47 protein-coding genes, 2 tRNA genes and 1 other RNA gene (1 of these 50 only partly in view) are annotated in these 57,279 nt (G+C 72.1%); 25 read left to right on the forward strand and 25 right to left on the reverse strand.

Going from position 1 to position 57,279, the window contains the following annotated elements:
• The 3 genes from K313_RS0111325 to K313_RS0111335 form a co-directional block, all read left to right on the forward strand.
• The coding region (locus tag K313_RS0111325) for a hypothetical protein (RefSeq protein WP_205621857.1) at window positions 1-491 on the forward strand (491 nt) is incomplete at its 5' end.
• Window positions 492-534: 43 nt separating this feature from the next.
• Window positions 535-690 (forward strand): hypothetical protein, encoded by a 156-nt coding sequence (locus K313_RS23540; RefSeq protein WP_156911351.1) that lies wholly within the window; start codon window positions 535-537, stop codon window positions 688-690.
• Window positions 691-869: 179 nt separating this feature from the next.
• Complete coding sequence (locus tag K313_RS0111335) at window positions 870-1,181, forward strand: hypothetical protein (protein ID WP_156911353.1); 312 nt, start codon at window positions 870-872, stop codon at window positions 1,179-1,181.
• Window positions 1,182-1,587: 406 nt separating this feature from the next.
• On the opposite strand, the gene K313_RS0111340 is transcribed toward K313_RS0111335, so the two are convergent.
• The 12 genes from K313_RS0111340 to K313_RS0111395 form a co-directional block, all read right to left on the reverse strand.
• Window positions 1,588-2,601: an aldo/keto reductase gene (locus K313_RS0111340; protein ID WP_019285211.1), complete on the reverse strand. Its 1,014-nt coding sequence runs from the start codon at window positions 2,599-2,601 to the stop codon at window positions 1,588-1,590.
• Window positions 2,601-3,569 carry a Gfo/Idh/MocA family oxidoreductase gene (locus tag K313_RS0111345; protein WP_029211717.1) on the reverse strand — a complete coding sequence of 323 codons (969 nt, stop codon included), beginning with the start codon at window positions 3,567-3,569 and terminating at the stop codon, window positions 2,601-2,603. The genes K313_RS0111340 and K313_RS0111345 overlap by 1 nt, the downstream gene beginning before the upstream one ends.
• A gap of 2 nt (window positions 3,570-3,571) precedes the next feature.
• A complete protein-coding gene (gene ligA / locus K313_RS0111350) occupies window positions 3,572-4,930 on the reverse strand; it encodes a protocatechuate 4,5-dioxygenase subunit alpha (RefSeq protein ID WP_029211718.1) in 1,359 nt (452 codons plus the stop codon).
• A complete protein-coding gene (locus K313_RS0111355; protein WP_029211719.1) occupies window positions 4,927-5,850 on the reverse strand; it encodes an amidohydrolase family protein in 924 nt (307 codons plus the stop codon). The genes ligA and K313_RS0111355 overlap by 4 nt, the downstream gene beginning before the upstream one ends.
• Before the next feature lie 216 nt (window positions 5,851-6,066).
• On the reverse strand, window positions 6,067-6,900 hold the full coding sequence (locus K313_RS0111360) for an IclR family transcriptional regulator (protein ID WP_084412757.1): 834 nt from the start codon (window positions 6,898-6,900) through the stop codon (window positions 6,067-6,069).
• Window positions 6,901-6,910: 10 nt separating this feature from the next.
• Entirely contained in the window at window positions 6,911-7,594 is a 684-nt protein-coding gene (gene ligK, locus K313_RS0111365; protein ID WP_029211721.1) for a 4-carboxy-4-hydroxy-2-oxoadipate aldolase/oxaloacetate decarboxylase, read from the reverse strand.
• 27 nt (window positions 7,595-7,621) lie between these two features.
• A complete protein-coding gene (locus tag K313_RS0111370) occupies window positions 7,622-8,635 on the reverse strand; it encodes an amidohydrolase family protein (RefSeq protein ID WP_029211722.1) in 1,014 nt (337 codons plus the stop codon).
• An 81-nt stretch (window positions 8,636-8,716) separates the two neighbouring features.
• A complete protein-coding gene (locus K313_RS0111375) occupies window positions 8,717-9,403 on the reverse strand; it encodes a molybdate ABC transporter substrate-binding protein (RefSeq protein ID WP_051274114.1) in 687 nt (228 codons plus the stop codon).
• A 77-nt stretch (window positions 9,404-9,480) separates the two neighbouring features.
• Complete coding sequence (locus K313_RS0111380) at window positions 9,481-10,536, reverse strand: PDR/VanB family oxidoreductase (protein ID WP_029211724.1); 1,056 nt, start codon at window positions 10,534-10,536, stop codon at window positions 9,481-9,483.
• Window positions 10,536-11,645 (reverse strand): aromatic ring-hydroxylating dioxygenase subunit alpha, encoded by a 1,110-nt coding sequence (locus tag K313_RS0111385; RefSeq protein ID WP_029211725.1) that lies wholly within the window; start codon window positions 11,643-11,645, stop codon window positions 10,536-10,538. Before K313_RS0111385 ends, K313_RS0111380 begins: the two co-directional genes overlap by 1 nt.
• A 131-nt stretch (window positions 11,646-11,776) precedes the next feature.
• On the reverse strand, window positions 11,777-13,105 hold the full coding sequence (locus tag K313_RS0111390) for an MFS transporter (protein WP_034252965.1): 1,329 nt from the start codon (window positions 13,103-13,105) through the stop codon (window positions 11,777-11,779).
• Between the two features lie 129 nt (window positions 13,106-13,234).
• The gene (locus K313_RS0111395) at window positions 13,235-15,373 is read right to left on the reverse strand and encodes a hypothetical protein (RefSeq protein WP_029211727.1); all 2,139 of its coding nucleotides are present in this window, start codon (window positions 15,371-15,373) and stop codon (window positions 13,235-13,237) included.
• A 67-nt stretch (window positions 15,374-15,440) separates the two neighbouring features.
• Here K313_RS0111395 and K313_RS0111400 point away from each other — a divergent pair, with 67 nt between their 5' ends.
• Window positions 15,441-16,235: an enoyl-CoA hydratase/isomerase family protein gene (locus K313_RS0111400; RefSeq protein WP_029211728.1), complete on the forward strand. Its 795-nt coding sequence runs from the start codon at window positions 15,441-15,443 to the stop codon at window positions 16,233-16,235.
• 119 nt (window positions 16,236-16,354) lie between these two features.
• Window positions 16,355-18,034 carry a S8 family serine peptidase gene (locus K313_RS22435; RefSeq protein WP_051274115.1) on the forward strand — a complete coding sequence of 560 codons (1,680 nt, stop codon included), beginning with the start codon at window positions 16,355-16,357 and terminating at the stop codon, window positions 18,032-18,034.
• A gap of 42 nt (window positions 18,035-18,076) precedes the next feature.
• Here the strand turns inward: K313_RS22435 and K313_RS0111410 are convergent, their stop codons facing one another.
• Both K313_RS0111410 and K313_RS0111415 read right to left on the reverse strand, forming a co-directional pair.
• Window positions 18,077-19,396: an alpha-amylase family glycosyl hydrolase gene (locus K313_RS0111410; RefSeq protein ID WP_029211730.1), complete on the reverse strand. Its 1,320-nt coding sequence runs from the start codon at window positions 19,394-19,396 to the stop codon at window positions 18,077-18,079.
• A 10-nt stretch (window positions 19,397-19,406) separates the two neighbouring features.
• Window positions 19,407-19,742, reverse strand: coding sequence for a type II toxin-antitoxin system VapB family antitoxin (locus tag K313_RS0111415; protein ID WP_029211731.1), 336 nt, complete (start codon window positions 19,740-19,742; stop codon window positions 19,407-19,409).
• A gap of 142 nt (window positions 19,743-19,884) precedes the next feature.
• On the opposite strand from K313_RS0111415, the gene K313_RS0111420 reads away from it, so the two are divergent.
• The 3 genes from K313_RS0111420 to K313_RS0111430 all read left to right on the forward strand — a co-directional run bounded on the left by K313_RS0111420 (window position 19,885) and on the right by K313_RS0111430 (window position 23,553).
• Window positions 19,885-21,450 (forward strand): helicase HerA-like domain-containing protein, encoded by a 1,566-nt coding sequence (locus tag K313_RS0111420; protein WP_029211732.1) that lies wholly within the window; start codon window positions 19,885-19,887, stop codon window positions 21,448-21,450.
• A gap of 394 nt (window positions 21,451-21,844) precedes the next feature.
• Window positions 21,845-23,389 (forward strand): M4 family metallopeptidase, encoded by a 1,545-nt coding sequence (locus K313_RS0111425; protein ID WP_029211733.1) that lies wholly within the window; start codon window positions 21,845-21,847, stop codon window positions 23,387-23,389.
• A gap of 76 nt (window positions 23,390-23,465) precedes the next feature.
• A tRNA-Ser gene (locus K313_RS0111430) sits at window positions 23,466-23,553 on the forward strand.
• A gap of 144 nt (window positions 23,554-23,697) precedes the next feature.
• Here K313_RS0111430 and K313_RS0111435 read toward each other — a convergent pair.
• Complete coding sequence (locus K313_RS0111435; RefSeq protein WP_029211734.1) at window positions 23,698-26,247, reverse strand: bifunctional FO biosynthesis protein CofGH; 2,550 nt, start codon at window positions 26,245-26,247, stop codon at window positions 23,698-23,700.
• A 111-nt stretch (window positions 26,248-26,358) separates the two neighbouring features.
• Between K313_RS0111435 and ffs the strand changes: the two genes are divergently transcribed.
• From ffs to K313_RS0111445, 3 genes are all read left to right on the forward strand, one after another.
• Window positions 26,359-26,455, forward strand: an RNA gene (gene ffs / locus K313_RS23060) — signal recognition particle sRNA small type.
• 102 nt (window positions 26,456-26,557) lie between these two features.
• Window positions 26,558-29,185, forward strand: a complete 2,628-nt coding sequence (locus tag K313_RS0111440) for a DNA polymerase III subunit gamma and tau (protein ID WP_029211735.1) — start codon at window positions 26,558-26,560, stop codon at window positions 29,183-29,185.
• 119 nt (window positions 29,186-29,304) lie between these two features.
• The gene (locus tag K313_RS0111445) at window positions 29,305-29,973 is read left to right on the forward strand and encodes a lysophospholipid acyltransferase family protein (RefSeq protein ID WP_029211736.1); all 669 of its coding nucleotides are present in this window, start codon (window positions 29,305-29,307) and stop codon (window positions 29,971-29,973) included.
• A gap of 182 nt (window positions 29,974-30,155) precedes the next feature.
• Here the strand turns inward: K313_RS0111445 and K313_RS0111450 are convergent, their stop codons facing one another.
• A complete protein-coding gene (locus K313_RS0111450) occupies window positions 30,156-30,980 on the reverse strand; it encodes an LLM class F420-dependent oxidoreductase (protein ID WP_029211737.1) in 825 nt (274 codons plus the stop codon).
• Between the two features lie 134 nt (window positions 30,981-31,114).
• Here K313_RS0111450 and recR point away from each other — a divergent pair, with 134 nt between their 5' ends.
• Together recR and K313_RS0111460 are read left to right on the forward strand one after the other, a co-directional pair.
• Window positions 31,115-31,714 carry a recombination mediator RecR gene (recR, locus tag K313_RS0111455; protein ID WP_029211738.1) on the forward strand — a complete coding sequence of 200 codons (600 nt, stop codon included), beginning with the start codon at window positions 31,115-31,117 and terminating at the stop codon, window positions 31,712-31,714.
• On the forward strand, window positions 31,707-32,276 hold the full coding sequence (locus K313_RS0111460; protein WP_034252967.1) for a DUF5063 domain-containing protein: 570 nt from the start codon (window positions 31,707-31,709) through the stop codon (window positions 32,274-32,276). The genes recR and K313_RS0111460 overlap by 8 nt, the downstream gene beginning before the upstream one ends.
• 1 nt (window position 32,277) lies before the next feature.
• On the opposite strand, the gene K313_RS0111465 is transcribed toward K313_RS0111460, so the two are convergent.
• The gene (locus K313_RS0111465; protein ID WP_029211740.1) at window positions 32,278-33,558 is read right to left on the reverse strand and encodes a glycosyltransferase; all 1,281 of its coding nucleotides are present in this window, start codon (window positions 33,556-33,558) and stop codon (window positions 32,278-32,280) included.
• 182 nt (window positions 33,559-33,740) lie between these two features.
• On the opposite strand from K313_RS0111465, the gene K313_RS0111470 reads away from it, so the two are divergent.
• Both K313_RS0111470 and K313_RS0111475 read left to right on the forward strand, forming a co-directional pair.
• Window positions 33,741-35,009: an aspartate kinase gene (locus K313_RS0111470; RefSeq protein ID WP_029211741.1), complete on the forward strand. Its 1,269-nt coding sequence runs from the start codon at window positions 33,741-33,743 to the stop codon at window positions 35,007-35,009.
• A 54-nt stretch (window positions 35,010-35,063) separates the two neighbouring features.
• Window positions 35,064-36,131, forward strand: coding sequence for an aspartate-semialdehyde dehydrogenase (locus K313_RS0111475; RefSeq protein ID WP_029211742.1), 1,068 nt, complete (start codon window positions 35,064-35,066; stop codon window positions 36,129-36,131).
• Between the two features lie 109 nt (window positions 36,132-36,240).
• Here the strand turns inward: K313_RS0111475 and K313_RS0111480 are convergent, their stop codons facing one another.
• Window positions 36,241-37,221 (reverse strand): LLM class flavin-dependent oxidoreductase, encoded by a 981-nt coding sequence (locus K313_RS0111480; RefSeq protein WP_029211743.1) that lies wholly within the window; start codon window positions 37,219-37,221, stop codon window positions 36,241-36,243.
• Between the two features lie 128 nt (window positions 37,222-37,349).
• The gene (locus K313_RS0111485; protein ID WP_034252969.1) at window positions 37,350-38,480 is read right to left on the reverse strand and encodes a citrate/2-methylcitrate synthase; all 1,131 of its coding nucleotides are present in this window, start codon (window positions 38,478-38,480) and stop codon (window positions 37,350-37,352) included.
• Window positions 38,481-38,575: 95 nt separating this feature from the next.
• Here K313_RS0111485 and K313_RS0111490 point away from each other — a divergent pair, with 95 nt between their 5' ends.
• Both K313_RS0111490 and K313_RS0111495 read left to right on the forward strand, forming a co-directional pair.
• The gene (locus K313_RS0111490; RefSeq protein WP_029211745.1) at window positions 38,576-39,784 is read left to right on the forward strand and encodes a citrate/2-methylcitrate synthase; all 1,209 of its coding nucleotides are present in this window, start codon (window positions 38,576-38,578) and stop codon (window positions 39,782-39,784) included.
• Window positions 39,785-40,060: 276 nt separating this feature from the next.
• Window positions 40,061-42,028, forward strand: coding sequence for a PTS mannitol transporter subunit IICBA (locus K313_RS0111495; protein ID WP_084412765.1), 1,968 nt, complete (start codon window positions 40,061-40,063; stop codon window positions 42,026-42,028).
• Window positions 42,029-42,191: 163 nt separating this feature from the next.
• Here K313_RS0111495 and K313_RS0111500 read toward each other — a convergent pair whose 3' ends face one another.
• Entirely contained in the window at window positions 42,192-42,728 is a 537-nt protein-coding gene (locus K313_RS0111500) for a P-loop nucleotide/nucleoside kinase family protein (protein ID WP_029211747.1), read from the reverse strand.
• Between the two features lie 2 nt (window positions 42,729-42,730).
• Window positions 42,731-46,243: a TM0106 family RecB-like putative nuclease gene (locus tag K313_RS0111505; RefSeq protein ID WP_029211748.1), complete on the reverse strand. Its 3,513-nt coding sequence runs from the start codon at window positions 46,241-46,243 to the stop codon at window positions 42,731-42,733.
• Between the two features lie 119 nt (window positions 46,244-46,362).
• On the opposite strand from K313_RS0111505, the gene K313_RS0111510 reads away from it, so the two are divergent.
• From K313_RS0111510 to K313_RS23545, 6 genes are all read left to right on the forward strand, one after another.
• Window positions 46,363-47,013, forward strand: a complete 651-nt coding sequence (locus K313_RS0111510) for an SDR family oxidoreductase (RefSeq protein WP_029211749.1) — start codon at window positions 46,363-46,365, stop codon at window positions 47,011-47,013.
• Between the two features lie 112 nt (window positions 47,014-47,125).
• Window positions 47,126-47,386, forward strand: coding sequence for an HU family DNA-binding protein (locus K313_RS0111515; protein ID WP_029211750.1), 261 nt, complete (start codon window positions 47,126-47,128; stop codon window positions 47,384-47,386).
• A 14-nt stretch (window positions 47,387-47,400) separates the two neighbouring features.
• Window positions 47,401-49,221, forward strand: coding sequence for a glutamine--fructose-6-phosphate transaminase (isomerizing) (gene glmS / locus K313_RS0111520; RefSeq protein WP_029211751.1), 1,821 nt, complete (start codon window positions 47,401-47,403; stop codon window positions 49,219-49,221).
• A gap of 185 nt (window positions 49,222-49,406) precedes the next feature.
• Entirely contained in the window at window positions 49,407-50,957 is a 1,551-nt protein-coding gene (locus K313_RS0111525; protein WP_029211752.1) for an amidohydrolase, read from the forward strand.
• A 231-nt stretch (window positions 50,958-51,188) separates the two neighbouring features.
• Window positions 51,189-51,920, forward strand: a complete 732-nt coding sequence (locus K313_RS20925) for a type IV toxin-antitoxin system AbiEi family antitoxin domain-containing protein (protein ID WP_051274116.1) — start codon at window positions 51,189-51,191, stop codon at window positions 51,918-51,920.
• A complete protein-coding gene (locus tag K313_RS23545) occupies window positions 51,910-52,098 on the forward strand; it encodes a PDDEXK family nuclease (RefSeq protein WP_156911355.1) in 189 nt (62 codons plus the stop codon). The genes K313_RS20925 and K313_RS23545 overlap by 11 nt, the downstream gene beginning before the upstream one ends.
• 192 nt (window positions 52,099-52,290) lie before the next feature.
• Here K313_RS23545 and K313_RS0111535 read toward each other — a convergent pair whose 3' ends face one another.
• The gene (locus tag K313_RS0111535) at window positions 52,291-53,514 is read right to left on the reverse strand and encodes a globin domain-containing protein (protein WP_029211753.1); all 1,224 of its coding nucleotides are present in this window, start codon (window positions 53,512-53,514) and stop codon (window positions 52,291-52,293) included.
• 161 nt (window positions 53,515-53,675) lie between these two features.
• Here K313_RS0111535 and K313_RS0111540 point away from each other — a divergent pair, with 161 nt between their 5' ends.
• Window positions 53,676-54,611 (forward strand): pirin family protein, encoded by a 936-nt coding sequence (locus K313_RS0111540; RefSeq protein ID WP_029211754.1) that lies wholly within the window; start codon window positions 53,676-53,678, stop codon window positions 54,609-54,611.
• Complete coding sequence (locus K313_RS0111545) at window positions 54,608-55,249, forward strand: phosphoesterase PA-phosphatase (RefSeq protein ID WP_156911357.1); 642 nt, start codon at window positions 54,608-54,610, stop codon at window positions 55,247-55,249. Before K313_RS0111540 ends, K313_RS0111545 begins: the two co-directional genes overlap by 4 nt.
• Before the next feature lie 52 nt (window positions 55,250-55,301).
• On the opposite strand, the gene K313_RS0111550 is transcribed toward K313_RS0111545, so the two are convergent.
• The 3 genes from K313_RS0111550 to K313_RS0111560 form a co-directional block, all read right to left on the reverse strand.
• Window positions 55,302-56,456, reverse strand: a complete 1,155-nt coding sequence (locus tag K313_RS0111550; RefSeq protein ID WP_029211756.1) for an NAD(P)/FAD-dependent oxidoreductase — start codon at window positions 56,454-56,456, stop codon at window positions 55,302-55,304.
• 272 nt (window positions 56,457-56,728) lie between these two features.
• A tRNA-Pro gene (locus K313_RS0111555) sits at window positions 56,729-56,805 on the reverse strand.
• A gap of 73 nt (window positions 56,806-56,878) precedes the next feature.
• Window positions 56,879-57,279 carry the 3' end of a metallophosphoesterase gene (locus tag K313_RS0111560; protein WP_029211757.1) on the reverse strand. The gene runs 544 nt beyond the window's last position, so the window shows 401 of its 945 coding nt (coding positions 545-945); its start codon lies off the right edge, out of view; its stop codon occupies window positions 56,879-56,881.

The raw sequence follows: 57,279 nt of genomic DNA on the forward strand, positions 1-57,279 counted from the left end.
GAGACGCTTCCGATCCTGAAGGCCTCGACCCCCAACCACCCTCACCCCGTGCTCTAGCGTGTCGCGCTCACCCCCACCTCAAGGTTGAAGAGCCCGATATGGACGGCATGACAATCGTGCTCACGGTCCTGGCCATCATCGTTGGTGCTGCGTTCTTGATCCACGTCAAGGCTCGCCTGGCTATGCGGAGCCCGATGATTCCGCTGGTAGACCCTGAGTTGAACAACGAGGGCCTCCTCGTAGGCCCGCCTCTCACGCCAAGGGCGCAGCGCGCCTCCAAGCAGTTCATTCGGATGTACCAAGCGTGGCTGTCGGGACAACCCCGCGAGTTGCCCATGCAACTGCTGTCGGCGCAGGGTCAAGTGGTCGTCCCGTTCTTCCAGGCGCAGACCGGCGACGACGAGATCGCCATGCGGATGTGGTTCATCTACGCCCACGGCTTCTACATGGGGAAGGTGGCCAAGAGCGCGATGATGGGGAACGCGTCGTGAGGTCCGGCAGTGTGTCCTTGATGCCGCCGAGTCGTATGGAGAGGTGGCGGCGCTTGACCTCGCGCGGGAGATTCCCGGCACGAAGATGTTCATGGCTGAGTTTGTGCTCGCCGCGCGGATGGGTGTTTTCGTGGCCCTCTCCGACGGTGTCCCTGGGGTTCTCGGGCCGGATGTTACGTCGACCGAATACCCGTTCTGATCGACATGCTGACCGGCGCGCGGAGCGTACCGGAGGCGCACGTCCAGTAGTTCGATGCAAGCGCCGATATGAACGCTATGAGCGAACCCACAGTCTCCAGCCGAGTCGGCGACTTCCTCGGGAAGGTTCTGGCTGGTTGCCTGATCCTCGTCGGAACCCTGTGGGGGCTTCGAGGCTGCGTGACGCTCGACTACGCCACTGATGGTGTTGACGCTCATGCCGAAGCCATCAAGTCCTGCGACTACTGGGACCGCTACTGGGACGGCCTCCTTCACCTAAACGAGCCGGGCACCGACGAGCAGACCGTTCTCTCCTATGGGGACATCGCCTATGCCGCCGCGCAGCGAGCGGGTGTCGCGGAGATGCGCTACAAGCCTCTACTGGCTGCCTTCGATCGCTTCGCCGACACGGTGGACGACACCGACCCCTCGGCTGGACTTTCAGCGGCTGCAGACATCTCTGCCGCGTGCACCACAGCACGGACCTACTAACGCCGCCGTTCTCACGTCGCGCACGATTTTCGCCGCGCACGGAGCCACCGCGGTCGTCAGCGGCGTTCCCGCCCGCGCTCGGGGCATACGTCGTCCAGCAACCCTGTGGCACCGCCGATATCGACAGGGAGACCCCATTGGCGGGTCCGTTAGGACAGCGATGGGCGAGGGCCCGCACTCAGACCAGCACGCGAGGACACCAATGTCACACACCTACACCGGGCGCGGGGAAACTCCCCAGGAGGCGCGGGGAAACCCGATTTCAGGGTCAGCAGAACAACCCTCTGACCTGCGGGAACGCACTTTGGTCTCCAGCCCGCCAACAGTCCTCCAGCAGGACACGACGAAGCCCCCGCCGGCCACATGGTCGGCGGGGGCCTCGTCGTCGTGCGCGTGGATGCGGTCGTCAGCCGGCCTCGGGGAAGGACTCGGTGTCGACGTCCGCCGCCGCACCGGCGCCGTAGCGCGGGCCGTGGACGGTGCGCTCGTTCATCAGCGCCGACGCCCGCTCGAGGACGTCCGCGGGCAGCGACACGGTCGCGGCGCCCAGGTCCTCCTCGAGGTGCTCGATGCTGCGCGTCCCCGGGATCGCGACGACGTGCTCGCCACGGGACAGGACCCAGGCCAGCGCCAGCTGGGCGAGCGTCACCCCGGCCTCCTGCGCCAGCGCGTCGAGCTCGCGCACGATGGCCAGGTTGGCGGCATAGGCGTCGCCCTGGAAGCGCGGCATCGAGACCCGGAGGTCCTGCTGCGGCAGCGACGCGACGTCCGGCGGGGTCGACGTGAGGATGCCGCGGCCGAGCGGGCTGAACGCCACGAGCGTGATGCCGAGCTCGGCGCAGACGTCCAGGGCCCCGAGCTCGGGGTTGCGGGTCCACAGGCTGTACTCGTTCTGCACGGCGGCGATCGGGTGCACCGCGTGGGCGCGCCGGATCGTCGCCGCGGACACCTCGGACAGGCCGATCGCGCGGATCTTGCCCTCGTCGACCAGCTCGGCCATGGCCCCGACGCTCTCCTCGACCGGCACGCCGGGATCGACGCGGTGCAGGTAGTAGAGGTCGATGACGTCCGTGCGCAGGCTGGTCAGCGCCTCGTCGCAGGTGCGGCGGATCGTGGCAGGGCTGCCGTCGATGACGCGCTTGCCGTCGACGCCCGTCATACCGCACTTGCTGGCGAGGGTGAGCTCGTCGCGACGCGACCCGAGGGTGGACCCGACGAGTCGCTCGTTGGCGCCGAAGCCGTAGAGCGCCGCGGTGTCCAGGTGGTCGACGCCGAGGTCGAGGGCGGCGCGCAGGACCGCGGCGCCCTGCTCCTCGTCCGGGATGGGGTGGTAGACGTGGCTGAGGTTCATGCAGCCCAGGCCGACGGGGGCGACCTCGAAGGGCCCGAGCCGGCGTCGGGCAGCGTCCGCGAGCGCCATCAGGACTGGGCCTCGAGCTGCTTCTCCAGGCCGTCCAGCACGCGGTAGCAGTCGATGACCGACGCGATCGAGGCGTTGGGCTCGCGGCCCTCGCGGATCGCCGCGACGAACTCGCGGTCCTGCAGCTCGATGCCGTCCATGGAGACGTCGACGTCGCTGACGTCGATCTCCTCCTCCTTGCCGGTCACGAGGTCGTCGTAGCGCGCGATGTAGGTGCCGGTGTCGCCGATGTAGCGGAAGAAGGTCCCGAGGGGGCCGTCGTTGTTGAACGACAGGGACAGGGTGCAGATCGCGCCGTTCTCGGCCCGCAGCTGGATCGACATGTCCATCGCGATGCCGAGCTCGGGGTGCATCGGGCCCTGGACGGCGTTGGCCTGCACGATGGGGCTACCGGTCTGGTAGGCGAACAGGTCCACCGTGTGGGCCGCGTGGTGCCACAGGAGGTGATCGGTCCAGCTGCGCGGCTGGCCGAGGGCGTTGAGGTTCTTGCGACGGAAGAAGAACGTCTGGACGTCCATCTGCTGTATGGCGAAGTCGCCCGCCGTGATCGCGTTGTGGACCCACTGGTGGCTGGGGTTGAACCGACGCGTGTGGCCCACCATGCCGACCAGGCCGCTCGCGCGCTGGGCCTCGAGGCACTCCTCGGCGTCGGCCAGGGAGTCGGCGAGCGGGATCTCGACCATGACGTGCTTGCCGGCGCGCAGGCACTCCAGCGTCTGCGAGGCGTGGAGCGGGGTCGGCGTCGCGAGGATGACGGCGTCGACGTCGTCGCGCTGCAGGGACTCCTCGAGGCTGCCGACGGCGGTGCCGACGCCGTGCTCGTCCGCGAACGCCTGAGCGGACTCGAGGCTGGCGCTGATGATCGTGGTCACCTCGACCCCCTCGATGCGCTTGAGGGCGTTGACGTGCTTCGCGCCGAAGGCGCCGCCCCCCGCGAGGGCGATCCGGACGGTGTCGGTGGTAGCCATGGTCACTCCTTGGTGTGGTTGGCCAGGACGAGGTGCCCGACCGCCGTGTTGGAGGCGGGCACATGGTAGAACCGGTGCAGGACCTCGATCGAGCCCGTCTCGTTCACGTCGCTCATGGCCCCGCGGGCGATGAACCACATGACGAGCTCGATGCCCTCGGAGCCGGCCTCGTCGACGTACTCCAGGTGCGGCACCCGGGACAGGCCCTGGGGGTCCTCGACGAGGCGGTCGAGGAAGGCGTTGTCCCACTCCGCGTTGATCAGCCCGGCCCGCGGGCCCTGGAGCTGGTGCGACATGCCGCCCGTGCCCCAGACCTGGACCGTGATGTCCTCGTCCCACGTGTCCAGGGCTCGGCGCAGGGCCTTGCCGAGCGCCAGGCAGCGCGCACCTGAGGGCACGGGGTACTGCACCACGTTGACCGCCAGGGGGATGACCTTGAACGGCCACTCCTCGACGTCGCCGCACAGCAGCGACAGGGGGACCGTCAGGCCGTGGTCGACGTCCATCTCGTTGACGAGCGTGAGGTCGAAGTCGTCGATGATGAGCGACTGCGCGAGGTGCGCGGCGAGCTCGGGGTAGCCGTGGACCGGCGGGACGGGCCGCCGACCGTAGCCCTCGTCGGCCGGCGGGTAGTAGGCGCCGGTGCCGAGGGCGAACGTCGGGATCATCGTGAGGTCGAAGGCCGTCGCGTGGTCGTTGTAGACGAGGATCACGACGTCGGGGGTGTTGTCCTTCAGCCACTGCCGGGACTCGACGTAGCCGTCGAACACCTTCTTCCAGTAGGGCTCCTCGGTCTTGCCGAGGTCCATGGCCGCGCCGATCGCCGGGACGTGCGAGGTGAAGACGGTCGCGGCGAGGGTCACGTGGTGCTCCTGCTGGGCGTCGCCGGCCGCCGCCTCGATCACGGCGGCCGCCATCTCGTCGCCGCCGGCGGCGTCCGTGGCCGCACCCTCGGCGCCCAGCTCCTCGCCCGCGGCCGCGGCGTCGGCGAGCCGGTTGCCGTCGGCGGACCGGCCGCCGCTCTCCATCATCGCGCGGTAGTCCTCCCCGGACATGCCCGTCATCGAGCCCGCCATCTGCTGGAAGGACAGGCCGAAGGTGGCGCCGATCTTGGACAGGAAGTAGATGTTGCCGCCCAGCCGCATCGCCGCGTTGAGGTCGAGGTCCAGGACGGCCTGCTTCTGCTCCTCCGACAGGGGCCACTCGTCGAGGTAGGCGCGCTGGTCGGCGACGAACCGCTCGCGGTTCTCCGCCTTCATCAAGGACATGCAGAACTGGTTGAGGTGGTAGCCCTTGGCGCTCTGCGCCGCGTCGAAGATCGTGGTGCCGGGGACGTTGCGGTAGGACTTGTCGTTGCTCATCGGGCCTCCTCGGGCCAGTACAGACGCAGGGGGTTGTCCACGAGCAGCCGCTGCTGCTTGTCGGGGGTGTCGGCGATCCGGGGGATCCAGTCGACGAGGAGCCCGTCGTCGGGCATGTGCTTCTTGAGGTTGGGGTGCGGCCAGTCCGTGCCCCAGATGACGCGGTCGGGGAAGGTGTCGACGATCCGCTTGGCGAAGGGCACGACGTCGTCATACGCCCGCTGCTCGCCGTCGAGGGCGGCCGGACCGCTCTCGGACAGGCGCTCCGGGCAGGTGGTCTTGCACCACACGTCGTCGCGCGACCGCATGAGGTCCACGAAGGCGTCGAACTCGGGGCCGGCCGGGTCCTTGGTCACGTCGGGGCGCCCCATGTGGTCGATGACGACCGGCACGGTGATGGCCTCGACCAGGCCGCCGACCTCGTCGATGTCGGGGGCCTCGAAGTAGACGACGACGTGCCAGCCGAGTGGCGCGATCTTGTCGACCACCCGGAGGAGCTGGTCCTTGGGGGTGATGTCGACGAGGCGCTTGACGAAGTTGAACCGGACTCCACGCACGCCTGCCTCGTCGAGCTCGGCCAGGGTGTCCTGGCTGACGTCGGCGCGGACGGTCGCGATCCCGCGGGCCCGGCCCTCGGCGCGGCGGACGGCGTCCGCCATCGCGCGGTTGTCGTCGCCGTGGCAGGTCGCCTGCACGATGACGTTGCGGCTGAAGCCGAGGTGGTCCCGCAGCGCGAAGAGCTGGTCGGCGGACGCGTCGCAAGGGGTGTACTTGCGCTCGGGGGCGAAGGGGAACAGGTCACCGGGCCCGAACACGTGGCAGTGCGCGTCGACGGCACCCTCGGGCACCTGGAACGCCGGGGTCGACGGGTCGGAGTACCAGTCGAGCCAGCCCGGGGTCTTGGTGAACGTCTCGCTCATCGAACCCCCTCGTCGAGCCGGCCGGTCCGGATCGGTCGCGGTGCACGGTCCATCGTCGGACCTCCTTCGGCGAGGCGCGCACCCGGTGCGCGTCGTGGCAGGTGGGGGGGTGGATCTCCAGGTCCAAAACTCCCACGGGGACCGGCGGGGCGTCTGCGGCCCTTCCACGGGGCGGAAGGGGGATCGAGCGGGTCGCACCTGCTCGCGCGGACCGCGTCAGGACGGGCGGGGGACCCTCGCGCCGAGCGCGTCGGAGATGGCCTGCGCCGACCCCAGGACGGCCGGGCGCAGCCCGCCGATCCGGTCGGTGGCCGGGGCGCTGGCCACGACGACGCCGAGCGCCGCGTGCACGGGCCCCGAGCGCCCCATCCGGATGGGCGCGGCGACCGCCACGGTGGTCTCCGACAGCTGCCGGTCGCTGACGAACACCTGCTCGCGCCGGATGGCGCGGAGCTGCTCCTGCACCGTGACCGGGTCGGTGACCGTGAACGGCGTGCGCCGCGGGATGGGCTCGGCGAGCACAGCCTCCTGGATCTCGGGCGGTGCGTAGGCGAGCAGGACGCGCCCCATGCCCGTGGCGGTGATCGGGAACCGGCCACCGACCATCGTGAGCAGCTCGACGGACCGGTGCCCGGCGATGCGCTCGACGAAGACCAGCTCGGTGCCCTCCCGGACCGCGAGCTGGATGTTCTCGTGCGTCGCCTCGTAGAGGTCCTGCAGGAAGGGCAGGGCGATCTCGCGCAGGATCTGTCCCCGGGGGCAGCCGGACGCGACCTCCCACAGCCGCAGCCCGACGTGCCACGAGGCGTCGTCGCCGCGCTCGAGCGCGCCCCACTCCTCCATCTCGCGCACCACCCGGTGCACCGTGCTCAGGGCGAGGCCGCTCGACCGGGCGATCTGCGTCAGGGTCTGGCTGGGGCGCTCGCGGCTGAAGGTCGCGAGGACCGCCATCACCTTGCCGGCGGCCGACACCTGCCCCGGGACGCGCGGGGCCCGCGGACGCCGGTCGGAGGAAGCGACAGGATCCGAAACGTCCGGACGAGGCGTCATCGGGTCTCCGTCAGTCGACGTAGCGCAGGCCTGCCTGGTCGAGGCCCTCGCGCATCTCGTAGTAGTCGAGCCCCAGCGTGCCCGATGCGAAGAGCTCGCGCTTGGCGCCCTCGTTGGCCTCGCGCTTGCGCGCCGCCTCCAGGACCTCGGTGACGCGGTCGGCGGGGACGCAGACGATCCCGTCGTCGTCGGCCACGATCGCGTCACCGGGGTGGACGATCATGCCGCCGCAGACGAGCGGCACGTTGACCGACCCCAGGGTGGCCTTGATGGTGCCCTTGATCGAGATCGCCCGGCTCCAGACCGGGAAGCCGATCTCCTCGAGGGTGCGCACGTCGCGGCAGCCGGCGTCGATGACCAGGCCGCGGGCGCCCTGCGCCTGGAAGGACGTGGCCAGCAGGTCGCCGAAGTAGCCGTCCGTGCAGGGAGAGGTGGGGGCGGCGACGACGACGTCACCTGGGCGGATCTGCTCGGCCGCGACGTGCATCATCCAGTTGTCACCGGGCTGGAGCAGCACGGTCACGGCGGTGCCCGAGATCCGGGCCCCGGGATAGATGGGGCGCAGGGAGGGCTGGAGCTGACCGACCCGCCCGAGGGCCTCGTGGACGGTGGCGCTGCCGAGCTCCGCCAGCGCGTCGGTGGCCTCGCGGTCGGCGCGGGTGATCTGCGTGTGGACGACTCCGAGCTCGTGCATGGGTGGATCCTCTCAGGCGGGTGGCGATCAGGAGATGGCTGCGTCGAGCCGGGGGTAGACGCGGCGGGCGTTGTGCTCGAACACGGCGGCGCGACCGGCGTCGTCGAGGTGCGGGGTGCCGTCGACATACCGGCGGGTGTCGTCGTAGCCGTGCCCGGTGAGCGGGTCGATGCCGCGGACCGCGCCGATCATCTCGGAGGCGAACAGGATGTTGTCCGTGGGGATGACCTGGGTGAGCAGGTCGACGCCGGGCTGGTGGTAGACGCAGGTGTCGAAGTAGACGTTGCGGAGCAGCTCCTCGGCCGGGGGCCGCTCCAGCTGCTGCGCCAGGCCACGGAAGCGTCCCCAGTGGTAGGGCACGGCGCCGCCGCCGTGGGGGATCACGAACCGCAGCGTCGGGAAGTCGGCGAACAGGTCACCCTGGATCAGCTGCATGAACGCCGTGGTGTCGGCGCCCAGGTAGTAGGCGCCGGTCGTGTGGACGGCCGGCACGCAGCTCGTCGACACGTGGATCATCCCGGGGATGTCGTGCTCGACCATCTTCTCGTAGAGGGGGTACCAGTAACGGTCCGTCAGCGGCGGGCTCGACCACCGGCCGCCGGAGGGGTCGGGGTTGACGTTGACGCCGACGAAGCCGTACTCGGTGACGGCCTTGTCGAGCTCGGGCAGCGAGCGCTCGATCGGGACGCCCGGCGACTGCGGGAGCATGGCGGCTCCGATGAAGCTGTCGGGGAACAGGCGGCTGACCCGGTGGCAGAGCTCGTTGCAGATGGCCGCCCAGGCCTCCGAGACCGCCGCGTCGCCGAGGTGGTGCGCCATGAAGCTCGCCCGCGGGCTGAACACCGTGAGGTCGATCCCGCGCTCGCGCATCGTGGCGAGCTGCTGGGTCTGGATCGTCTCGCGGATCTCGTCGTCGCTCATCACCAGCTCGCTGCTCGCGGGGGCTGCACCGCCGGTGTCGTATGCCGCGACCTGCCGGTCCCGCCACGCGCCGAGCTGCGGCGGAGCCGTCGTGTAGTGACCGTGGATGTCGATGATCATGCGGGGCTCCTTGTGGCGGGGCGGGGCTGGCGTAGACGGGGCTGGCGTGGACGGGACGAGGGTCGGGTCGGGGAGGTGGGGTCAGTCGCAGGACCGGGCGAGGCGCGCGATGCCGGCGAGGACGGCGGCCGCGGCCTCGGGCTGGTCGGAGGCGGAGACCACCGCGCCGACGAACCTGCTCGTGAGCGCCAGGTCCCCCGGGAGCGGGCCGACGACGGCGACGCCCGTCATGCCCTCCAGCTCGGTGCGCTGCTGGACGACGAGGTCGGCGGTGCCGTCGGCGAGCATGGACCCGACGGGGACGCCGGGCGGGGCCACCACGGTGCGGTCGGCAAGACCCCACGCGTCGAGGATGCGGCGGACGGCGTCGCCGCTGGGGCCGGTGGAGATGCCCACGGCGCGGGCCCGCTCGACGGCCGCCCGCAACGCCTCGGGGGTCGAGACGTCCGGGAGGTCGGCGCCGTCGGCGCCCGCCATACGGCCGGAGCCGTCGGCGACCGCCACGACGGCCTCGGTGGCGAGGACGAGCTCCTGCGGCTCGGGCAGGACGTGGCCCTGCGCGGCGAGGCGCTCGATGGCTCCGGAGGCCAGGACGACGACGTCCACGCCGGCGCCCGAGGCCACCTGCTGCTCGACGTCGACCCCACCGGCGGCGTCCGCGACGACGTCGTCAGCGCCGCCCTGCGCCGCGGGCTCGGCCCCGAGCTCCGTCACGAGCCGGGCCAGGAGCGGCGCGGGAGCCTTGGACGAGAGGATGCGAATGGTCATGGGGCACCACCGGATTCGAGGGAGCAATGGGCGCAGGCGCGTGATGACGATGGTGGCACGGCGGATCCGACCCTGCCTCAGGTGGTCTCGATCGTGACGACGGCGGGCCGCTCGGGCGAGCGCGGCGGCGCGTCGTCCGGCTCGTCCGTGTCCCCGATCCGGGGGGTGCCGTGGGCGACGGCGCGGGAGACGCAGGCGCAGAGGCGGTCGTCGCCGGCCTTCTCGTCGGCGGAGAGGAAGACGTCGCGGTGGTCGACCTGGCCGTCCAGGGCGGTCACCTTGACCTGGCACAGGCCGCACTCGCCCTTGCGGCAGTCCCACATCATGTCGACGCCCGCCCGCTCCAGGGCCTCGAGCATCGTCGTGCTGGCGTCGACCCGCACCTCGACCCCGGCCGCGGGGACGCGGACGACGAAGTCCTGCGGGGCCCAGGACCCGGAGTTGCCGAAGGTCTCGAAGCGCAGGTTGGTCACCGGGAGCCCGCGGCGCTCCCACCCGCGCCGCACGGCGTCCATCAGCCGGATCGGTCCGCACATGTAGAGCTCGGTGGACGCGGCCCGCTCGTCGCCGGCGATGTCGTCGAGCAGGTCCTCGACGTCCAGCGGCGTGCCCTCGGCGTCGACGGCGAGGCGGACGCGGTCACCGTGCTCGGCGGCGAGCTGGTCGACGTAGGCCATGGCGGCGCGGGTGCGGCCGACGTAGTGGACGTCGTAGTCGGACCGGCGGGCCTTGAGGGCGCGCGCCATGCCCAGGACGGCCGTGATGCCGATGCCGCCCGCGAGGACGACATACCGGCTCGCACCCACCCCCAGGGGGAAGTTCTGCAGGGGCTGGGTGGCCCGCAGCCGGTCACCCGGGACGAGGGCGTGCATGGCGACCGAGCCACCGCGGCTGGCCGCCGACCGGTGGACCGACAGGGCGAGGCGGCGACCGCCGTCCAGCGACTCGACGACGCTGTAGGAGCGCGTGAGGGTGCCGCGGTCCGGCGTGGGGACCCGGACGTCGACGTGCGACCCGGGGCGGGCGAGCTGCGGCTCGGCATACCGCAGGACCACCCGACGGATCCCGTCGGCCGCGTCGCCGACCTCGACGACGTCGACCTCCTGCCAGTGGGCGACCTGGTCGACCGCCATCAGCCTCGTCCCTCCGCGGCGAGCATGCGCTCGATGATGCGGCGGGCCCACATGCCACCCATGTCGATGTTGAGGCTGTAGAACTCGTGCTCGGGGTTGGCGTCGATGGCCTCCTGCTGCGCCTTGAGCATGACCTCGTCCTCGCCGAAGACGCCGTGCACCCCGTTGCGGAGCTGGGTCGTGATCGTCTGGCTCTCGAGGCGGTAGTTGCGCATGAAGGCCCAGAAGTAGTGGCTCGTGCGGTCGGTCTCGGGGGTCATGGTGTTCATGACATAGCCGTTGACGCCCTCGCTGCGGTCACCCTCGGCCGCCCCGGTGCCGGCCTTGGCGACGCCCACGTCGATGCAGACCGTCGACGGCGCCTGGAAGTGGATGATCTGCCAGCGGTCGACCTTGCCGGAGAACCCGGGGAACTTGTCGTTCATGTTCTTGAGCCAGAACGGCGGCGGGTCGATGTCGCTCATGTGCCGCGTCACCGTGACGGTGGTGTCCGTGTGGGTGGTGTCGAAGCCGGCCTCGCTCAGCTCCTCCTGCCCGATCGACGACGAGTGGACGAACTCCTCGTGGGTGAGGTCCATGAGGTTGTCGACGACGAGCTGGTAGTTGCAGTCGGCGGGGATCGTCTCGCCGTCGCCCGCCCACTCCGGGGAGGTCATCTGGTGCATGTCGGGGATGGTGTCCGGGTCGGCCAGGTCCGGGTCGCCGAGCCAGACCCAGATGAAGCGATAGCGCTCCACGGCGGGGTATGACGGGACGGCGGCGCTCGGGTTGATCGTCCGCTGCGCCGGCATGTGGGTGCAGCGGCCCGCCGCGTCGTAGCGCATCCCGTGGTAGGGGCACTGGATCTCGTCCCCGACCACGGCGCCGCGGCTGAGCGGGGCGAGGCGGTGCCAGCACGCGTCGGCCAGCACCACCACGCGGCCGTCCGTGGTCCGCCAGAGCGCGAGGGGCTTGTCGCAGACGCGGCGCGACAGCGGTGCCTTGTTGGTGACCTCGTGGTCCCACGCGGCGACATACCAGGTGTTGAGGGGGAAGGACAGGATCTTGGCGGTGGCCGGACCCGGGTTGCCGGCGGGCTGGGCGACAGACGTGTGCTCGGTGACGGACATGCGGGACTCCTTCGTCTCCTGGCCGGCGGTGCCGGCCGTTCATCAGTCTTGTGCGTTGTCGGTGCTGCCGCCCAGCCACAGGGCCGAACGCCGAGGGCCGGTCCTGCGGCCGGTCCCTCAGGGCCGCAGCATCAGAGGGCGGACTCCCGGGTGGTGCGCAGGCCCAGCAGGCAGACCGCGCCGATGATCGAGCCCATGGCCATGGCGATGGCCACGCCCTGCAGGCCCATGCCGCTCTGGAAGAGCAGGCCGGCGAGGACGGGACCCAGCGCGGCGCCGGCGCGGCCGACACCGATCACGAAGCCAGTGCCGCCGGCGCGGACCGCCGACGGGAACGAGTGCGCGACGAGGGCGTAGAGCCCGGAGACGGCGCCGTTGGTGAAGAAGCCACCGAGGGCCGCGAGGAAGGACAGCCCGGCGAGACCGTCGGCGCCGTGGCCGAAGAAGATGACGGCCGCGGTGGACGCCAGCATGGCGCCGATGACCAGCAGGCGGGTCGAGAGCCGGACCGACAGGAAGCTGAGCGTCAGGGCGCCGATGAGGCCACCGACGTTGGCCCACACCAGGACGCCACCGGCGGACGCGGGCGAGAAGCCCATGTCGACGACGATCTTGGGGACCCACTTGAGGATGAAGTAGAAGGTCATGATGTGGGCGAAGTAGGCCGCGGTCAGCAGGATCGTGATCCGGCCGAGGCCGCCGGAGAAGAGCTGCTTGACCGAGGTGCGCGGCTCGTCGGCGGTCATCGGGGGCAGGCTCGCGACGGTGCGGTGACCGAGCTTGGTCATCGTGTCGTTGATCCGCTCCAGCGCGCCGTGCGGACGCTTCTGGACGAGGTAGCCGACCGACTCCGGCAGGACGAAGTACACGACCGGGAGCATCACGACGGACATGACGACTCCGAAGTAGAAGACCGAGCGCCAGTCGCCCGTGGAGGCGAGCAGGCCGGAGGCGATCGAGCCTCCGACGATGGCGCCGACCGGGTATCCCGCGGACATGATCGCGACGAACATGCTCTTGAGCTTGGCGTTGGAGAACTCGGCGACGACGGCGTTGGTCACCGCGAGCATGCCCCCGATGCCGAGGCCGGTGAGCAGCCGGTATGCCGAGAGGACCACGACGCCAGTGGCATGCGTCGCGAGATACATCCCGAGGCCCATGATGACGAGCGAGACCATCAGCGTCTTGCGGCGACCGATCCGGTCGGCGATGTTGCCGAGGATGATCGAGCCGACCGCCATGCCGATGAGCTCCATCGACAGGACCAGGCCGAGCGCGGCCCGGCTGACGCCCCACTCCTTGGCGATGCCGGGCGAGGCGAAGCTGATGGACAGGACGTCGAAGCCGTCGAGGGCGTTGAGGGTGGTCGCGATGGCGACGGCGAGGTACTGCCGCCCGCCCATCCGGCCCTTGGCGAGGATCTGGCGCGGATCCTCATCAAAGCGAGTCGACTCTGACACGTTGGGGGACCTCCGTCTAGTTGCCAGGATTCCTGGCAGGGAGCCCCACAGTGACAGAGGCCACGACGCGGGGGCCAGAGCCCTTCCGCCTGGCAGAAGACCCAGGGTGAGCGGGGGCGGTGGCTCCCCTCAGGAGGCTGCTGCGTCCGCCGCGCGATCCGGGGCGTGGCCAGGCGCGTGGTCGGCCGGGGGCTGGGGCGCGCAGGCGGTCATCAGCACGACCAGCGGCACGATCAGGATCGAGCCGGCGGGCGGGATCGAGGTGCCGGAGTCGTTGGTGAGGAAGCCGACGATCCAGCAGAGCACGATGGCGGTGAAGCCGATGCGCAGCAGGGGGATCTGGCGCTCGAGGCGGGTGAGGGGGCGCCCGAGCGAGGAGAGCGGGCGTCGGGCGGCCCAGGCGGCGAGGAGGAGCAGGACGGGCACGCCGAGGTTGACCCACTGCGAGGTGAGCATGGACCAGTTGTTGACGAAGGTGCTGCGCACGACCGAGGTGAGGTCGCCGGTCTCGATCAGGGTGGCGAGGAAGTCGCCGATGTGGCTGCGCTCGTAGCGCGGTCGCAGCATGTCGAGGGTCGCCATGACGAGCGCGGTGAAGGCGCTGAGGGCCGCGATCAGGGCCACGCCCCGCCAGGTCGTTCGGCGCCCCGAGGCCTTGAGGGCGAGGTAACCGAAGCCCCAGACCAGCGCCAGGGAGCCGCCGGCCTCGTCCCCGAGGGCGTAGTGCCCGTCGACCGCGACCGTGACGATCCCCATGGCCGCGATCACGCGGGCCGCGCGGCTGGGGTCGCGGCGGGACAGGCGTCCCGTGAGCAGGGAGGCAGCGAGCAGGGCCCCGCTGGCCGTGAGGGCGAACCCGACGTTGCCGAGGCCGTGCAGGCGCCCGCCGTAGACGGGCTGCAACCCCATCATGGTCATCAGCTGCAGGTGACCGCCGAGCACGAGGTCGACGGCGAGGACGAGAGCCGTCGTCGCCGCGAGGAATCCTGCGGGTCCGGCTCGCCGGCTCCGCCAGGGTCCCCGCAGCGCGACCGTGGCGAGCACCGCCGCCCACCCCAGGACCGAGATCACCAGGCCCAGCGTCGGGTGGTCCCACCGCCACCACGGCACCAGTCCGGCGAGGAAGGTCGAGACGGGGACGGCGGCCACCGCGGCGGAGGCGATGCGCAGGGCCCGCCCGGCCGAGGACCGACGGATCGTCTGGCCCCGGCTGCGGTCCCGCTGCAGCACGAGCAGGATGACGCCGATGGTGACGAGCGAGACGAGGACGTAGGTCGTGAAGAACGGCCGCACGAGGTGGTGCTGCACGTCCAGGGCCCGGGCGGTGCCGGCCAGCTCGGCGCGCACGTCGTCGCCGCTCGCCCCGGGCAGCACCACGGGGATGCGTCCCTCGTAGCTCGTGCCGGGCAGCGCCGAGACGCGCGAGGTCACCAGGGCGGTGAGGTCGGTGGTGCGGATCAGCCCGGGCTGGCGCGACGAGGCCGACGTCAGCCGCCCCTCGGGGATGCCGGGGCCCCTCATCAGGACCGCGCGCAACGACTCGGGCGCCTGGTCGTCGGCGTGCCCCGTGACGACCAGGGTCGCCTCGCGCGGCAGCCGGTCGATGATCCGCGCCAGCCCGGCGTCGTCGACGCCGTCGAAGGACACGAAGGTGATGGGGCAGCGCCGCAGGTCGGCGCGCCGGGGGTCGGGCTCGTACGACGCCACGGTGCCGTCCTTGCGCACCGCCCCGACCGCCGCTCCAGCCCCGGCCGCGGCGATGCACTGGCGCCGCTCGAGCAGCTGCGTGCCGAGGAGGCCGAGCTCGGCGGGCACGGGCTGGGCCAGCAGCTCGGCCCGCCAGCGCGGGAAGTCCGGGAAGCGCGCCGGGCCGCCCAGCTCGCCGAGGCCGCCGGTCGGGACCGGGCGGGGGATCGGTGGGCAGGGCACGACGGGACCGCTTGCCGGTGCCTCGGGCGTGCCGTCGTCGAGGGAGACGCGGAACCCGGACGACAGGGTGGCCCAGACCGACCCGGAGCAGCTGTGCCCGGCCACGGCGTGGGTGGCGAGGTTGCCGATGGCGGCGTCGTCGGCGAGCCGGTCCAGGGTGGGGGTGCGGCGCTCGTCGACGTCGGCCCAGCGCAGGGTGGGCATCGAGACGACGACGAGGGGGCCGGGCTGCGCCACGGGCTCGGTGCGCGGGCGCAGCAGCGGGGTGAGGAGGGTGACGAGGGCGATCACGAGGATCCCGAAGGCCGTCAGGCGAAGGAAGGACCTGCGTGACGGCATCGCTCCAGGGTAGTTGACCGGCAGGGGAGGTGCGTCCCTCGGGCCGGTCCTGTGGTGGGGTGGAGCCATGACGACCGTCGAGGGGCTCAGCACGTATGTCGACGGCGGGGTCGCCCGCCTCGTCCTGGACCGTCCCGCCAAGCGCAACGCGATGAGCCTCGAGATGTGGCAACGGTTTCCGCACGTCCTGGGGGACCTGGTCGAGGACCCGGCGGTCCGGGTCGTGGTGGTCGTGGGAGCCGGGGACCACTTCTGTGCCGGTGCCGACATCGGCGACCTCCTGTCGGGCCCTGACCCGGCCGATCCGATGGTGCCGGTCCGCGAGGCGGACCTCGCCGCCCAGCGGGCCCTGCTGGACTGCCCGAGGCCGACGGTGGCCGCCGTGCGGGGCAGCTGCATCGGGGGCGGGCTGGAGCTGGCCGCGTCGTGCGACCTGCGGGTGGCCGAGGAGGGTGCGCGGTTCGGGGTGACGCCCGCCCGGCTGGGGGTGGCCTACGCGCCGACCGGCATACGGACCCTGCTGGACCTGGTCGGACCGGCGACGGCCCGGCGGCTGCTCCTGACCGCCGGCCTGATCGACGCGGTCGAGGCGCACCGGGTGGGCCTGGTCGACGTGCTGACCGGGCCGGGCGAGCTGGACGACGCGGTCGCGGGGCTGACCGACGAGCTGTGCAGCCGCTCGCAGCTCACGATCGCGGCGGTCAAGGAGACGGTGCGGCTACTGCTCGACGGCGAGGACCCGGAACCCGCGGCGCAGGCGCGCTATCGCGAGACGATCGCGTCCGGCGAGCTGGCGGAGGGTGTGCTGGCGTTCACCGAGCGGCGGGACCCTCGCTTCCCCTGGGCGGGCGGGCCTGCCTGACGGGTTGCGCCGAACGAGTGGGGTTCGGCGTCGAACGCGTCACGCTGACCCCATCGACGGCGTGACGCACGGTCAGGCGACATAACGTTCTGTGACCGCGTGGGGCGAACCCTGCTCCCGTGCCCTCGTCGAAGGACCCCTCCACCATGCAGACCCGTGCTCGCGCCGGCGTCGTGATCGGTGCGCTCGCCGCCCTCGCGCCGGCGGTCGGCAGCCCCGTCACCGCCCATGCCTCGGGCGTCGCCCCCGCCGTCGTCGCCGCTCCGACGTCCGCGCACCCGACCTGGGTCCGATCGTTCGCTCCAGGTCCAGGTCCAGGTCGAGGTCCGGCTCCGGCTCCGGCGCTGGTTCCGGCGGAGGGTCGACCGGAGGGGTGGGCGGCCCGCACCACCTCGGTCACCAGCGCCCCCGGCGCCGTGGCCGCCCCGGCGCTCGCCACGGGCGCCTCGCGGATCCGCGTCGTCACGACCCAGGTCGTCTCCGGCCAGCCCGTGATCACCACGGCGACCGTCCCGGCAGCCCAGGCCGTCGGCGCCGTCGACCGCGCCCAGGACGCGCCCGGCGCCGTGGCCGTCACCGTGGACACGAGGGTGCGCGCGACGGCATACAACGATCCGCTGCGACCCCAGCAGTGGAGCCTCAGCGCCCTCGGCGGCGAGACCTTCCACGCACGGGTGAGCACCGCCGGCGTCACGGTCGCCGTCGTCGACACAGGCGTGGACGGCAGCCACCCCGACCTGCGCGGGGTGCTCGTGCCGGGCGCGCAGTTCCTCGAGCCCGCGGCGGGTGGGACCAGGGGCACCGGCGCCGTCGACCTCGACGGGCACGGCACGCACGTCGCCGGCATCATCGCGGCCGTCGCGCACAACCGTCTGGGCATCGCGGGTCTCGCGCCCGGCACGCGCATCATGCCGATCAGGGTGCTCGACGCCAGCGGTGAGGGGTGGTCGTCCGACATCGCCCGCGGCATCATCCACGCCGCCAACCGCGGCGCCAAGGTCATCAACCTGTCCCTCGGCGGTACCCGGGACGCCGCGGTGGACAAGGCCGTCCAGTACGCCACCGCCAAGGGGGCGGTGGTCGTCGCGGCCGCCGGCAACGAGCGGGCCCAGGGCAACCCGGTGACCTACCCGGCGGCGTACGCCAACGTCATCGGCGTGGCTGCCACCACCAGCGCCCGACGAGCGGCGCCGTACTCCAACACCGGGTCCTACGTCGACATCGCGGCCCCCGGCGACCGCATCGTCTCGACCTATCCCCGGACCAGGGCCGGCTCGGGCTACGTCCGCATGAGCGGCACCTCCATGGCCGCCCCCGCCGTGTCGGCCGCGGTCGCCGGTCTCAAGGCGGCTCGGCCCACGCTGACCACCTCGCAGGTGCAGGCGCTGCTGAGCCGCACCGCGGCCGACCTCGGCACGCGGGGCCGGGACAACACGTACGGCGCCGGCCTCCTCGACCCCAACAAGGCGCTCTGCGCGGTCAAGGCCTGCCCCGCGGCACTCACCTGGTCGGGCGTGCGCTCATGGGCCCCGGTCGTCGGCACCATGGCCACCGGCACGGTGACCGCCCGCACGGTCAACGGCTCCGTCCTCGCCAACGCGCCCGTCCGCACCTGCTGGGCGATGTCGCACCTGCGCGGCCGGCTGCAGTGCTCGGACCGCCGCACCGACGCCGCCGGTCGGGTGCCGACGAACTTCACCGTGCGCAGCACGACGTCCGTGACCGTGCGCTTCCTGGGGGCGTCGGCGGCCACCTCGTCGTCGACGACGGTCACCTACCGGCCTCGCGCGGCCCGTTGACGGCCGTATGACGTCGGGCGCCCGGCATACGGCCGGCTGCCGTCAGCCGATGAGCAGGCGGTAGCCCCAGGGGCCCAGCTCCACGGGCTCGCCCTCCACGATCTCGACGGTCTGCCCGTCGGACCCGTCGGGCGCGAAGAAGTCGCGGTAGCGGCCCGGCGCGGGGGACTCGCGGAAGGCCACCGAGACCGGCTCGGGCGACAGGTTGAAGGCCGCGAAGACCTTGGTGTCGTCGTCCTGTCGCACGAACGCCAGCACCCGGTCGTCCGCAGTCGTGGGCACCGGCACCATCGGGGCGCCGTGCTTGCCGCTCCAGAGCGCGCGGGTGTCGCGCCGCAGCCGGATCAGCCGGGCGTAGAGGTCGCGCATCGGGTGCTCGGCCCAGACGATCTCGTCCTTGTCGAAGAAGGCCAGGCGCTTGTCCATGCCCGCCTCCTGACCGTTGTGGATCAGCGGCATCCCCTTGCTGGCCACCGAGAGCACGATCGCGGCCTCGAGGGCGTCGCCGAACTGCTCGTACTCCGTCCCCTCCCAGGCGTTCTTGTCGTGGTTGGAGACGAACAGCATGCGGATGGAGTCGCGCTGGTAGGCCTTGGCGTCCCACGCGTAGTAGACGCGCAGCGCCTCCAGGTCGGCCTTGCCGTGGGCGATCTTGTGCAGCGCGTCGTTCCAGCTCCAGCCGTAGGTCATGTCGAAGGCACGGTGGTGCAGGTCGCGCGCCTCCCACTCGGCGAGCAGGAAGACGGGCTTGATCTCGTCGAGCACCGCGCGGACCGTCTCCCAGAAGTCCGTCGGCACCATCCCCGCGACGTCGCAGCGGTAGCCGTCGACGTCGACCTCGCGCACCCACCAGGCCATGGCCTCGGTCATCCACTCGCGCAGCTCGGCGTGGGAGTGGTCCAGGTCGATGATGTCGTCCCAGTCCCACCACGGGGTGGGGCGGAAGTCGCCCTTCCAGTCCCGGGAGTACCACTCTGGGTGCTGCTCGACGAGCACGTTGTCCCAGGCGGTGTGGTTGGCGACCCAGTCCAGGATGACCTTGAGGCCGAGGTCGTGCGCCGCGGCGACGAAGTCCTTGAGGTCCTCCACCGTGCCCAGCTCGGCGCTCACGGAGTAGTAGTCGCGCACCGCGTAGGGGGAGCCGAGGCCACCCTTGCGGTTGACCTCGCCGATCTCGTGGACCGGCATCAACCACAGGATCCCGACGCCCAGCTCCGCCAGCCGCGGCAGGTGCGCCATGGCGGCCCGCAGGGTGCCCTCGGGCGTGAAGTGTCTCGTGTTGATCTGGTAGATCGTGGCGTTCACCGACCACGACGGGTGCTCGAAGGGAGTCTCGGGGGCGGGCTCGAAGCTGTGGGTCACGCCCTCCAGGCTAGAGCTCGCGCAGCGGCTCGCCGACCGGAGCGCCGGGGGCGTCGAGGTTGAGGACCCGCGCGTGCAGGTGCGGGCGCTGCTGGAGGGCGGCGCGCAGAGCACGGTGCAGCCCGTCCTCGAGATAGAGCGTGCCCTGCCACTTGACGACGTGCGCGAACAGGTCGCCGTAGAACGTGGAGTCCTCGGACAGCAGCTGGTGCAGGTCGAGGGTGGACCGCGTCGTGACCAGCTGGTCCAGGCGGACCAGGCTCGGCGCCACGCCGGCCCAGTCGCGGGTCGTCACCTTGGCGTGCTCGGGATAGGGGCGGGCCTCACCGATGGCCTTGAAGATCACGCTCCGTAGTCTAGTTGTCCGTCCGCGGCGCACGGGAGTTGCCGCGCGCTGGTTGGTGGGCGCTGGCCGGCGCACCAGGCGTGCGCCACTCTCGCCGCGCGGATCAGGGCCAGGCGACCCAGCCACCGCTATCGTCGGACCCGTGACCGACTCGACCTCGCAGCTCGACCAGATCCGCTCCGGCTACGCCTTCGAGGGCCCCGCCCTGGACTTCGGCGCGGCCGTCGTCGACGGCACCGCCCACCCGGACGTGCCCGTGCGCATCCCGCTCGCCGTGATGAACCGCCACGGTCTCGTCGCGGGCGCCACCGGCACCGGCAAGACCAAGACGCTGCAGCTGATGGCCGAGCAGCTGTCCACCGGGGGAGTGCCCGTCTTCCTCGCCGACATCAAGGGTGACCTGTCGGGGCTCGCGTCCCCCGGCGTCAGCAACGACAGGCTCGCCTCGAGGGCCACGGACGTCGGTCAGACCTGGGAGGCCACGGGCTTCCCCACCCAGCTGCTCACGCTCGGCGGGCTCGGCAAGGGCACCCCGATCCGCTCGACGATCACGAGCTTCGGTCCCACCCTGCTGTCGAAGGTGCTGGGGCTCAACGACACCCAGGAGTCCAGCCTCGGGCTGATCTTCCACTACGCCGACACCAAGGGCCTGCTGCTCGACGACCTCAAGGACCTGCGCGAGGTCATCACGCACCTCACCAGCGACGAGGGCAAGGCCGAGCTCAAGACCATCGGCGGGCTGTCCAAGGCGACCGCCGGCGTCATCCTGCGCGAGCTCGTGACCTTCGAGAACCAAGGCGCCGCAGCGTTCTTCGGTATGCCGGAGTTCGACACCGCCGACCTGCTGCAGGTCGGGACCGACGGTCGGGGCGTCATCTCCTGCCTCGAGCTGCCCGCCGTGCAGGACCGCCCCGCGCTGTTCTCGACCTTCCTCATGTGGCTGCTCGCCGACCTGTTCCACGACCTGCCCGAGGTCGGCGACGTCGACAAGCCCAAGCTCGTGTTCTTCTTCGACGAGGCGCACCTGCTCTTCGACGACGCGTCGGACGCCTTCCTCGACGCGATCGAGCAGACCGTCCGGCTCATCCGGTCCAAGGGCGTCGGCGTCTTCTTCGTGACCCAGTCACCCAAGGACGTCCCTGCCGGCGTGCTAGGCCAGCTCGGCAACCGCGTGCAGCACGCGCTGCGCGCCTTCACCCCGGACGACGCCAAGGCGCTCAAGGCGGCGGTCTCCACCTACCCGCGCTCGGGCTACGACCTGCAGGCGCTGCTGACCCAGCTCGGCACCGGCGAGGCCGTCGTCACCGTGCTGTCCGAGACCGGCGCGCCGACGCCCGTGGCCTGGACCCGGATGCGTGCGCCGCAGTCGCTGATGGCCCCCACCCCGGACGCCGAGCTGGACCGGCTGGTGGCGGCGTCGCCGCTGACGGCGCGCTACGCCGCGGCGCAGGACCGCGAGTCGGCATACGAGAAGCTGAAGGCGGCCCAGCAGGCGTCCGAGCCGGCCCCTTCGCCGGCTCCCGCGTCCGCCCCGGCGGAGAAGCCCCAGAAGCCGGAGAAGCCCCAGAAGCCGGAGAAGGACGACCCCGGCCTCGTCGAGCAGGTCGTGCAGTCCTCGGCGTTCCGGTCGATGCTGCGGTCCGCCGGCACGCAGATCGGCCGCGAGATCACGCGCTCGCTGTTCGGCACCGCCCGCCGCCGCCGCTGACCTACCTCAGGTAGTCACATCAGCCTGAGTTAGCACGCCAGGTCGATGTGCCTACCTGAGGTAGGAACATCAGCCTGGGTTGGCACCGCAGGTCGACGTGCCGGACCCAGGTCGATGTGCCGGGCCCTGGCGGATGTGCCTGACCGGGCTGACCTTCGCCGGTCGTATGGCGGCCCGGTCGCCGCCAGATGGTGACGCTCCGTGAGGTCGGGCTGATCGTCATACCGGCGGGTAGCCCCCTGACCTGCGCATCTGTGATCGCTCGGATCTCATGCTGGTCAGGGTCTTCCCAGGAACGGTTGCAGGACGTAGATTCCCCGCACCCGTTGCTCGACGGGTCGATGGCCCCCGCTCCGCCCCCGCGGAGATCCATCGACGACCCCCTGGAGGATCCATGTCTCGCGCACGCACCGCTGCTGCCCTGACCGCCCCGCTGGCCCTGGCGCTCGCCGCCACCCTCGCCCCCGCGACGTCGTCGGCCGCCCCCGCGGCCCCCTCCGACGCCGCCGGGGCCACCGCGCGGGCGCTCGGTCTCGGCTCCGGAGAGCAGCTCGTCCAGCGCACCGTCGGCCGCACCCCCGACGGCGTGACCCACACGCGCTACGACCGTCGCGTCGACGGCCTGCGCGTCGTCGGCGGCGACATCGTCGTCCACTCCGACGCCAAGGGTGCCGTGCGGCGCACCACCTGGGGTCGCGGTCGTGCGGTCGCCCTCTCTGACAAGACGCCCAAGGTCAGCGCCACTGCCGCCCAGGCCACGGCTCGCGCCACCGCGACCGGTCTTGCCGGCACCCCCACGGTCAGCAGCGAGCTCGTGATCCACAACGGCGACGCCGGCCCGCGCCTGGCCCACGAGGTCGTCGTCAAGGGCATCCGCACCGACCAGACCCCCACCGCGCTGCACGTCGCCGTCGACGCCAAGACCGGTGCGGTGCTGGAGAGCTGGGACACCGTCACCCCCGGCACGGGCAACGGCATCCACGTCGGCAACGTCACCGTCGGCACCAGCGGATCGGCGCCGAGCTTCCAGATGGTCGACGCCCTCGGGCACCGGACCACCGACCTCAAGGGCGCCACCACCGGCGCGGGCACGGTCCTCACCGACGCCGACGACGTCTGGGGCAACGGGACGATGTCCGACCGCGCGTCGGTCGGGGTCGACGCCCAGTTCGGCGCGCAGAAGACCTACGACTACTTCCTCACGACCTTCGGCCGCAAGGGCATCTGGGACACCGGCAAGGGGGCGCCCTCGCGGGTCCACTACGGCAACGCCTACGACAACGCCTTCTGGGACGGCACGCAGATGACCTACGGCGACGGTGCCGGCAACGCCAACCCGCTCACCTCGCTGGACGTGTCCGGCCACGAGATGACCCACGGCGTGACCGAGAACACCGCCGGCCTGGCCTACCGCGCGGAGTCCGGCGGCCTCAACGAAGCGACCTCGGACATCTTCGGCACCATGGTCGAGTTCTACGCCGCCAGCCCGGTCGACGCCGGCGACTACCTGATCGGCGAGGAGCTGGGCAGTGCGCCCTTCCGCTACATGGACAAGCCGAGCAAGGACGGCCGCAGCGCCGACTGCTACTCCTCCAAGGTCGGTCGGCTCAACGTCCACTACTCCTCGGGCCCGCTCAACCACTGGTTCTACCTCGCCTCGGAGGGCTCTGGCGCCAAGTCGGTCGGCGGCGTCAGCTACAACAGCCCCACCTGCAACAGCAAGGCCGTCGTCGGCGCGGGCCGCGACGTCGCTGCCAAGGTCTGGTACGCCACCCTCACCAACGAGCTGACCTCCCGCTCCGGCTACGCCGACGCCCGCGAGGGTGCGATCCGCCAGGCCAAGGCGATCTACGGCAAGGGCTCCGCGCAGTGCTCGTCGGTCGCCGCGGCCTTCGACGGGATCGCGGTCCCGGCCGGGACGCAGACCTGCAGCAACTGAGGCGGGTGAACCTCCGGCGACGGGGCGGTGACGCTCGATTGTGAGCCGGGCCTCCCCATCCGGTACATTGCTCGGCGGAGGATTCGCATAGTGGCCTAGTGCGCACGATTGGAAATCGTGTTGGGATAAAACCCTCGGGGGTTCAAATCCCCCATCCTCCGCCACAGCAGGGGCCCCGCACCGACGTCGTTCGGTGCGGGGCCTCTGCACATGTCCGGGCAGTCTGCTCCTGCCGTATGCCGACAAGCCCGCTGCCGGCGCCGCCGCTGGCCTGGTGCCTCGGCCCGGCGCCTCGCGGACAGGAGGGGTCAGGCAGGGGTGACCAGCTCGGCATACGTGGTCGAGCGCTGACGCAGCGGCCGCCCGATGCCGTCGGTGATCTCGCGCAGCTCCTCGACGGTCTTGGCCGACCCGTGCTCCGAGCCCGCCATGCGGCTGATCGTCTCCTCCATCAGCGTGCCGCCGAGGTCGTCGGCGCCGCCGCGCAGCATCAGCCGGGTGCCGTCGACGCCGAGCTTGACCCAGGACGTCTGCACGTGGCGGATGCGGCCGTGCAGCAGGATGCGGGCCACCGCGTGCACGGCGCGGTTGTCCCGCAGCGTCGGCCCGGGACGGGCGACCCCGGCGAGATAGACCGGTGCGTTGGTGTGCACGAACGACAGTGGCACGAACTCCGTGAATCCCCCTGTGCGGTCCTGGATCCCGGCGAGCGTGCGCAGGTGACCGACCCAGTGTCGGGGGTGGTCGACGTGGCCGTACATCATGGTCGAGGAGCTGGGGATCCCCAGCGTGTGGGCGGTCTCGACGATCTCGATCCACTGCGCGGTGGGCAGCTTGCCCTTGGTCAGCACCCAGCGGACCTCGTCGTCGAGGATCTCGGCGGCCGTCCCGGGGATGGAGTCCAGCCCGGCCTCGCGGAGCTCCTCGAGCCACGCACGCGGGGAGACGCCGGCCTTGGCGGAGGCGGTGGCGATCTCCATGGGGGAGAAGGCGTGCACGTGCAGCTGGGGCTGGACGTCCTTGATCGCCCGCACGATCCGCGCGTAGTCCCCGGGCCGGAGGTCGGGGCTGATCCCGCCCTGCAGGCACACCTCGGTGGCTCCCAGCGCGACCGCCTCCCTGGCGCGAGAGGCGATCTCGTCCAGCGACAGGGTGAACGCGTCGGCGTCGGTCTTGCGCTGGGCGAACGCGCAGAACCGGCACCCGACGTAGCAGACGTTGGTGAAGTTGATGTTGCGGTTGAGGACGTAGGTGACCTCGTCGCCGACCGTCTCGCGCCGCAGGTCGTCGGCGAGCCGGGTCACCTGCTCGAGGTCGTCGCCCTCGCTCGTGAGCAGCGCGAGGTAGTCCTCGTCGGACAGCGCCCCCGGGTCCGCCTCGGCGCGTGCCAGCGCCTGCCGGGCGTCGGACGGGGTCGAGACGCCGCTGCCGTGTCCCGCGACTGCCGCGCTCGTGGTCGCCCGCTCGGCGACGGCCGCCCAGTCGCCGTAGACCTCGTCGAAGTCGCTCCTGCGGTCCTCGGACCGACCGGTCGTGTCGATGGAGGCGTGCAGGTCGACGCGACCCCGGCTCTGCGCCAGGCCGCCGCCCTCGGCCCCGCCGTCCGGCTCCTGCCAGGTCCGGCCCTCCGGCCGCACGCCCTCGCGCGCCAGCCCCGTCGCCGCGTCGGCCAGGGCGGCCACGTGCGGGTGCAACCGCGGATCGATCCACGCCTCGTCCCGCCCGAGCGCGCCCTGCACGAACCGCGGGTGAGCCGTCAGGCGCTCGCGCAGCTCGAGCCCCGCGGCCTCCGTGACCGTCCGCAACAGCTCGATCTCGGGCCAGGGGCGCTCGGGGTTGACGTGGTCGGGCGTGACGGGCGAGACCCCGCCCCAGTCGTCGACCCCCGCGGCCAGCAGCCGCCCGCAGTCGTCGATGTCGCTGAGGTTGGGCGGCGCCTGCACGCTCGTGCCCGGGCCGAGCAGGACGCGGGTCACCGCGATCGTCGCGAGGTACTCCTCGAGCCCGACGTCCTCGGAGGCCCGCATGGCGGTGTCGTCCTTGGCGCGGAAGTTCTGGACGATCACCTCCTGCACGTGGTGGTACTCCCGGGCGAGGCGCCTGATCGCGAGGATCGACTCCACGCGGTCGGCCGGCGTCTCGCCGATGCCGACGAGGATCCCCGTCGTGAAGGGCACGCCGACCCGGCCCGCGTCCTCGACCACGCGCAGGCGCACGGCCGGGTCCTTGTCGGGCGAGCCGAAGTGGGGTCCGCCCGGCTCGGTCAGCCGCGTCGAGGTGGACTCGAGCATCATCCCCATCGAGGGTGCGACCGGCTTGAGGCGCTGCAGGTCGGACCAGCTCATGACGCCGGGGTTGAGGTGGGGGAGCAGCCCGGTCTCCTCCAGCACCCGGATCGCGGCGGCGCGGACATACGCCAGGGTGTCGTCATACCCCTTGCTGTCCAACCACTCTCGTGCCGCCGGCCACCGGTCCTCGGGGCGGTCGCCGAGGGTGAACAGGGCCTCCTTGCAGCCCTGCGCCGCGCCCTCGCGGGCGATCTCGACCACCTCGTCGAGCGACAGGTAGGGAGCCTCGACGCGTCCTGGCGTGGTCGCGAACGTGCAGTAGTGGCAGCGGTCGCGGCACAGGCGCGTCAGCGGGACGAAGACCTTGCGGGAGTAGGTGACCGTGCCGGGTCGCCCCGCCTGGACCATCGCGGCGTCGCGGACCCGTCCGGCCACCGAGCACAGCGCCTCGAGGTCCGTCCCTCGCGCCCCGAGCAGCACCTCGGCCTCGGCGGCGTCGAGCGCCTTGCCGTCCCGCGCTCGGGCGAGCGAACGCCGCATCGCGTTGCTGGACCTGGTCTCCTCCGTCATGCGCTGCAGGCTACGTCAGGGGTCCGACAGACCCCTCGGGCGGTCCGCGGGGCGGCGAACGGGCTGCCCGGCGGGATTGGCTGATGGGGTGGGGGCTGCACTAGCATGAGGACCGGCCCCCCGCGTGGTGGTACCTCTCCCAACTCCCCCAGGGCAGGAATGCAGCAAGGGCAAGAGAGCTCTTCCAGGTGCGCGGGGGGTCTTCTCATGCCCCCCTCCTGCCGGTGGACCAGCGCGTATGCCGCCACGGCCACCGCAGGCCGGCGCGACGGCATACCCCTTGTCAGAGGCGACCACTAGGGTCGTTCTCGTGAGCACAGCCCTCTACCGCCGCTACCGCCCCGAGACGTTCGCCGACGTCATCGGGCAGGAGCACGTGACCGAGCCCCTGATGCAGGCCCTGCGATCCGGTCGGGCCAGCCACGCCTACCTGTTCAGCGGTCCGCGCGGCTGCGGCAAGACGACCTCCGCCCGCATCCTCGCGCGCTGCCTCAACTGCGAGCAGGGACCGACCGACACCCCCTGCGGCACGTGCGAGTCGTGCGTGGCCCTGGCGCGCGGTGGCGCGGGATCGGTCGACGTGATCGAGATCGACGCGGCGAGCCACGGTGGTGTCGACGACGCCCGTGACCTGCGGGAGAAGGCGTCGTACGGCCCGGCGCGCTCGCGCTACAAGGTCTACATCATCGACGAGGCGCACATGGTGACGCCGCAGGGCTTCAACGCGCTGCTCAAGATCGTCGAGGAGCCGCCCGAGCACGTGAAGTTCGTCTTCGCGACGACCGAGCCGGACAAGGTCATCGGCACCATCCGCTCGCGCACCCACCACTACCCCTTCCGGCTGGTGCCGCCCGCCCGGCTGACCGACTACCTGCAGGAGCTGTGCGACACCGAGGGCGTGCAGGTGGCGCAGGGCGTGCTGTCCTTCGTCGTGCGCGCGGGTGGCGGCTCGGTCCGTGACTCCTTGTCCGTGCTCGACCAGCTCATGGCGGGCGCCGGCGACGAGGGGCTGACCTACGAGCGGGCCGCGGCGCTGCTCGGCTTCACCGAGGTCGAGCTGCTCGACGCCACCGTCGACGCGCTCGCCGCCGCCGACGGGGCCGCCGTGTTCCGTCAGATCGACAAGGTCATCGAGTCGGGCCAGGACCCGCGCCGCTTCCTCGAGGACCTGCTCGAGCGGCTGCGTGACCTGATCATCGTCCTGGCCACCGACCAGGGCGCGGCCGCCGTGCTGCGCGGCGTGCCCGAGGACCAGCTCGAGCGGATGCGCTCGCAGGCGGCCGGCTTCGGCGCCGGGGCACTGTCCCGCGCCGCCGACGTCGTCAACACCGGCCTCACGGAGATGACCGGCGCCACCTCGCCGCGCCTGCAGCTCGAGCTCATCTGCGCCCGGCTGCTGCTGCCCGGGGCCGCCGGCGAGCAGGGGTATGCCGCCCGCATCGACCGCCTCGAGCGCCGCATGGAGCTGGGGGGTGGCCACCCCGCGTCCGCCGAGCCGGGTGCCGATTCGCGTGGGGTCTCGGACTCGCGCCAGGGTGGTCTGAGCGGTGCCGAGGCCGCACGCGCCGCCGCCCGGCGTCCCGCCGACTCCTCCGCTCCGGCAGCCGCGTCTGCCCCCTCCCCGTCACAAGCCCAGTCCCCGTCCCAGAGGCAGCCCCATTCCCAGCCGCAGGCGCCTGCTGCGCCTGCATCGTCGTCCCCGTCGTCGAGCTCGGCCCCCTCGCCGACCGAGAGCTCGTCGCCGTCCCCGGTGGCTGAGCAGGGGGAGGGGCGTCGCGAGCAGGTGGCGGCCGACGCCACGAGGGTCAGCGACGAGCCGCTGCCCGCCCAGCCCGCCCCGGGTGACGTGCCGCGCAGCGGTGGCGTCTCGGCCGAGGAGCGCGAGGCGCTGCAGCAGGAGCAGGTGCGCGAGACCCGGCCGCCAGCCGCGAGGGCGCAGAGCGCAACCCAGACTCACGGCGGGGTCGACGCCGACATGCTCCGTCGCGCCTGGCCCGACGTGCTGGCGACCGTGTTCAAGGAGAAGCGCGTGACCTGGACGATGCTGTCCGAGCACGCCCAGATCATGGAGTTCGACGGCCGCCGCGTGGTGCTCGGCATCAACAATCCCGGAGTGGCCCAACGCTTCGCGACCAGCAAGGTCCACGCCGAGGTGGTGCGTCAGGCGCTCATCGATGTGATCGGCGTGGACGCCCAGGTCGAGGGCGTGCCCCTGGCGTCGCACGCCAGCGGCGGCGGTGGTGGCCACGGCGCACCGCGTCAGCAGGCGCCCCGCCCGGCGTCCGCCGAGCCGTCGGCGCCACCGGACCACGCTGGCTCCGGGCCCGCAGCTCCGGCGCACGGGGGCGGTCGGTCACAAGGGGGCTCACCGGCCCACGACGATGCCCCCTCCCCGGAGATGCGCGAAGCCATGGGGATGGGCGGTGCGCCGTCCCGCGGCGACGACAGCTCGGGAGGCTGGGCGGCAGGTTCCCCTGCTCCTGACTGGGCGACGCCCTCCCCTTCGGCGGCGGAGTCGGATCCGGCGACCGGCCCCTCGTCGGCATCACCCCCAGCAGCAGCCGCACCGGGATCACGCGCCCCCGGCGGTGGAGAGACCGGAGATTCACGCGGCCCAGGGCAGGCCGGAGACTCACGCGGCTCCGGTCAGACCTCCGACCGGCCCGCGCGACCTTCCGCAGCTGGTGAGCCGCGCGACGAGGACGAGCCGGTCGACCCCGAGTCGGTTCCGGTCGACGAGGCGTCGTTGTCGCCCTACCAGCGCGCGATGCGCCGGGCCGCTGCCCAGGAGGGACGTCAGGGCCAGGGTCGTCAGGTCAAGCGGGTCTCCGACGAGGACGTCAGCACCGACGACGAGAGCGTCGACGGGGGTGCCGCCGGGCCGGCGGTCATCGCCAGCATCCTCGGCGGCAAGGTCATCGAGGAGCGCACCCCCTGACGGTGGCGCGCATGGCGGTGGGACCGGCATACGGACGCGGTGCGCGCCAGCAGGTCTGTCCCCACGCACGGGACCGCTAGGCTCGGCCCGCACGCCCGTTCCGTCGACTGCGAGGGTCCATGTTCTACCGACTCGTCCACTCGGTGCTCAAGCCGGTGACCCACGCGATCTATCGACCGCACATCGACGGCATCGACAACGTCCCCCGGCGTGGGCCGGTGATCCTGGCGAGCAACCACCTGTCCTTCATCGACAGCTTCGTGATCCCGCTGGCCGCGCCGCGTCAGGTGGCCTTCCTCGCCAAGGCGGAGTACTTCACGGGCACGGGCGTCGCCGGGGCGATCCGTCGCGAGATGTTCGAGGCCGTCGGCGCGATCCCGGTCGACCGCGACTCGTCCCGCGCCGCGCAGCAGTCGCTCGAGGCGCAGCTGGAGGTCCTCCGCCGCGGCGGTGCCACCGGCATCTACCCGGAGGGCACGCGATCGCGCGACGGTCGTCTCTACAAGGGCAAGACCGGAGCGGCCTGGCTGGCGCTGCAGGCGGGCTGCCCGATCGTGCCGGTCGGCCTGATCGGCACCCCCGACATCCAGCCCGTCGGCGCCCGGTGGCCCCGGATCGCCAAGGTCACCGTCAAGTTCGGCACCCCCATCGAGGTGGCGGGGCGCTTCGTCGGCGTCCCCGCGGCCAAGGCCCGCCGCCAGGTCACGGACGAGGTGATGGCGGCGATCCACGCGCTGACCGGCCAGGAGCTCGCGGGCACGACCAACGACCGCTCCGCCCAGGCCTGACCAGCACCGCCGCGGGCCAGCGTTCGTGAGCTGGGAGCGCGCGTTGTGCGGGTTGGGGGCGCCAGGAGCGTGCGTTTGTGAGCTGCGAGCGCGGAGAGGGCACGGTGTTGCGGGCGTGGGCGTGCCGGGTCAGCGCTGCGAGCGCGGAGAGTGCACGGTGTTGCGGGCGTGGGCGTGCCGGGTCAGCCGGCGGCGTTGAGCTCGTCCCGCCAGCGCAGCCAGGGCTCCACGTGCTCCATCGGGTAGTCCGGCCCGCTGATGCCCATCGTGAAGGTCGTCGCGCCCAGCTCGAGCAGCGGCGTGCCCTCCACCTCCGGGGCCTCGGGTTGCCGCCCGTCACGCCCACGTCCGCCGACGCCGACCGACATCTCGATCTCGGCGGGGTCCCGCCCGACCGCGGCGCAGTGGTCGCGGAGCACCGACGCCTTGTGCGCGAGCTCCTCGCCCGTCGCGAAGGTGTGCCAGATGTCGGCGTGCTGCGCCACGATCCGCAGCGTCTTGCGCTCGCCGCCACCGCCGATGAGGACGGGGATGTCGCGCGTGGGCGGCGGGTTGAGCGCCGCCCACCGCGCCTTGATGCGGGGCATCGACTCCGCGAGGTCGTCGAGCCGCGAGCCGGCGGTGCCGAACTCGTAGCCGTACGCGTCGTAGTCGCGCTCGAACCAACCCGAGCCGATGCCGAGGATCAACCGGCCGTCGCTGACGTGGTCGACCGTGCGGGCCATGTCGGCGAGCAGGTCGGGGTTGCGATAGCTGTTGCACGTCACCAGGGGCGCGAGCTGCACCCGCGTCGTCTGCTCGGCCCACGCGGCGAGCAGCGTCCAACACTCGAAGTGCGCGCCGTCCGGGTCACCGTTGAGCGGGTAGAAGTGGTCCCAGTTGTAGACGATGTCCACGCCGAGGTCCTCGGCCCGGCTGACGGCGTCGCGGAGCTGGGCATAGGTGGCGTGCTGAGGCTGCAGCTGCAGCCCGATGCGGATGGGACGCGAGGCAGCGGCGGTCGTCATACGGTCAACTCTGGCCGACGAGCGCGGACCCCACCACCCGAGCCCGACAACCTCGCTCCCGGGGAGCCCGGTCACTCGCGATCGTCAGCCCGGCGCGACGGGGTTTGTCGGTGGCAGGGCATAGGCTCGCGGATGTGTATGAGGGTGCTGTCCAGGATCTGATCGACGAGCTCGGGAGACTTCCCGGCGTCGGTCCCAAGAGTGCGCAGCGCATCGCGTTCCACGTGCTGCAGGCCGACCAGGCCGACGTGCAGCGACTCGTGGACGCGCTCGTGCAGGTCAAGGCCAAGGTGCGCTTCTGCGTGGTGTGCGGCAACGTCGCCGAGGCCGAGCAGTGCCGCATCTGCCGGGACCCTCGCCGCGAGGCGGGTCTGATCTGCGTGGTCGAGGAGCCCAAGGACGTCGTCGCGATCGAGCGGACCCGCGAGTTCCGGGGGCGCTACCACGTGCTCGGCGGCGCGATCAGCCCGATCGACGGCATCGGCCCGGACGACCTGCGCATCACCGAGCTGATGGCCCGGCTCGGCAGCACCGAGATCACCGAGATCATCATCGCCACGGACCCCAACCTCGAGGGCGAGGCCACCGCGAGCTATCTCGCGCGCCTCCTCGGGCCGATGGGGCTCAAGGTCAGCCGCCTCGCCAGCGGTCTGCCGGTGGGTGGAGACTTGGAGTACGCCGACGAAGTCACGCTCGGGAGGGCGTTCGAGGGTAGGAGGATGCTCAATGTCTGACCGGACGATGGCCGACGACCTGGCCGCGGTGGAGCGCCAGACCGCTGAGGACGTGTGCGCCTTCTGCGACATCGTGACCGACGTGGCCAGGGGTGATGCGCCCGACTCCGCGATCCCCTTCCTGCTGCTGGGCCTCTCGCAGGTGCTGCTGACGGGTGCGCGCCTCGGGGCCATCCAGGACGTGGTGCTGGTCGAGAAGTTCGAGCCCGACCCCGGACCCGACGTCGACACGGACCCGGTCCGCGACGGTCTGGCGCGGTTGTTCGAGGGTCTGGACGAGTATGCCGACGTCGTCGACCCGGTCACCTCCGTCGAGCTGACCGCGGGATCCCTGTCCAACGACCTGGCCTCGATCGTCGTCGACCTGGTCCACGGCCTGCAGCACCACGAGGCCGGGCGTCCGGTCGAGGCGCTGTGGTGGTGGCAGTTCTCCTACCTGTCCTCGTGGGGGGACCGGGCAGCGTCGGCGCTGCGCGTGCTGCAGTCGGTGCTGTCCCACATCCGGCTCGACGCCGACGAGGAGATCGTGGCCGAGGCGGAGTTCGACGCGCTGCACACCTGAGTCAGCGGTCGAAGATCCGCGTCAGGTGATCCACCGCTGACGCCACGCCGTCCTCGGCGCGCACCTGCTCGCCGAGCCTGGCGGCCGCGACGCCGCACCCGGGTGACAGAGCGGCTCGTATGCCGTCCGCTAGCCGCTCCGCGGTGAGCTCTCGTCGCGCGATGGCCGCCGGCCCGCAGCCGAGCGCGTCGACGCGCCGCCCCCAGTAGGCCTGGTCGCCCATGTGCGGCACCACGACCTGCGGAACCCCGGCGCGAAAGGCCGCCCCGGTCGTGCCCGCCCCGCCGTGCCCGACCACGGCCGCCATACGGGGAAAGAGCCAGTCGTGGGGTGCGCCCTCGACGGTGAGCGCGTCGTCGCCGGTCACGTGCAGGTCGGCGTTGCCGCGCAGGACCACGGCACGCACGCCCGCGGCCCGGACGGCCTCGGAGAGCAGCCGCGAGCTGGCCTCGGGGTCGGCCGCGCTCATCGACCCGAAGCCGACGTAGACCGGCGGCGGACCCGCCTCGAGGAAGTCGACGATCGTCGGGTCGGCGACGCGGCCGGGGACGTGGCCGCCGCCGTCGTCGAGGCCGGCGCCGCCCCGGAGCGTCCAGAAGCCCGTGACCTGCACGGGCATCGGCCAGTCGGGCGCCGGCGGCACGACGTGGGGACTCACCGCCATGAGCGTCGGCGTGGAGCGGATGTCGTGGAGGAGCTGACGCGGGCCGGGGCGCCGCAGGCCCAGGCGCCGGCGCAGCTCGGCCGCCACCGGCGCGATGACCGGTTGGACGGCCGTGGACGTGAGGGCGCCGACGGCCCGGTTGAGGATCGTGCGGCGGCCGGGGAGGGCGGCATACACGTAGGACGAGCCGAGCGAGGTCTGCAGGACCGGCGCGAACAGCGCGATGGCGTGACCGATCCCGGTGGCGCGGGCCAGCGCCCACCCGGCCTCGAAGGTCAGCGTGCTCGACAGCAGCACGTCGTGGTCGGGCGCCGCGCGCAGCAGGGTGGTGGAGACGACGTCGGCGGCCAGGGTGCTGACCTCGTGCATGAGCCGCAGCTCGGCGACGGTGCTGCGGGACGTGCCCCCGAGCCACCGGCGGCCGAGGTCGGTCCGGGACAGCTCGGCCACCGACACGCCGAAGTCCGTGTAGCCGAGCCCCGCCTCGCGGATCCACGCCTCGAAGTCCAGGGTCGCGGCCACGGTGACCTCGTGCCCCGCGGCGCGCAGGCCGAGCCCCAGGGCGACGAAGGGCTGGACGTCGCCGCGCGAGCCCCACGCGAGCAGCAGGTAGCGCACCTCCTGAACCTACCCGAGGCGGTCACATCGGCCCGCCTTCGCACGCCAGGCCGATGTGACCGCCTGAGGTAGGTCCATCGGCCTGGGTTCGACCCGACATCTCGGGATGCGGCGCTGACCAGGCGCGGCGGCTGCGCTCGCTAGGCTGGCACCGCCCCATCCCCGTCCCGAGAGGCGACACCGTGAGCCTGGTGGTCATGAAGTTCGGCGGTTCCTCCGTCGCGGACGCCGACAGCGTCAAGCGTGTCGCCCGCCGGATCGTCGAGACCAAGAAGGCCGGCAACGACGTCTGCGTCGTGGTCAGCGCCATGGGTGACAGCACCGACGAGCTCATCGACCTGGCGACCCAGATCAGCCCGCTGCCGCCGCTGCGCGAGATGGACATGCTCCTCACCGCCGGCGAGCGCATCTCGATGGCCGTGATGGCGATGGCGATCGCCAACCTCGGCTACACCGCCCAGTCGTTCACGGGCAGCCAGGCCGGCATCATCACCGACGAGCAGCACGGCAAGGCCCGCATCCTCGACGTAACGCCGGGGCGGATCCGCGGGGCCATGGACAACGGCCACATCGCGATCGTCGCCGGCTTCCAGGGCGTCTCGCAGGAGACCAAGAACATCACCACCCTCGGCCGCGGCGGCTCGGACACCACGGCGGTGGCCCTGGCGGCGGCCCTCGAGGCGGACGTCTGCGAGATCTACACCGACGTCGACGGCGTCTTCACCGCCGACCCCCGCATCGTCCCGACGGCGCGCAAGCTCGACCGCGTGTCCAGCGAGGAGATGCTCGAGCTGGCCGCCAACGGCGCCAAGATCCTCATGCTGCGCTGCGTCGAGTACGCCCGCCGCTACAACCTCCCGATCCACGTGCGGTCGTCCTTCTCCCACAAGGAGGGCACCCTCGTCATGGACCACCCCGAAGGAGCAGACGTGGAAGCATCCCTGATCTCCGGAGTCGCGCACGACCGCAGCGAGGCCAAGATCACGATCGTCGGCGTGCCCGACAACCCGGGCAAGGCCGCCGAGGTCTTCGAGGCGCTGTCGCAGGCGGGCGTCAACATCGACATGATCGTGCAGAACGTCTCGGCCGTGGAGACCGGCCTGACCGACATCTCCTTCACCCTGCCCAAGACGGACGGCCCGCAGGCGGCCCAGTTCCTCGGCCGGGTGCAGGACCGCGTCGGGTTCCGGTCGCTGCAGTATGACGACCAGATCGGCAAGCTCTCGCTCGTCGGCGCGGGCATGAAGTCCAACCCCGGGGTGTCGGCGACCTTCTTCCGGGCGCTGGCCCAGTCGGGCATCAACATCGAGATGATCTCCACCTCGGAGATCCGCATCTCGGTCGTCACCCGCGACGACCAGCTTGACGACGCGGTGCGCGCCGTCCACACGGCGTTCGGGCTGGACAGCGCGTCCGGCGAGGCCGTCGTCTACGGCGGCACCGGACGCTGACGCCTGGCGGGCCTTCCGCCATACCGAGCTCGCTTGCTGCACTAGGAGACTGACATGAGCACTGGAGTCAACCTCGGCGTCGTCGGCGCCACCGGCCAGGTCGGCACCGTCGTCCTGCGGATCCTCGAGGAGCGCGACTTCCCGGTCGCCTCGCTGCGGCTGTTCGCCTCGGCGCGCTCCGCGGGCAAGACCCTGACCTATCGCGGGCAGGAGATCACGATCGAGGACGCCTCGACAGCCGACCCGAGCGGCCTGGACATCGCGATCTTCTCCGCGGGGGCCACGACCTCCAAGGCCCAGGCGCCGCGCTTCGCCGAGGCCGGGGTCGTCGTGGTCGACAACTCCTCCGGCTGGCGCAAGGACCCCGAGGTCCCGCTGGTCGTCTCCGAGGTCAACCCGGACGCGATCAAGGACCGCCCCAAGGGCATCATCGCCAACCCCAACTGCACGACCATGGCCGCGATGCCGGTGCTCAAGCCCCTCGCGAACGAGGCCGGCCTGCAGCGGCTCGTGGTCTCCAGCTATCAGGCCGTGTCGGGCTCCGGCCTCGCCGGCGTCGAGGAGCTGGCCGGCCAGGTGCGCCGCGGCACCGACGCGGGCGAGGGCGCCATCGAGGGCCTGACCCACGACGGGTCGGCCGTCGACCTGGGCGAGCCCGCCAAGTACGTCGCCCCCATCGCCTACAACGTCCTGCCGATGGCCGGCTCGATCGTCGACGACGGCTCGCTGGAGACCGACGAGGAGCAGAAGCTCCGCAACGAGTCGCGCAAGATCCTCGCCCTGCCCGAGCTGCGCGTCTCCGGCACGTGCGTGCGCGTGCCGGTCTTCAGCGGGCACTCGCTGTCGATCAACGCGGAGTTCTCCCGCCCCCTCTCGGTCGAGCGGGCCACCGAGCTGTTGGCGTCCGCGCCGGGCGTCGAGCTGCGCGACGTGCCGACACCCCTCGAGGCGGCGGGCGCCGACCCGTCATACGTCGGGCGCATCCGTCAGGACCAGTCGGTCGACGGCGGCAGGGGGTTGGTGCTCTTCATCAGCAACGACAACCTGCGCAAGGGCGCGGCGCTCAACGCCGTCCAGATCGCCGAGCTCGTGGCCGACGAGCTGGGGCTGCGCACCGCCTGACCCGCGCGGCGCGTCCGGCGCCCGCACACGCACCCGCACACAAAAGGTCGTGAGTGTTTCCTCCAAGATCCTTGGAGGAAACACTCACGATCTTTTGTGGTGGGGAGGGTCAGGGGACGGTGGCGATGATCTCCAGCGCCCGCTTGCGGTCCTCGAGGCCCTGCGTGGCGTTGGTGACCATGAGCTCGTCCGCCTGGGCGTGCTCACGGAACTGCGCCAGGTAGCGCGCCACCTCGGCCCCGTCACCGACCGCCGTGTAGCGCATCATGTGCTGCACCTGCTGCCCGAAGGCCGTGCCCATCGCCTCGTCCACCTGCTCCTCGGTGAGCTCGGTGCCGCGGCGGCCGGCCATGGTCCGCAGCCGCTGGCGGCGCACCAGGCGGGCCTGCTCCTCGGCCGCGGCCGTGTCGTCGGCCGCGATGACGTTGAGCGCGGCGATGACATAGGGCTCGGCGAGCTGCTCGGAGGGCTGGAAGCGCTCGCGATAGACCTGCACGGCCTGCTCGAGCGCGTCGGGCGCGAAGTGGCTGGCGAACGAGTAGGGCAGGCCGAGCGCCGCCGCGAGCTGGGCGCCGAACAGCGACGACCCGAGGATGTAGAGCGGGACCTGCGTGCCCCAGCCGGGGTAGGCGTGGATGCCCGGGATCAGGCTGTCCTGCGACAGGTAGCCCTGCAGCTCCTGGACGTCCTGCGGGAACTGGTCGGAGGCGCGGGGGTCGCGGCGCAGCGCACGCAGCGTCTGCTGGTCGGTGCCGGGGGCGCGGCCGAGCCCCAGGTCGATGCGGCCGGGGTGCAGCTCGGCCAGGGTGCCGAACTGCTCGGCGATGACCAGCGGGGAGTGGTTGGGGAGCATGATGCCGCCGGCGCCGACGCGGATGGTCGAGGTGGCCGACGCGACGTGACCGATCAGCACCGACGTCGCCGCGGACGCGATGGTCCGCATGTTGTGGTGCTCGGCGAACCAGATGCGCTCGAACCGGCCCGTCTCCTCGGCCTTCTGCGCCAGGGCGACGCTCTCGAGGAGCGCGTCGCGCGTGCTCTGGGCGGGGGCGACGAACGCCAGGTCAAGGATCGACAGGGGAGTGGCCATGTGGTGGACAACCGGTCGGGCGCGGCGAGGATTCCCGGCGCCCGTGGACCAGCGAGTCCACCAGCGAGTTCACAGCCCGTATGCCGACCCGCCCGCCGCCACGCGGGGTGACGGCGACGCGCGCCGGCTCAGCGCACGACGGGCGGGCCGACGTAGCGCGCCGACGGGCGGTAGATCTTGGTCGTCGTCGCCTGCTCGAGGACGTGCGCGCTCCACCCGACGACCCGGCTGACGGCGAAGGTCGGCGTGAACATCGAGCGCGGGATCCCGCAGCGCTCCATGACGACGCCGGCGTAGTACTCGACGTTGGCGTAGAGCCGGCGCCCGGGCTTGAGCTCGGCGAGCGTGTCCTCGACGACCTGCTCGACGGCGACCGCGAGGTCGACGAGCGGTCCACCGAGGCGCTGCGCCTCGGCCTTGAGCATCTCGGCCCGCGGGTCGTGCGTGGTGTAGACGGCGTGCCCGAACCCCATGATCCGGTCGCCGGCCGCGACGCGTTCGCGCACCCAGGCGGGTGCCCGGTCGACGGTGCCGATCTGGTCGAGCGCCTCGAGCGCCCGGTCGGGTGCGCCACCGTGCAGCGGTCCGGAGAAGGCCCCGAGCGCCGCGCACAGCGCCGACCCGACGTCGGCGCCCGAGGACGCGACGACCCGGGCCGCGAAGGTCGAGTTGTTGAAGCCGTGGTCGACCGTCGCGACGAGGTAGCGGTTGATGGCGCGCTCCACCTCCGGTGTGGGGCGCTCGCCGGTGACCATCCAGAGCCAGTCGGCCGCGGCCGAGAGCGTGGGGTCGGGGGCGACGGCGGGGAGCCCGGCGCCGCGTCGGTGCAGCGCGGCGAGGATCGTCGGGGTGGCGGCGGCCATGCGCAGTGCCTCGGCCCGGACGGCGGCGGGCGAGGCGCCATACGTGGGGGGTGACCCCGTGGCGAGGTGCGAGAGGACGGTGCGCAGCTGGGCGAGGGGCGCGCCCGTGATGCCGGTCGAGGCCTCGCGCTCGACGAGGTCGAGCGTCGCGTCGTCGAGGACCCGCAGCGGCGCGAGCTCCTCGGCGAAGGCGCTGGCCTCCTCGGGTGCCGGCAGGTCGCCGGTGAGGAGCAGGTGCCAGACCTCCTCGAGGGTGCAGTGCTCGACGAGGTCCAGCGCCGAGTGCTCGCGGTAGTGGTAGAAGCCCTCGGCGCCACGCACGTCGCCGACGGTCGTGTCGGCGACGACGAGGCCCTTGAGCCCGGGTGGGACGGCGATCTCACGGATGTCGGTCATGTTGATACGGTCGGCCTGCTATCAATGTGTTGTCAACGTTGATCGCGTGCACGGTTGATCGTGTCAACGTCGCCTGATCGCCCCTCGGAGGTCGTATGCCGAACCGCCCCGCCCCGGACCGCGAGCTGCTGACCACGGCCCAGGTCGCTCGTCTGCTGGGGGTCAAGACCCAGACCGTCTACGCCTACGTGAGCCGGGGGCAGCTCCGGCCGACGCACCGTGACGGCCGGCGGGCGAGCTACTTCGCGCCGGAGGACGTCGAGGCGCTGCAGGGGCGTTCGGGCACGCTCGGGCGGGGGACCGGGCTCGCGGAGTCGGTGCGCACGACCATCACGCGGCTCGAGGGCGACCGGCTCGCCTATCGGGGGCGCGACGCGTCCACCCTGGCGGAGGCGGCCTCGGTGGAGGAGGTGGCGGGCCTGCTGTGGGGCGGTGACGAGCCCGTCTCGCTGGTCGTGGACGAGGAGGCCCTGGCCGACGTCCGCGACGGGCTGGCGGCCCTGCCCGAGGGTGCTCGCCTCGTCGAGCGGCTGCGCCTGGCCGTGCTGCTGCTGACCGCGCGCGACGCGCGACGCCACGACCTCGACCCGGCGGCCGTGCGGGAGCGGGCCGGGCTCCTGATCGCCACCGCCACCGCCGCGCTCCTCCCCCGCGAGGCGTGGGGGTCGGCATACGAGGGCTCCGACCAGGCGACGCGGTGGACGGCGGTCGTCGGCGGCGACCCCGACGACGAGGCGCTCGTGGACCTCGTGCGGCGGGCGCTCGTGCTCCTCGCCGACCACGACATGGCCGCGTCGACGACGGCGGTGCGGGTGAGCGCCAGCGTGCGCGCCGACCTGGGGTCGTGCCTGCTGGCGGGGCTGAGCGCCATGGACAGCCCGCTGCACGGGTCTGCCGGGGTCCAGGCGCGGCTGCTCCTCGAGGCGGCGGTCGCCGACCCGCCCAGGACGCTGGGGCGGGTGCTGGCGGACCCGTCGGCGGCGGCGGGTTTCGGCCACCGGATCTATCGCGAGAGCGACCCGCGGGCCGAGCACCTCCTGGGCAGGCTGCGGGTCGCGGGGCTGGGGGCGCTGGAGGGGCCGGCGACGCTGCTCGAGGAGGGGCTGTGGGAGCGGCACGGCCTGTTCCCCAACAGCGACTGGGCGCTCGCGGTGCTCGCCCACCGCCACGACCTGCGGGTGGACGCACCGGAGGCGGTGTTTGCGGGGGCCCGCCTGGTGGGGTGGGTGGCCCACGCGCTGGAGGAGTATGCCGAGGAGCCGCTGCGCTTCCGTCTGACAGGGGTCTACCAGGGGCCGCGATGAGAGATCTGATGTGCCCGTTTGAGGGGGGCCGTTTCGGGGGTTGGACCTGCGGATCTGTCCGTTGCGGCGAGGATCGTGCCCGAAATTCTGTGTTCTCTTCACTTTTGCTATTGACTGGACAGAAGCGGGCGCGCTTTACTGGTGCCACGGATCCTCGCCGTTGAGGGTCACCTTGTGAAAGGAACGGCCGTGGCTAGTACCACCGCTACCTCGGGCGGCGCAGAGCGCGTGTCGGCCCGCGTGCACGTCCAGAAGTTCGGGACCTTCCTGTCCAACATGGTCATGCCCAACATCGGCGCGTTCATCGCGTGGGGCCTCATCACCGCACTCTTCATCGAGAAGGGGTGGCTCAACTCCGGCGGAACCGGTGGCCTCGCCGCCAACAGCTGGGTGGCCCAGATCGGTGGTTGGGGTGACTTCAAGGACGGCGGCATCGTCGGTCCGATGATCACGTACCTGCTGCCCCTGCTCATCGGCTACACCGGCGGCAAGAACATCTACGACGTCCGCGGTGGCGTCGTCGGCGCCATCGCCACCATGGGCGTCATCGCCGGCACCGACATCCCGATGTTCATGGGCGCCATGATCATGGGCCCCCTCGGTGGCTGGACGATGAAGAAGATCGACGCCATCTGGGACGGCAAGATCAAGCCCGGCTTCGAGATGCTGGTCAACAACTTCTCGGCCGGCATCTGGGGCATGGTGCTCGCCATCTTCGGGTTCTTCGCCATGGGCCCGGTGGTCAAGGCGTTCAGCAGCGCCGCCGGCAGCGTCGTCGGCTACCTGGTGGACCACGGGCTGCTGCCGCTCACCTCGATCCTGATCGAGCCGGCCAAGATCCTCTTCCTCAACAACGCCATCAACCACGGCATCCTCACGCCGCTCGGCACCAACGAGGCCGTCCAGAAGGGCAAGTCGGTCCTCTTCCTGCTCGAGGCCAACCCCGGCCCCGGCCTCGGCCTGCTGCTCGCGTTCTCGCTCTTCGGCAAGGGGCTGGCCAAGGGCTCTGCTCCCGGCGCCGCGATCATCCACTTCTTCGGCGGCATCCACGAGATCTACTTCCCCTACGTGCTCATGAAGCCGAAGCTGATCGCGGCCGTGATCCTCGGTGGCATGGCCGGCGTGTTCACCAACGTGCTCTTCGGCTCCGGCCTGCGCGCCCCCGCCGCTCCCGGCTCGATCATCGCCGTGCTGCTCCAGACCGCCAGCGACAGCTACATCGGCGTCATCCTGTCCGTCATCGTCGCCGCGGCCGTGACGTTCGCCGTCGCCGCCTTCCTGCTCAAGACGGACCGGGCCGACGACGAGGGTGACCTCGCTGCCGCCACCGCCCAGATGGAGGCCAACAAGGGCAAGAAGTCCTCGGTCGCCTCGTCCCTGACCGGCGGAGCCGCCGGTGCGGGTGTCGGCACCGACGGCCACAGCGGCCCGATCCACAAGATCGTCTTCGCCTGCGACGCCGGCATGGGCTCGTCCGCCATGGGCGCCTCGGTCCTGCGCCGCAAGGTCAAGGCCGCGGGCCACGACGACGTCACCGTCGTCAACAAGTCCATCGCGAGCCTGTCCGACGAGTATGACCTCGTGGTCACCCACCAGGACCTCACCGACCGTGCCCGCCAGCGGACCGGTTCGGCCGTCCACGTCTCCGTGGACAACTTCATGAACAGCCCGCGGTACGACGAGATCGTCGATCTCCTCGGTCGCACCAACGGCTCCCAGACCCCCGCGGCCGTCGCTGCCCCCTCGGCGGCGGCCGTGGGCCCCACGTCCGGCGTCACGCACGACGCCACCGCCGGCGCCCCGCAGGGCGGCGTCCTCGACCGTGACGGCATCGAGCTGTCGGGTCGGGCCCGCACCCGGGACGAGGCCATCGAGGAGGCTGGGCGTCTGCTGGTCGCGCAGGGCGCGGTCGACGACGCCTACGTCGCCTCGATGCACGAGCGCGAGCGCTCCGTCTCGACCTACATGGGCAACCTGCTGGCGATCCCGCACGGCACCAACGAGGCCAAGGCGTCGATCCGCCGCACGGCCCTGTCGTTCGTGCGCTACGCCCACCCGGTCGACTGGAACGGCAGCGAGGTGAGGTTCGCGGTCGGCATCGCCGGTGCCGGGGACGACCACCTCACCCTGCTGGCCTCGCTCGCCCAGGTGTTCCTGGACGAGCAGCAGGTGGCTCGCCTCGAGGCGGCGACGTCGCCCGAGGAGGTGCAGGAGATCCTCTCGACCGTGCAGGCGCAGGCCTGACACAGCCCCTGAGGACACGACCGAGGGACGAGGGAGGCCCGCAGGGGGCGTCGTGGCCAGGCCCGGCCAACAGGCCTGACACAGCCCCTGAGGACTCACCTCCACAGAACCCCACGAGGGGTCGCTGCGACTGATCGCGGCGGCCCCTCGTGGTATGTCTGCGTCAGGCCACCGACGCAGGCCAGCGGTGCCGGCGCCACGCGTCCCAGGTCGCGAAGCCGGCGGGTGGCGCATCGATCGGCTCGCTGCCGTCGAGCTCACCCGGGGTGGGGACCTCCATGGCGGCAGCCCACTGCGTCAGCTCCTCGTCGGACATCGGCCAGGTGGTGCGTGGCTCCTCGGCCTGGCGTCGGTCCAGCCGTCGGCGCTGCTCCTCGCGCGCGAGCTCGACGTAGCGCAGCTCCACCGTCGCCCCACGATCGAAGGCCGCCTGCCGGAGTGCGGACCGCTCGTCCCGGCTCCACAGGCCGAAGTCGATGACGACGTCGACCCCGAGCTCCAGGGCGCGGAGCCCGATCTCGACGAGGCGGCCCTCGATGACGGCCTGGGCCTCCGGTGGGTTGTCGGGCCCGTAGAGGGCGCGCACCCACTCGTCCTTGGTGAGGCGGAGCGCCTGGTGCTCGACCTCGAGGGCGCGGGCCACCGTGGTCTTGCCGGTCCCGGGCAGCCCGACGGTCAGGTACAGGGTGGCCCGCCGCATCGTCACCGGCCGCGGCACAGCCGGATGAACGCGCCCAGCTGCAGCAGCTGCTCGGGGGTCTGCGGCGTGAGCTCGGTGAGTACGCTCGAGCGCACCACCACGGCGAGCCACTGGGCCCGCGAGATGGCGACGTTGAGCCGGTTGCGGTCCAGCAGGAAGTCGGCCCCGCGGGGCAGGTCGGCCAGGGCGGACGCGGTCATCGACATGATCGCCACGGGCGCCTCCTGGCCCTGGAACAGGTCGACCGTGCCGACCCGCACCTCGTCGAGGCCTGCGCGGTCCAGCGCCTCCCGCAGCGCGCCGACCTGTGCGTTGTAGGGCGCGACCACCACGAACCCGTCCTGCCCGAGCGGCTGCTCGTCACCGTCGGGCATAACGCGCCAGGGAGTCCCGAGCAGGCCCCGCACGACCTCGACGACCGCGTCGGCCTCCTCGGGCGAGGAGACGGAGTTGTCGTGGTGCTCGACCGTGACGACGCGCAGCCCGGGCTCGACGCCGCTCAGCGACCGGCCCAGGGTGACGGACTCCTCGGAGCGCAGACGCCCTGCGTAGGCCAGGTGCGAGATGGGCTCGCACACCGCCGGGTGCATCCGCCACGTGCGTTCGAGGAAGTACCCGAGCTCGGCGGGGAGGGTGTCGTGCCCGGCCGAGAGCCACCCGAGGGCGGACTCGTCGACGGGCTCGGGGTGGATGCCCTGGGACACCTGCGGCAGCTGCTGGGGGTCGCCGAGCAGCAGGAGCCGGGAGGTGCAGCGGGCCACGGCGAGGGTGTTGGCCAGGGAGTACTGGCCGGCCTCGTCGATGACCAGGACGTCCAGGTCGCCGTCGTCGACCGCGTTGAGGTTGCAGAAGTCCCACATCGTGCCGCCGACCACGCAGCCCCGGGATGCGGCCCGGTGCTCGTCGAGGAATCCCCGCACGGCGCGCGCGTCCTTGAGCGCCGTCCAGGAGGGGTCCTCGTGCTTGGTCTTGGGCTTGCAGACGTCATCGGCGGGGACGCCGACCTTGACGACTCTGTCGAGGACGTTCTCGACCACCGCGTGCGACTGGGCGACCACGCCCACCCGCCAGCCCAGCCGGACCAGAGCAGCGATGACGTGCGAGGCGACATAGGTCTTGCCGGTCCCTGGAGGTCCCTGCACCGCGAGGTAGGACCCGTCGAGCGCCGTGACGGCGGCCGTGATGGCGCCCACCGCGTCACCGTTCACCACGGGCGGCAGGCGGTCCAGCCCGCTGAGCCGGGGCGGCCGGCGACGCAGGACCTCGATGCCGGGGTGGGGCGGGAGCGCCGCGACCCCACCGGCCGCGTCCACCCGTGACGCCAGCGTCAGCAGCGCGTCCTGGATGGCCTTGACCATGGGGCCTGGTCCGACGGTCAGGGCCGCGGGCAGGTCGTCGTGCTCGTCAGCGCCCTTGGCGAGGCGTTCCTCGATGGTCAGGCGCAGCCGCCCGCCGGGGACCACCTCGGCCTCGGTGACCGCGAGGGTGCTGGTGGCTCCCATCGCTTCGGGGCTCGGCGCCTCGATGCTCACGGGGACGGGTGAGGGGTAGACGAGGAAACCGCCCCCCTCGCCCTTGCCGAAGGACATGCCCGGCTCGTGCCGACCCACCGCCGACAGCACCCGGCGGACGCTGCGCTTGCCGGGCGGCTTGCCCCAGTCCTCGACGACCTCGACGCGGTCCAGCACGACCGCGTCCCGCGAGGCGGGCCAGTCGTCGAGCGAGGACTGCAGCCGGTCGAAGTGCGCCCACCAGAAGGGCTTGCCCTCGCGCCGGTGGTAGTCGACGGCCGCGCCCACCATGGCGACCGCCTGGTCGTCCGCGTCGCGCTCGTCGGCCGGGCCCGCCAGCGCGAGGAGCCGGTCCACCACGACGGCGCCGGGATCGGCAGCCGGGGCGTCGCCCTCGGGCTCTACGTCGACCAGCGCTCCTTTGGGCGAGCGCTCCGTGGCGACGCCCGACTCGGCGAGCCGGTCGAGCAACCAGTCGCGCAGCCGCAGGGTAGAGACGCAGTCGTATTCGTTGTAGTCGGCGATGGACTGCAGCAGCCGGTCGGCCTCCTCGACGTCGCCGCGGGCCCGGGCCTCGGACCACCGGTGGTACTCGACGATGGAGTCGCCGGCCGTCGTGACCTCGCCACCGCGCAGGTCGTCGCCCATGTAGAGGGGCTCGAGCTTCTTGATGGAGTAGGACGGCTGCGAGACGCGCAGGGACCGCTTGACCACGGTGTAGAGGTCGACCAGGACGCCCTCCCGCAGCAGACGGTCGACGGCCTCCTCGCCGACACCGTGACGCCCGGCGAGGCGCAGCAGCGCCGTCCGCTCGTAGGCGGCGTAGTGGTAGATGTGCAGCCCCGGGTGGCGGGCCCGGCGCTCCTCGACGTAGGCGAGGAAGTCGATCAGCGCCTGCCGCTCTTCGCCTCGGTCGTGCGCCCAGAACGGCCGGAAGGTGCCGTCGGTCTCGACGACGCCGAAGAGGTACTCCAGGCCCTGGTCGCCCGCCTCGTCGCCGGCCCACATCGGGTCGCCCTCGAAGTCGAAGAAGATGTCGCCCTCGTCCGGGGCCGGGATCGCCCGGATCGCCTCGGGGGTGTGGACGTCGAACTCGACGGGCCGCGTCGAGCCGTCGGGCGGGCACTGCCGCACCTGCAGCCGTGCCTGCGCCCGCAGCTTGTCGAAGGTCGTCCGTGGCAGGTCCTCCACCGGCTCCTCGCACGCGGCGAGCTGGTCGATGGTGCTGATCCCGGCGGCGAGCAGCTTCTTGCGCTGCACCGCGCGGACACCCGCGACCTGCCAGACGTCGCGGGTGGCTGCCACCTCGGCGGCGCACACGTCGCAGGACCCGCAGGCCGTGATGCCGGGGGCGCCCCAGGCGACGGGCTCGGTGGCGGCCAGCCGGTCGGCGACCAGCGAGACGAGGTGGGCGCGGCGCTCGGCATACACCGCCTCGATCTCGGCCACCGGAAAGGTGGGCCGGGAACGGTCACCCAGCACGAGGGTCACCCGATCCGTCGGGTCGATGCCCCCACGGCGCAGCTGGTCGGCGTAGGCCGCCAGCTGCAGCAGCGCGGTGACCTTGGCGTGGCGCGCCAGCTTGGTGTCGTGCACCTCGTAGGCCGGATGCTCCGGGGTCCAGGAGTCGGCGCGCACGAGGAAGTCCGAGTAGCCGAGGAACTCCCCGTCGTAGAGGCAGCCCTGGTAGACCACGGGCACGCCCTCGCGCATCGCGGCGAAGGTCGCCTCCCGCGCCGCCCACAGCGCGATCGGCGTGGACCGCGGGTGCTCGATCCGGCGCACGCCCTCCGCGCCGTGCACGGCGAGCAGCCGCTCGAGCTCCACCTGCTCGTGCGCGTCACCGAGGGTCGCCAGCTGGTCCAGCATCGCGTCCGGTGCGGCCTCGGTGCGGGGCAGGCGCCCCAGCATCACGTCGAGCTGACGCAGCAACCCGAGCTCGCACGCCGATGCGCGAGACAGGTCCGTGGCGCTGATGACGATGCGTTCGCCGATCTGGTGCATGTCGACCCCCTTGGTCCTCTGCCAGGAACCTAGCAACGACCACCGACACACCCCCTCGGGGCATGAACCCGGACGTGTCGTCGTTGGCACGAAGACACCCCGAACGGAAAGGACTCCTCATGTCCCGCATCGCCGTCATCGGTGGCCACGGCAAGGTCGCCCTGCTCCTCGCCCCTCTCCTCGTCGCCGACGGTCACGAGGTCACCTCGATCATCCGCAACCCCGAGCACGCCGCCGACGTGGAGGCGACCGGTGCCACCGCGCGCGTCGCCGACGTCGAGCGGCTCGACACGGACGGCATCGCCGACGTGCTCCGCGGGCACGACGCGGTCGTCTGGTCCGCCGGCGCCGGCGGGGGAGACCCCGAGCGGACGTATGCCGTCGACCGCGACGCCGCGATCCGCTCGATGGACGCGGCCGGCCAGGCCGGCGTCCAGCGCTACGTGATGGTGAGCTACCACGGGGCCGGCCAGGACCACGGGGTGGACCCCGACGACGCCTTCCACGCGTACGCGCAGGCCAAGGCCGACGCCGACACCTACCTCAAGCGCACCGACCTCGCGTGGACGATCCTCGGGCCGAGCCGGCTCTCCCAGGACCCGGGCAGCGGTCGCATCGCCACCCCTGGCGTCAAGGACGCGGCCGTGTCGCGCGCCAACGTCGCCGCGGTGATCGTCGCGACGGTCGACCGGTCCGGCCTCACGGGCCAGACGATCGAGTTCAACGACGGCGACACCCCCATCGCGGAGGCGCTGGCCGACCTCGGCTGAGGCCGAGCGAGAGCGAGGCTCAAGCCCGCCCAAGGAGTGCAAACCGCCGATTTCCTGCCCGATATCGGGCAGGAACTTGTCGTATGACGTCCCTCCGCCTCACCATCATCCTGTGCACGACCCCGACATCGTCGATCGCGTCGCCGCCTCGACCGGCCTGAGCCGCTCCGAGGCCGAGCGCGTCGTCGACGACGTCGTGGCCTGGCACCGGGAGGGCGTCGAGGACTACGTCCACCGCCGCCACGCCCACCTCAAGACCTACGGCACCCGCAACGCCGAGGCGTTCGCCATCATCGCGGACGAGCTGCGATCGCGGGTCGTCGCGGCGCCCGAGCTGTCCGAGCGACAGCTGCGGCGCATCATCTACGGCTGACCAGGAGATCACCCATGTGCGGCATCGTCGGATACATCGGATCCCAGCCCGCGGCACCCCTTCTCGTCGAGGGGCTGCAGCGGCTGGAGTACCGCGGCTACGACTCGGCCGGCCTCGCCGTGCTCGGTCGGACGGGAACCACGGTGGTGCGCACCGTCGGTCGCGTCCGCGGGCTCGAGGCTGCGCTGCCCAAGCGGCTCGCCGGCAAGGTCGGCATCGGCCACACCCGGTGGGCGACCCACGGACCCGCGGCCGAGCGCAACGCCCACCCGCACCGCAGCGAGGACGGTCGGATCTCGGTGGTGCACAACGGGATCATCGACAACGCCACCGCGCTGCGCGCCCAGCTCACCTCTGCCGGGGTGGAGCTCGCCAGCGACACCGACACCGAGGTCGTCGCCCACCTCGTCGCCTGCTCCGGCGCCGACACCCTCGAGGGCGCCGTGCTGGAGGCCCTCGACCGCATCACCGGCACCTACGCGCTCGCCGTGGTCGACGAGCGTCACCCGGACCGGATCGTGGTGGCCCGCAACGGCTCTCCGCTGATCATCGGCGTGGGGGACGGCGAGATGTTCCTGGCCTCGGACGTGGCAGCCCTGGTCCGTCATACGACCTCCGTGGTGCACCTCGACGACGGCGAGCTGGCGACCATCACCGCCACGGGCTTTCGCACGTTCACGGCCGACGGCGAGGACACCGGGCGCACGCCCGTCGAGATCGCCGTCGCCGCAGAGGATCTCGAGCTGGCCGGGCACGAGCACTACATGCGCAAGGAGATGCTCGAGCAGCCCGACAGCGCCGAGGCCGTCATCCGTGGCCGGCTCGACGAGCGCTTCGGCACCGCCCGGCTCGACGGCCTCAACCTCGCCCCGCGCGAGCTGCGCGGGTTCCGGCGCGTCAAGATCCTCGGCTGCGGATCCGCCTACTACGTGGGGCAGCTCGGCGCCCAGCTGCTCGAGGAGCTCGCCCGCGTCCCCGCCGATGCCGAGGCCGCCTCCGAGTTCCGCTACCGCAACCCCGTGATCGAGCCGGACACGCTCTACGTCGTCGTGTCGCAGAGCGGCGAGACCGCCGACACGGCCTTTGCCGTGCAGGAGGTCAAGCGCAAGGGCGGCCAGGTCGTCGCCCTCGTCAACGTCGTCGGCTCGACCATCGCCCGCGAGGTCGACGGTGGCATCTACCTGCACGCCGGACCCGAGATCGCGGTCGCCTCGACCAAGGCGCTCACCAACATGGCCATGGCCTTCGCGATGCTGGCGCTGCTCATCGGGCGCGTGCACGACCTGTCGGTCGCTGACGGCAAGCGAATCATCAACGGACTCAAGGCGATCCCCGCGCAGATCCGCGAGATCCTCGACCAGGAGGGCGAGATCGCCGAGCTCGCCCGCGAGATCGCCGGCTCCCAGAGCGCGTTCTACATCGGACGCGTGCGCGGCTTCCCGGTCGCGCGCGAGGGCGCGCAGAAGCTCAAGGAGGTCAGCTACATCCACGCCGAGGCCTACCAGACCTCCGAGCTCAAGCACGGCCCGCTGGCCCTGATCGACGAGTCCATGCCCACCGTCGCGATCATCCCCGACGACGACCTCACCGACCGCAACGTGGCCGCGGCCGAGCAGGTGCTGGCGCGCAAGGGCCCGCTCGTCGCCATCACCCACCCCGGAGTCGACCTGTCCCACCTCGGGATCCGCTCGATCGTCGTGCCTCGCAACGAGCCCGAGCTCGACCCGATCCTGCTGACCATCCCCACGCAGCTCATCGCCTACCACGCGGCCCTCGCGCTCGGCCACGACATCGACAAGCCGCGCAACCTGGCCAAGTCCGTCACCGTCGAGTGACGGCGCGGGGTCGTCTTGGCCGGCTGCCCCCGTCGCGAGCTCCATCCGCCGTCTGCGGCTGCGGCCCCGGTCTCGTGCTGCAGCCCGAGACCGGCGCCAGCGAGCAAGACGGTGGACAGGGCGCCAGACGCCACGTCGTGGACGCCCACCTCCGAGCGGCCCGGCGCGCCAGGTAGCGTCGCCGCATGAGCTCGACCTCCCTCCTGATCCACGACGTGCGCCCGGTCGGCCTCGACGGGCCCGCCGGCAGGGCGGCGTCGCTGTCGCGAGGCGAACCTGTCGAGCCGGTCGAGCCTGTTGACGTCTTGGTGATCGACGGGGTGATCCGCGAGGTCGGCCCACGCCTGACGGGTCGCGCGGGCCGAGGCGTCGACGTGCTCGACGCCGGTGGCCGCTTCGGCATACCGGGCCTGTGGGACCAGCACGTCCACCTCGACCAGTGGGCGCTGCAGCAGGTGCGGCTCGACACGACGCTCGCCACGGGGCCGGGCGACGTCGTCGAGCTGGTGCGCCGCCGGGTCGCGGAGCTCGGGACGGCCGACCGGACCAGCGTGGTCCAGGGCTGGGGACATCGCTCGTCGACCTGGGCCGGGGCTCGCACCGCCGCCGCGCTGGACGACGTCAGCGGCGAGCACCCGGTCGTCCTCATCAGTGGTGACGCCCATCACGGGTGGATGAACTCCGTTGCGCTGCAACGACTGGGCTTCCCGACCGGGGCTGGCGCGGGCGTGGTGGAGGAAGGGCCCTGGTTCGCGGCCTACGGGCGTCTGGGGGCGACCTTCGGGCCCGACCCGCACCTCGACGACGGACTTCGGACCGTGCTGCGATCGGCCGCCGAGCTCGGCGTCGTCGGTGTCGTGGACTTCGAGTTCGGCGGGGCGCTGGGGTCGTGGCCGGGCCGGGTGGCCGCGGGGCTGGACACGCTGAGGGTGCGGGCATCGACCTACGAGGACGGCCTGGCCGACGTGCTCGCCCGCGGTCTGCGCACCGGGGACTCGCTGGACGCGACCGGACTGGTCACCATGGGCCAGCTCAAGCTCATCTCCGACGGCTCGCTCAACACCCGTACGGCGCACTGCTGCTCGCCCTACCTCGACGGGACCGGACGCGGCGCGCAGAACTACTCGGCCGAGCAGCTGGTGGAGCTCCTCGGCCAGGCCGCCCGGGCGGGGCTCGAGTGCGCCGTGCACGCCATCGGGGACGCCGCGGTCGAGATCGCCCTCGACGCCTTCGCGGCGACGCGGGCACACGGCTCGATCGAGCACGCCCAGCTCGTGCGGTGGCCCGACGTGCCTCGGCTCGCGGCGCTGGGCCTGCGCGCCAGCGTCCAGCCCGCGCACCTGCTCGACGACCGCGACGTGAGCGACGGCTGCTGGGCCGACCGGACCGAACGCTGCTTCGTGCTGCGGTCGATGCTCGACGCCGGCATCGGGCTGGCCCTCGGGTCCGACGCCCCCGTGTCCCCGCTCGACCCCTGGCTCGCGATGGCTGCCGCGGTCCACCGTTCCGGCGATGACCGCGCGCCGTGGCACCCGGAGCAGGCCATCTCCGTGCGCGAGGCGCTCGCCGCCTCGGTCGACGGTCAGCGGCTCGTGCCCGGATCACGCGGCGACGTCGTCCTGCTCGACACGGACCCCCTTGCCCTGCAGGGGGACTCGCGCGAGGTTGCGCACGGGCTGCGGCGGATGCGCGCCGGCGCCACGATCGTCGCCGGCCGCCTGGTCCACGGCCTCTGAGCCGTATGCCGCGCGCACTGCCGCGTGCACAACTGCTGCACTACCGCGCACGCATACCGCGAATTCCGTTGTGGCACAGCGCGCGAGTGCCGCGACGCAGCCGGATGTGCAGCAGTTGATCGCGGGTAGCGCTCCAGCACCAGCCACCCAGCACCTCGGTAGCCACGAGGCGGGCCAGGGTCCTGTGGATGACGCGCTCGGCCGCCCGCCGGACCTGGGCATGCTGGTCCGATGCGCACCGTTGCCGAGATGATCGCCGAGCTGGGGCACGTCGCGACGTGGTCCGAGCTGCAGCCGCACGTCACCCGCCGCGCCGTCACCGCAGCGATGACGCGTGGCGAGGTCGAGCGCCTGAGCCGCGACCGCTATGCCACGCCCGGACTTCACGCCGCGCGGCGCGAGGCGGAGCGGCACCACGGGGTCGTGTCGCACCTCAGCGCCGCGGTGCATCACGGGTTCAAGGTGCGCACCCCGCCGGCGCGTCCGCAGGTCACGGTGCCGGGCACGCACCACGTGACCCGGGCGGACGAGGACTGCTGCGAGATCAGGCTCCGGCACCTGGGGCCGGGCGACCACGCGCAGGGAGTCACCACGCCCCTGCGCACGGTGGTGGACTGCGCACGCGACCTGCCGTTCGAGGAGGCGCTGTGCGTCGCGGACTCCGCCTTGCGCTCGAGCCTGGTCACCCCGGACGACCTGGTCTCGCTCGCACGCCGCGCGCGAGGGCCAGGTGCCCGGGCGCTGAGGCGGGTGGCGCAGCAGGCAGACGGTGGCTCGTCCGGTCCGATGGAGACGGTGCTGCGGGTCATCTCCCTCGACCGCGGCCTCGACCTGTCGACCCAGCTGCAGATCGTGGATCACGGCTTGTTCGCGGTCGTGGATCTGGGTGACCCCGCCCTGCGGCTCGCCGTGGAGGCCGACTCGTTCGCCTGGCACGGCGATCGCCGGGCCCTTGGATCGTGACTGTCGCCGCTACGACGAGCTCGTCGTGTGGGGGTGGACGGTCCTGCGGTTCAGCTGGGAGCAGGTGATGATCGACCGCGACTTCGTCGAGTGGTGCTTCACGCACGTCCTCGACGGGAGGGACGGCGTCTCCCCGCCCGTCCCCCCGCGTCCGGGGCGTCGCCGCCGCCCACTGTGACCAACTGCTGCACATCGGATGGCGTCACCGACGAATTCCGTTGCAGCACAATGACTAGGTGCGAACGTGACCCCCTATCTGCAGCAGTTGGTCGCGCGGGAGCAGCCGCAGTGCCAGCCCGCCCGCCGGCCAGCCGCACGCCAACGGCCCGCCCACACGAGGTGGACGGGCCGCCGGCCGGCAGGACGCGGGTCAGGCCGCGTTGTCGGCGTTGTCGGGGTTCTGCGCCCACAGGTCGGGGCCGAAGACCTCGTAGCTGATGTCCTCGGGCGCGACGCCCTTGTCGATCAGGGTGCGCCGCACGACCTGCATGAACGGCAGCGGGCCGCACATGAACACCTTGGCGCCCGAGGGGATCTCGGCGTCGGACAGGTCCATCAGGCCCGGCCGGGCGGGGTGGATGGTGGGGGCGGACTCCGCCTCCTCCTCGTACCAGAACTGACCGACGACGTCGTTCATCGCCTCGGCCTGCCCGCGCATGGAGGTGTAGAGCGCCTGCGTGGAGTGCGAGCGGTCGGCGTGGAAGACGCGGATCGAGCGGTGCGGCTGGCGCTGGGACAGGTCCTCGAGGATCGCCGCCATCGGGGTGATCCCGATGCCCGCGGAGACGAGCACCAGCGGTGCCTCGGACTCCTCGAGCACGACGTCGCCGGCTGGCTGGGAGACCTCGAGGACGGTCCCGACCTGCGCGTTGTCCGCGAGCCAGTTGCTGACCTGGCCGTCCGGCACGTCGTCGGCGCCGTGCACGCGCTTGATGGTGAGGCGGAAGGCCTCACGCCCGGGCACGCCGGAGATGGTGTACTGCCGCGGCTGGCGCTCGCCGCCGGGCAGGTCCACGGCGACGCCGACGTACTGACCGGTGCGGTGGGACGGCAGCTCCCCCTCCGCGGGCTTGATGACCAGTGAGAAGGATTCGGGCGTCTCGTCGTCGCGCTCGACCACGGTGTAGGGGCGATAGGGGTGCTCGGGGTCGGTCCCGCCGAGGGCGTAGAGCTTGCCCTCCTCCGCGATGAGCTGGCACGCGAACAGCCAGTACACCTCGTCCCACGCGGAGGCGATCTCGGGGGTGACGGCGTCGCCGAGGACGTCGCCGATGGCCCACATGAGGTGGTGGCCGACGATGGTGTACTCGTAGGACTTGATGCCGAGCGAGACGTGCTTGTGCGCGATGCGCTGCATGATCGGCGTGAAGTCGGGGGCGGCCGGGTCGATCAGGTGGACGGCGTAGGCGACGACCGACGCGGCCAGCGCCTTGGGCTGCTCACCGATGGCCTGGTTGGCCTTGTTGAACACCCGCATCAGCTCGGGGTGCGCCTCGAACATGTGCGGGTAGAACCGCTTGGTGATCTCCTCGGCGTGCTCGGCGACGACGCCGGCCGTGGCCTTGACGGTCTCGGTGGACTGCGGTGACAACATGTGGGGATTCTCCTCGCGTCCCGGCGTCAGCGCCGGGGAGTAATTACGGGATTTAGAGGAACAAAGGTCAGCGTAACGCCTTCGCTTGGCAGTCGCCCCTCGGAGTGGCATGGTTCCCTCATGCGTCTCCCTCTGACCCGTTCTGGGGCAATGGACTTCGTATGACGCACGCCCTGGCGCCTCGACTCGTTCCGCTCGGCGGCCCGCGGGCCATGACCGTCCGCCGCACGCTGCCCCACCGTGACCGGACCCTGGTGGGGCCGTGGTGCTTCGTCGACCACTACGGGCCCGACGACGTGGCGGTCACCGGCGGGATGCTCCTGCCGCCCCACCCGCACATCGGGCTGGCCACGGTGAGCTGGCTCTTCGACGGGGAGCTCGAGCACCGCGACAGCCTCGGCACCTCGGTGGTCGTGCGTCCCGGTGAGCTCAACCTGATGACCGCCGGCGACGGCATCGCCCACTCCGAGGTCTCGACGGACGCCACGACGACCCTGCGCGGCGCCCAGCTGTGGCTGGCCCTGCCCAGCGGATCCCGGGGCGTGGCACCGCGGTTCGAGCACCACGCCCCCACGCCCGAGCAGGACGAGCACGGCACGCTGCGCGTCGCGATCGGATCGCTCCAGGGGGTCACGTCTCCCGTCGAGGTCGAGTCGCCCACGGTGGCAGCGGAGCTCGTCGTCCGTCCCGAGGCGGAGCGCGCCGTGCGGCTGGACCCGGCATACGAGCACGCGGTCCTCGTCGACTGCGGGGTCGTGGTCGTCGACGGGCACGTCGTCGCGCCCGGCAGCCTCCGGCTCCTCGACGCGGGACGCACCAACCTCGGCGTGCGGGCCGGGGCCCACGGAGCGCGCCTGCTGCTGATCGGCGGGGAGCCGATGGACGAGTCCCTCGTCATGTGGTGGAACTTCGTCGGTGGCAGCGACGAGGAGGTGCGCGCCGCCCGCGCGGACTGGATGACGGCGATCGGCGCGGACGACGATGGTGACCGTCCTGAGCGGTTCGGTGCGGTGCCGGGATGGCCGGCCACGTCCGTCCTGCCCGCCCCCACCCTGCCGGCAGCGCCCATGCGCCCGCGCCCACCCCGGCGGTCATGAGCTCCACGAAGGACCCCTGGGACGGCCACCCGGACGTCGTGCGCCTGCTCGGTGCGCCACCGTCCCGCTGGGCCGACGTGGTCGGGCGGGTGCTCGACCCGAGCTGGCAGACGCTCGTGCTGGCGCTGGTGGTCTCGTTGCGCCACAGCCCCACGGTCGCGAGCGGGCTGGGGTGGGCGGTGGCCGCCACCACCTTCTGCGTGGTCGTGCCGTATGCCGTCCTGGCCGCCCTCGTCGGTCGCGGGCACGTCACGGACCGTCAGGTGGTGATCCGTGAGCAGCGCCGGATCCCGCTCCTCGCGGCGCTCGCCTCGGTGGTCGTGGGGCTGGTGACGCTCGCCCTCGTCGGCGCGCCCCGCCCGCTCGTCGCCCTGGTCGCGACGGTCCTGGTGGGCCTGCTCGTCCTCGGCGGCGTGTCCCGGTGGCACAAGGCGTCCTTCCACGCCGCCGTGACCACGGTGTCCGTCGTGGTGCTCACGCGCGAGCTCGGCCCGGGGTTCCTGCTGGTGGGGGTCCCCGTGCTGGCGCTCGCCGCCTGGGCTCGGGTCCGTGCGGGCAGGCACAGCCGCGCGCAGGTCGCGGTGGGTCTGGTGGTGGGGGTGCTCGTCACCGCCCTGATCGACCACACGACGATCTGAGTCGCCCGTCCAGCGCCGCCAGGCCGGGCCGGGCAGCCAGGCCAGGCCAGCGTCAGACGTCGTCGATCGAGGCGCCCTCGGTGACCAGCTGCTCCGCCCGCTCGTAGTCGTCGTCCGCCTCGTAGGTCAGCGCCCCGACGACGATCCCGTCCTGGGCATACCAGACGGTGAGCCCCCCCGGCCGCTCAGCGACCCGGACCTCGTCGAAGCCGTCGCCCCACGCCGCGTGCTTGAGCCACCGGTCACCGATCTGCGACCAGAAGCCCGGCACCGCGGTCCAGGACTCGTCCCCACCTGCGGCGTTGCGCCCCGCGATCTCGCCCATGGTCAGCGCGTCGCCCCAGTGCTCGACGTGCAGCGGACGCCCCGCGGCGGCGTTGTGGGCGCGGGTCCCGTCGCCGGCCGCCCAGACGCCGTCGACCGAGGTGCGTAGCCGGTCGTCGACCACCACGCGCCCCTCGTGCGTCGAGATCCCCGTCCCCGCAAGGTAGTCCGTCGACGGGGCGACCCCCAGCGCAGCCAGGACGAGGTCGGGGGAGCGCGTCGTGCCGTCGGACAGGTGCACCTCGCGCGGCGCCCGCACGCTCGTGACCTCCACGCCGGTGACCAGCGCGACGCCCTCCTCGACCAGCCAGTCCTGGAGCAGCCGCGACGCCCGGTCGCCGAGCCGTGCGGCCTGGGGCGCCTGCTCGGTCGTGACGATCGTGACGTCGATGCCGCGCCGGGCCAGCGAGACGGCCGCCTCGCAGCCGATGAACCCCGACCCGATCACGACCGCCGACCGCGCATGGCTCGCCGCCTCCACCAGGCGCTCGGCGTCGGCGAGGCTGCGCAGCAGGTGCACGTCCGCGTCGGGGTCTGCGGTGGGCAGCCGGACGGGGGTGGCCCCCGAGGCGAGCACCAGTGCGTCATACGGGATCTCACGGCCCCCGGCGTGGATCACCCGGGCGTCGGGGTCGATGCGATCCACGTGGGCGCCGAGCTCGACGGTGATCCCGGTGAGCTCGGGGTCGGCGTCGTCGATCGCGACCGGCTCTGGGGGCAGATCCCCGCGCAGGACGTCCTTGCTGAGCGGGGGCCGCTGGTATGGCGGATGCCCGTCCGCCGTCACGACCAGCACCGGCCCGGGGCCACCGGCATCGCGATAGGCCTGGGCGGCCCTCACCCCCGCAGGTCCCGATCCGACGACGACCAGTCCGTGGCTCATGGCGGCTCCGCTCGTTCGATGCGTGTCCTCGGGAGGCGCGGTCGCGGTGCGCCGACCCTGTGTGCCTCGATCGCATACCCCGGCTGGGCCCCATCATCCGGCCCGCGTCCTCGGGCATCCCCGCGCTCGCAGCTCACGAACGCGCGATCCGGAGGCTCAGATCCGGACCTACGTGAGCTCCGAGCGCACGAATGGCCACCCGGTCCCGGCGCTGGGAGAGAAGAAAACCGGCCCTGGCCCGCGTTGCCGCGGATCAGAGCCGGTTGCTCAACTGGTCGGGGTGACAGGATTTGAACCTGCGACCTCGTCGTCCCGAACGACGCGCGCTACCAAGCTGCGCCACACCCCGTGTTGACTGACCGAGGATAGCCGACGAACGCCCCCGGACACGAATCGGTCCGGTCCGACGCCGACCGGCGCCGTCAGTCCCGAGCCCGGTCCCGCGCGCGCAGGGTGATCAGGGTCGCCTCGGGACGGCAGGCGAACCGCACGGGCGCGGTCGGGGACGTGCCGAAGCCCGCCGACACGTGCAGCCACGCGGCGTCGTCGGGCGCCTCGGACGACGGGGCGTTGTCGCAGCCGGGCCACCAGCGGGACAGGCCCTTGACCCGCTCGCGGCCGAGGTCGCAGTTGGTGACCAGCGCGCCGTAGAACGGGACGCACACCTGCCCGCCGTGCGTGTGACCGGCGATCACCAGGTCGGCACCGTCGCGCGTGAAGGCGTCCAGCGTGCGCAGGTACGGCGCGTGCGCCACCCCGATCGTGAGGGCGGCGTCGGGGTCGGCGGGCCCCGCGACCTCGTCATACCGGTCCCGCTCGATGT

Origin of the sequence: Arsenicicoccus bolidensis DSM 15745 (genome assembly GCF_000426385.1) — a bacterium.
Taxonomy (GTDB): Bacteria; Actinomycetota; Actinomycetes; order Actinomycetales; family Dermatophilaceae; genus Arsenicicoccus; species Arsenicicoccus bolidensis.

What these genes read in the sequence shown, in the direction of transcription:
- K313_RS0111340 (WP_019285211.1), bottom strand. Translation starts at nt 2,601, where the DNA reads ATGGCGCTCGCGGACGCTGCCCGACGCCGGCTCGGGCCCTTCGAGGTC.
- K313_RS0111345 (WP_029211717.1), bottom strand. Translation starts at nt 3,569, where the DNA reads ATGGCTACCACCGACACCGTCCGGATCGCCCTCGCGGGGGGCGGCGCC.
- ligA (WP_029211718.1), bottom strand. Translation starts at nt 4,930, where the DNA reads ATGAGCAACGACAAGTCCTACCGCAACGTCCCCGGCACCACGATCTTC.
- K313_RS0111355 (WP_029211719.1), bottom strand. Translation starts at nt 5,850, where the DNA reads ATGAGCGAGACGTTCACCAAGACCCCGGGCTGGCTCGACTGGTACTCC.
- K313_RS0111360 (WP_084412757.1), bottom strand. Translation starts at nt 6,900, where the DNA reads ATGACGCCTCGTCCGGACGTTTCGGATCCTGTCGCTTCCTCCGACCGG.
- ligK (WP_029211721.1), bottom strand. Translation starts at nt 7,594, where the DNA reads ATGCACGAGCTCGGAGTCGTCCACACGCAGATCACCCGCGCCGACCGC.
- K313_RS0111370 (WP_029211722.1), bottom strand. Translation starts at nt 8,635, where the DNA reads ATGATCATCGACATCCACGGTCACTACACGACGGCTCCGCCGCAGCTC.
- K313_RS0111375 (WP_051274114.1), bottom strand. Translation starts at nt 9,403, where the DNA reads ATGACCATTCGCATCCTCTCGTCCAAGGCTCCCGCGCCGCTCCTGGCC.
- K313_RS0111380 (WP_029211724.1), bottom strand. Translation starts at nt 10,536, where the DNA reads ATGGCGGTCGACCAGGTCGCCCACTGGCAGGAGGTCGACGTCGTCGAG.
- K313_RS0111385 (WP_029211725.1), bottom strand. Translation starts at nt 11,645, where the DNA reads ATGTCCGTCACCGAGCACACGTCTGTCGCCCAGCCCGCCGGCAACCCG.
- K313_RS0111395 (WP_029211727.1), bottom strand. Translation starts at nt 15,373, where the DNA reads ATGCCGTCACGCAGGTCCTTCCTTCGCCTGACGGCCTTCGGGATCCTC.
- K313_RS0111400 (WP_029211728.1), top strand. Translation starts at nt 15,441, where the DNA reads ATGACGACCGTCGAGGGGCTCAGCACGTATGTCGACGGCGGGGTCGCC.
- K313_RS0111425 (WP_029211733.1), top strand. Translation starts at nt 21,845, where the DNA reads ATGTCTCGCGCACGCACCGCTGCTGCCCTGACCGCCCCGCTGGCCCTG.
- K313_RS0111435 (WP_029211734.1), bottom strand. Translation starts at nt 26,247, where the DNA reads ATGACGGAGGAGACCAGGTCCAGCAACGCGATGCGGCGTTCGCTCGCC.
- K313_RS0111445 (WP_029211736.1), top strand. Translation starts at nt 29,305, where the DNA reads ATGTTCTACCGACTCGTCCACTCGGTGCTCAAGCCGGTGACCCACGCG.
- K313_RS0111450 (WP_029211737.1), bottom strand. Translation starts at nt 30,980, where the DNA reads ATGACGACCGCCGCTGCCTCGCGTCCCATCCGCATCGGGCTGCAGCTG.
- K313_RS0111460 (WP_034252967.1), top strand. Translation starts at nt 31,707, where the DNA reads ATGTCTGACCGGACGATGGCCGACGACCTGGCCGCGGTGGAGCGCCAG.
- K313_RS0111475 (WP_029211742.1), top strand. Translation starts at nt 35,064, where the DNA reads ATGAGCACTGGAGTCAACCTCGGCGTCGTCGGCGCCACCGGCCAGGTC.
- K313_RS0111480 (WP_029211743.1), bottom strand. Translation starts at nt 37,221, where the DNA reads ATGGCCACTCCCCTGTCGATCCTTGACCTGGCGTTCGTCGCCCCCGCC.
- K313_RS0111485 (WP_034252969.1), bottom strand. Translation starts at nt 38,480, where the DNA reads ATGACCGACATCCGTGAGATCGCCGTCCCACCCGGGCTCAAGGGCCTC.
- K313_RS0111490 (WP_029211745.1), top strand. Translation starts at nt 38,576, where the DNA reads ATGCCGAACCGCCCCGCCCCGGACCGCGAGCTGCTGACCACGGCCCAG.
- K313_RS0111495 (WP_084412765.1), top strand. Translation starts at nt 40,061, where the DNA reads ATGGTCATGCCCAACATCGGCGCGTTCATCGCGTGGGGCCTCATCACC.
- K313_RS0111500 (WP_029211747.1), bottom strand. Translation starts at nt 42,728, where the DNA reads ATGCGGCGGGCCACCCTGTACCTGACCGTCGGGCTGCCCGGGACCGGC.
- K313_RS0111505 (WP_029211748.1), bottom strand. Translation starts at nt 46,243, where the DNA reads ATGCACCAGATCGGCGAACGCATCGTCATCAGCGCCACGGACCTGTCT.
- K313_RS0111510 (WP_029211749.1), top strand. Translation starts at nt 46,363, where the DNA reads ATGTCCCGCATCGCCGTCATCGGTGGCCACGGCAAGGTCGCCCTGCTC.
- glmS (WP_029211751.1), top strand. Translation starts at nt 47,401, where the DNA reads ATGTGCGGCATCGTCGGATACATCGGATCCCAGCCCGCGGCACCCCTT.
- K313_RS0111525 (WP_029211752.1), top strand. Translation starts at nt 49,407, where the DNA reads ATGAGCTCGACCTCCCTCCTGATCCACGACGTGCGCCCGGTCGGCCTC.
- K313_RS20925 (WP_051274116.1), top strand. Translation starts at nt 51,189, where the DNA reads ATGCGCACCGTTGCCGAGATGATCGCCGAGCTGGGGCACGTCGCGACG.
- K313_RS0111535 (WP_029211753.1), bottom strand. Translation starts at nt 53,514, where the DNA reads ATGTTGTCACCGCAGTCCACCGAGACCGTCAAGGCCACGGCCGGCGTC.
- K313_RS0111540 (WP_029211754.1), top strand. Translation starts at nt 53,676, where the DNA reads ATGACGCACGCCCTGGCGCCTCGACTCGTTCCGCTCGGCGGCCCGCGG.
- K313_RS0111545 (WP_156911357.1), top strand. Translation starts at nt 54,608, where the DNA reads ATGAGCTCCACGAAGGACCCCTGGGACGGCCACCCGGACGTCGTGCGC.
- K313_RS0111550 (WP_029211756.1), bottom strand. Translation starts at nt 56,456, where the DNA reads ATGAGCCACGGACTGGTCGTCGTCGGATCGGGACCTGCGGGGGTGAGG.